This is a genomic window from Isoptericola sp. NPDC019571 (assembly GCF_044389385.1).
Taxonomy (GTDB): Bacteria; Actinomycetota; Actinomycetes; order Actinomycetales; family Cellulomonadaceae; genus Isoptericola; species Isoptericola nanjingensis.
This window is the reverse complement of the sequence record NZ_JBIRXZ010000012.1, coordinates 1-56,392: the sequence shown is the minus strand read 5'-3', so window position 1 is coordinate 56,392 and position 56,392 is coordinate 1. Positions and strand designations below refer to the sequence as shown.

At 74.3% G+C, this 56,392-nt stretch carries 54 protein-coding genes and 1 pseudogene (1 of these 55 cut by a window edge); 27 read left to right on the top strand and 28 right to left on the bottom strand.

What is annotated here, in order from left to right:
* Positions 1–4,573, top strand: the 3' portion of a protein-coding gene (locus ACH443_RS18690; RefSeq protein WP_430591153.1) for an FtsK/SpoIIIE domain-containing protein. It extends 155 nt beyond the left edge of the window; the window shows 4,573 of its 4,728 coding nt (coding positions 156–4,728); its start codon lies beyond the left edge, outside the window; the stop codon is at positions 4,571–4,573.
* 129 nt (positions 4,574–4,702) lie between these two features.
* Entirely contained in the window at positions 4,703–4,951 is a 249-nt protein-coding gene (locus ACH443_RS18685) for a WhiB family transcriptional regulator (protein WP_166849954.1), read from the top strand.
* Positions 4,952–5,057: 106 nt separating this feature from the next.
* On the opposite strand, the gene ACH443_RS18680 is transcribed toward ACH443_RS18685, so the two are convergent.
* On the bottom strand, positions 5,058–6,548 hold the full coding sequence (locus tag ACH443_RS18680) for a sensor histidine kinase (RefSeq protein WP_429764652.1): 1,491 nt from the start codon (positions 6,546–6,548) through the stop codon (positions 5,058–5,060).
* 63 nt (positions 6,549–6,611) lie between these two features.
* On the opposite strand from ACH443_RS18680, the gene ACH443_RS18675 reads away from it, so the two are divergent.
* The 7 genes from ACH443_RS18675 (at position 6,612) to ACH443_RS18645 (ending at position 14,039) form a co-directional block, all read left to right on the top strand.
* On the top strand, positions 6,612–7,133 hold the full coding sequence (locus ACH443_RS18675) for a DUF2505 domain-containing protein (protein WP_429764580.1): 522 nt from the start codon (positions 6,612–6,614) through the stop codon (positions 7,131–7,133).
* Between the two features lie 211 nt (positions 7,134–7,344).
* Positions 7,345–8,676, top strand: coding sequence for an ABC transporter substrate-binding protein (locus ACH443_RS18670; protein WP_429764579.1), 1,332 nt, complete (start codon positions 7,345–7,347; stop codon positions 8,674–8,676).
* Between the two features lie 110 nt (positions 8,677–8,786).
* Positions 8,787–9,929 (top strand): carbohydrate ABC transporter permease, encoded by a 1,143-nt coding sequence (locus tag ACH443_RS18665; protein ID WP_430591152.1) that lies wholly within the window; start codon positions 8,787–8,789, stop codon positions 9,927–9,929.
* Entirely contained in the window at positions 9,926–10,849 is a 924-nt protein-coding gene (locus ACH443_RS18660; protein WP_430591151.1) for a carbohydrate ABC transporter permease, read from the top strand. The genes ACH443_RS18665 and ACH443_RS18660 overlap by 4 nt, the downstream gene beginning before the upstream one ends.
* A 90-nt stretch (positions 10,850–10,939) precedes the next feature.
* On the top strand, positions 10,940–12,496 hold the full coding sequence (locus ACH443_RS18655) for a glycoside hydrolase family 1 protein (protein ID WP_430591150.1): 1,557 nt from the start codon (positions 10,940–10,942) through the stop codon (positions 12,494–12,496).
* Between the two features lie 9 nt (positions 12,497–12,505).
* Complete coding sequence (locus ACH443_RS18650) at positions 12,506–13,516, top strand: LacI family DNA-binding transcriptional regulator (RefSeq protein WP_429764575.1); 1,011 nt, start codon at positions 12,506–12,508, stop codon at positions 13,514–13,516.
* 61 nt (positions 13,517–13,577) lie between these two features.
* Complete coding sequence (locus ACH443_RS18645) at positions 13,578–14,039, top strand: YdeI/OmpD-associated family protein (RefSeq protein ID WP_430591149.1); 462 nt, start codon at positions 13,578–13,580, stop codon at positions 14,037–14,039.
* Between the two features lie 80 nt (positions 14,040–14,119).
* Here the strand turns inward: ACH443_RS18645 and ACH443_RS18640 are convergent, their stop codons facing one another.
* From ACH443_RS18640 to ACH443_RS18625, 4 genes are all read right to left on the bottom strand, one after another.
* On the bottom strand, positions 14,120–15,736 hold the full coding sequence (locus ACH443_RS18640) for an APC family permease (RefSeq protein ID WP_430591148.1): 1,617 nt from the start codon (positions 15,734–15,736) through the stop codon (positions 14,120–14,122).
* Between the two features lie 130 nt (positions 15,737–15,866).
* On the bottom strand, positions 15,867–16,928 hold the full coding sequence (locus ACH443_RS18635; RefSeq protein WP_429764572.1) for a 1-acyl-sn-glycerol-3-phosphate acyltransferase: 1,062 nt from the start codon (positions 16,926–16,928) through the stop codon (positions 15,867–15,869).
* Complete coding sequence (locus ACH443_RS18630) at positions 16,925–17,779, bottom strand: patatin-like phospholipase family protein (protein ID WP_429764571.1); 855 nt, start codon at positions 17,777–17,779, stop codon at positions 16,925–16,927. Before ACH443_RS18630 ends, ACH443_RS18635 begins: the two co-directional genes overlap by 4 nt.
* 111 nt (positions 17,780–17,890) lie before the next feature.
* Positions 17,891–21,421 carry a proline dehydrogenase family protein gene (locus ACH443_RS18625; protein WP_430591147.1) on the bottom strand — a complete coding sequence of 1,177 codons (3,531 nt, stop codon included), beginning with the start codon at positions 21,419–21,421 and terminating at the stop codon, positions 17,891–17,893.
* Positions 21,422–21,474: 53 nt separating this feature from the next.
* On the opposite strand from ACH443_RS18625, the gene ACH443_RS18620 reads away from it, so the two are divergent.
* Positions 21,475–22,320 (top strand): helix-turn-helix domain-containing protein, encoded by an 846-nt coding sequence (locus ACH443_RS18620; RefSeq protein WP_430591146.1) that lies wholly within the window; start codon positions 21,475–21,477, stop codon positions 22,318–22,320.
* Between the two features lie 3 nt (positions 22,321–22,323).
* Here the strand turns inward: ACH443_RS18620 and ACH443_RS18615 are convergent, their stop codons facing one another.
* The gene (locus tag ACH443_RS18615; protein ID WP_429764568.1) at positions 22,324–23,625 is read right to left on the bottom strand and encodes an Nramp family divalent metal transporter; all 1,302 of its coding nucleotides are present in this window, start codon (positions 23,623–23,625) and stop codon (positions 22,324–22,326) included.
* A gap of 205 nt (positions 23,626–23,830) precedes the next feature.
* Between ACH443_RS18615 and ACH443_RS18610 the strand changes: the two genes are divergently transcribed.
* The 3 genes from ACH443_RS18610 (at position 23,831) to ACH443_RS18600 (ending at position 26,828) form a co-directional block, all read left to right on the top strand.
* Positions 23,831–24,424 carry a biotin transporter BioY gene (locus ACH443_RS18610; protein WP_430556922.1) on the top strand — a complete coding sequence of 198 codons (594 nt, stop codon included), beginning with the start codon at positions 23,831–23,833 and terminating at the stop codon, positions 24,422–24,424.
* Positions 24,425–24,678: 254 nt separating this feature from the next.
* A complete protein-coding gene (locus ACH443_RS18605; RefSeq protein WP_430591145.1) occupies positions 24,679–25,977 on the top strand; it encodes a Glu/Leu/Phe/Val dehydrogenase in 1,299 nt (432 codons plus the stop codon).
* Positions 25,978–26,018: 41 nt separating this feature from the next.
* Complete coding sequence (locus ACH443_RS18600) at positions 26,019–26,828, top strand: putative protein N(5)-glutamine methyltransferase (RefSeq protein ID WP_430591197.1); 810 nt, start codon at positions 26,019–26,021, stop codon at positions 26,826–26,828.
* Positions 26,829–26,923: 95 nt separating this feature from the next.
* Here the strand turns inward: ACH443_RS18600 and hemQ are convergent, their stop codons facing one another.
* The 4 genes from hemQ to ACH443_RS18580 all read right to left on the bottom strand — a co-directional run bounded on the left by hemQ (position 26,924) and on the right by ACH443_RS18580 (position 30,278).
* Positions 26,924–27,688, bottom strand: coding sequence for a hydrogen peroxide-dependent heme synthase (gene hemQ / locus ACH443_RS18595; protein ID WP_429764565.1), 765 nt, complete (start codon positions 27,686–27,688; stop codon positions 26,924–26,926).
* A gap of 19 nt (positions 27,689–27,707) precedes the next feature.
* Positions 27,708–28,853, bottom strand: a complete 1,146-nt coding sequence (locus ACH443_RS18590) for a ferrochelatase (RefSeq protein WP_430591144.1) — start codon at positions 28,851–28,853, stop codon at positions 27,708–27,710.
* 80 nt (positions 28,854–28,933) lie between these two features.
* The gene (locus ACH443_RS18585; protein ID WP_430591143.1) at positions 28,934–29,458 is read right to left on the bottom strand and encodes a MarR family winged helix-turn-helix transcriptional regulator; all 525 of its coding nucleotides are present in this window, start codon (positions 29,456–29,458) and stop codon (positions 28,934–28,936) included.
* Between the two features lie 58 nt (positions 29,459–29,516).
* On the bottom strand, positions 29,517–30,278 hold the full coding sequence (locus tag ACH443_RS18580) for an isoprenyl transferase (RefSeq protein ID WP_429764562.1): 762 nt from the start codon (positions 30,276–30,278) through the stop codon (positions 29,517–29,519).
* A 258-nt stretch (positions 30,279–30,536) separates the two neighbouring features.
* On the opposite strand from ACH443_RS18580, the gene ACH443_RS18575 reads away from it, so the two are divergent.
* A complete protein-coding gene (locus tag ACH443_RS18575; RefSeq protein WP_430591142.1) occupies positions 30,537–31,310 on the top strand; it encodes a hemolysin III family protein in 774 nt (257 codons plus the stop codon).
* Positions 31,311–31,335: 25 nt separating this feature from the next.
* Here the strand turns inward: ACH443_RS18575 and ACH443_RS18570 are convergent, their stop codons facing one another.
* From ACH443_RS18570 to mca, 3 genes are read right to left on the bottom strand one after another with little or no spacing between them, the layout of a single operon-like run.
* Positions 31,336–32,301, bottom strand: coding sequence for a carbon-nitrogen hydrolase family protein (locus tag ACH443_RS18570; RefSeq protein WP_430591141.1), 966 nt, complete (start codon positions 32,299–32,301; stop codon positions 31,336–31,338).
* Positions 32,298–32,651: a hypothetical protein gene (locus ACH443_RS18565; RefSeq protein WP_429764559.1), complete on the bottom strand. Its 354-nt coding sequence runs from the start codon at positions 32,649–32,651 to the stop codon at positions 32,298–32,300. Before ACH443_RS18565 ends, ACH443_RS18570 begins: the two co-directional genes overlap by 4 nt.
* Positions 32,648–33,523: a mycothiol conjugate amidase Mca gene (gene mca, locus ACH443_RS18560; RefSeq protein ID WP_430591196.1), complete on the bottom strand. Its 876-nt coding sequence runs from the start codon at positions 33,521–33,523 to the stop codon at positions 32,648–32,650. The genes ACH443_RS18565 and mca overlap by 4 nt, the downstream gene beginning before the upstream one ends.
* Before the next feature lie 107 nt (positions 33,524–33,630).
* Between mca and ACH443_RS18555 the strand changes: the two genes are divergently transcribed.
* From ACH443_RS18555 to ACH443_RS18535, 5 genes are all read left to right on the top strand, one after another.
* Positions 33,631–34,062, top strand: coding sequence for a DUF4307 domain-containing protein (locus tag ACH443_RS18555; protein ID WP_429764558.1), 432 nt, complete (start codon positions 33,631–33,633; stop codon positions 34,060–34,062).
* Between the two features lie 193 nt (positions 34,063–34,255).
* A complete protein-coding gene (greA, locus tag ACH443_RS18550; protein WP_429764557.1) occupies positions 34,256–34,738 on the top strand; it encodes a transcription elongation factor GreA in 483 nt (160 codons plus the stop codon).
* Between the two features lie 285 nt (positions 34,739–35,023).
* A complete protein-coding gene (gene ectA, locus ACH443_RS18545) occupies positions 35,024–35,650 on the top strand; it encodes a diaminobutyrate acetyltransferase (RefSeq protein ID WP_430591140.1) in 627 nt (208 codons plus the stop codon).
* Positions 35,651–35,769: 119 nt separating this feature from the next.
* Positions 35,770–37,080: a diaminobutyrate--2-oxoglutarate transaminase gene (ectB, locus tag ACH443_RS18540; RefSeq protein WP_429764555.1), complete on the top strand. Its 1,311-nt coding sequence runs from the start codon at positions 35,770–35,772 to the stop codon at positions 37,078–37,080.
* A gap of 44 nt (positions 37,081–37,124) precedes the next feature.
* A complete protein-coding gene (locus ACH443_RS18535; protein WP_429764554.1) occupies positions 37,125–37,529 on the top strand; it encodes an ectoine synthase in 405 nt (134 codons plus the stop codon).
* Positions 37,530–37,632: 103 nt separating this feature from the next.
* On the opposite strand, the gene ACH443_RS18530 is transcribed toward ACH443_RS18535, so the two are convergent.
* The 5 genes from ACH443_RS18530 to melA all read right to left on the bottom strand — a co-directional run bounded on the left by ACH443_RS18530 (position 37,633) and on the right by melA (position 41,388).
* Complete coding sequence (locus tag ACH443_RS18530) at positions 37,633–38,946, bottom strand: RNA polymerase sigma factor (RefSeq protein ID WP_430591139.1); 1,314 nt, start codon at positions 38,944–38,946, stop codon at positions 37,633–37,635.
* Positions 38,943–39,287 carry a YciI family protein gene (locus tag ACH443_RS18525; RefSeq protein WP_430591195.1) on the bottom strand — a complete coding sequence of 115 codons (345 nt, stop codon included), beginning with the start codon at positions 39,285–39,287 and terminating at the stop codon, positions 38,943–38,945. Before ACH443_RS18525 ends, ACH443_RS18530 begins: the two co-directional genes overlap by 4 nt.
* On the bottom strand, positions 39,287–39,664 hold the full coding sequence (locus ACH443_RS18520) for a YciI family protein (RefSeq protein ID WP_429764551.1): 378 nt from the start codon (positions 39,662–39,664) through the stop codon (positions 39,287–39,289). Before ACH443_RS18520 ends, ACH443_RS18525 begins: the two co-directional genes overlap by 1 nt.
* 101 nt (positions 39,665–39,765) lie before the next feature.
* Positions 39,766–39,948 carry a hypothetical protein gene (locus ACH443_RS18515; RefSeq protein ID WP_430591138.1) on the bottom strand — a complete coding sequence of 61 codons (183 nt, stop codon included), beginning with the start codon at positions 39,946–39,948 and terminating at the stop codon, positions 39,766–39,768.
* Between the two features lie 9 nt (positions 39,949–39,957).
* The gene (gene melA, locus ACH443_RS18510; RefSeq protein WP_430591137.1) at positions 39,958–41,388 is read right to left on the bottom strand and encodes an alpha-galactosidase; all 1,431 of its coding nucleotides are present in this window, start codon (positions 41,386–41,388) and stop codon (positions 39,958–39,960) included.
* Between the two features lie 89 nt (positions 41,389–41,477).
* Here melA and ACH443_RS18505 point away from each other — a divergent pair, with 89 nt between their 5' ends.
* Positions 41,478–42,326, top strand: a complete 849-nt coding sequence (locus tag ACH443_RS18505; RefSeq protein ID WP_430591136.1) for a helix-turn-helix domain-containing protein — start codon at positions 41,478–41,480, stop codon at positions 42,324–42,326.
* A 31-nt stretch (positions 42,327–42,357) separates the two neighbouring features.
* Here ACH443_RS18505 and ilvA read toward each other — a convergent pair whose 3' ends face one another.
* From ilvA to ACH443_RS18490, 3 genes are all read right to left on the bottom strand, one after another.
* Entirely contained in the window at positions 42,358–43,581 is a 1,224-nt protein-coding gene (gene ilvA / locus ACH443_RS18500) for a threonine ammonia-lyase (RefSeq protein ID WP_430591135.1), read from the bottom strand.
* Positions 43,582–44,829, bottom strand: coding sequence for an AI-2E family transporter (locus tag ACH443_RS18495; RefSeq protein WP_430556913.1), 1,248 nt, complete (start codon positions 44,827–44,829; stop codon positions 43,582–43,584).
* A gap of 136 nt (positions 44,830–44,965) precedes the next feature.
* Positions 44,966–45,583 carry a YdeI/OmpD-associated family protein gene (locus ACH443_RS18490; RefSeq protein ID WP_429764545.1) on the bottom strand — a complete coding sequence of 206 codons (618 nt, stop codon included), beginning with the start codon at positions 45,581–45,583 and terminating at the stop codon, positions 44,966–44,968.
* A 104-nt stretch (positions 45,584–45,687) separates the two neighbouring features.
* Between ACH443_RS18490 and msrA the strand changes: the two genes are divergently transcribed.
* Both msrA and ACH443_RS18480 read left to right on the top strand, forming a co-directional pair.
* A complete protein-coding gene (gene msrA / locus ACH443_RS18485) occupies positions 45,688–46,362 on the top strand; it encodes a peptide-methionine (S)-S-oxide reductase MsrA (protein ID WP_430591134.1) in 675 nt (224 codons plus the stop codon).
* 111 nt (positions 46,363–46,473) lie between these two features.
* Positions 46,474–47,331, top strand: coding sequence for an aldo/keto reductase (locus ACH443_RS18480; RefSeq protein WP_430591133.1), 858 nt, complete (start codon positions 46,474–46,476; stop codon positions 47,329–47,331).
* Here ACH443_RS18480 and ACH443_RS18475 read toward each other — a convergent pair.
* Positions 47,316–47,618 carry a hypothetical protein gene (locus tag ACH443_RS18475; protein ID WP_430591132.1) on the bottom strand — a complete coding sequence of 101 codons (303 nt, stop codon included), beginning with the start codon at positions 47,616–47,618 and terminating at the stop codon, positions 47,316–47,318. The genes ACH443_RS18480 and ACH443_RS18475 overlap by 16 nt on opposite strands.
* A complete protein-coding gene (locus ACH443_RS18470) occupies positions 47,582–47,827 on the bottom strand; it encodes a metallophosphoesterase family protein (protein WP_430591131.1) in 246 nt (81 codons plus the stop codon). Before ACH443_RS18470 ends, ACH443_RS18475 begins: the two co-directional genes overlap by 37 nt.
* 128 nt (positions 47,828–47,955) lie before the next feature.
* Between ACH443_RS18470 and ACH443_RS18465 the strand changes: the two genes are divergently transcribed.
* Positions 47,956–49,530 carry an ATP-dependent DNA ligase gene (locus ACH443_RS18465; protein WP_430591130.1) on the top strand — a complete coding sequence of 525 codons (1,575 nt, stop codon included), beginning with the start codon at positions 47,956–47,958 and terminating at the stop codon, positions 49,528–49,530.
* Between the two features lie 32 nt (positions 49,531–49,562).
* Here ACH443_RS18465 and ACH443_RS18460 read toward each other — a convergent pair whose 3' ends face one another.
* The gene (locus ACH443_RS18460) at positions 49,563–49,895 is read right to left on the bottom strand and encodes a hypothetical protein (protein WP_430591129.1); all 333 of its coding nucleotides are present in this window, start codon (positions 49,893–49,895) and stop codon (positions 49,563–49,565) included.
* Between the two features lie 309 nt (positions 49,896–50,204).
* Here ACH443_RS18460 and ACH443_RS18455 point away from each other — a divergent pair.
* A pseudogene (locus ACH443_RS18455) lies at positions 50,205–50,492 on the top strand (ATP-dependent DNA ligase); the annotation flags it as partial.
* A gap of 44 nt (positions 50,493–50,536) precedes the next feature.
* On the opposite strand, the gene ACH443_RS18450 reads toward ACH443_RS18455, so the two are convergent.
* The gene (locus ACH443_RS18450) at positions 50,537–51,472 is read right to left on the bottom strand and encodes a LysR substrate-binding domain-containing protein (RefSeq protein ID WP_430591128.1); all 936 of its coding nucleotides are present in this window, start codon (positions 51,470–51,472) and stop codon (positions 50,537–50,539) included.
* A gap of 54 nt (positions 51,473–51,526) precedes the next feature.
* Between ACH443_RS18450 and ACH443_RS18445 the strand changes: the two genes are divergently transcribed.
* Entirely contained in the window at positions 51,527–51,934 is a 408-nt protein-coding gene (locus ACH443_RS18445; RefSeq protein WP_429764538.1) for a DUF5997 family protein, read from the top strand.
* Positions 51,935–52,022: 88 nt separating this feature from the next.
* Here ACH443_RS18445 and ACH443_RS18440 read toward each other — a convergent pair whose 3' ends face one another.
* Complete coding sequence (locus tag ACH443_RS18440; RefSeq protein ID WP_430591127.1) at positions 52,023–52,361, bottom strand: SelT/SelW/SelH family protein; 339 nt, start codon at positions 52,359–52,361, stop codon at positions 52,023–52,025.
* Positions 52,362–52,498: 137 nt separating this feature from the next.
* Here ACH443_RS18440 and ACH443_RS18435 point away from each other — a divergent pair, with 137 nt between their 5' ends.
* The gene (locus tag ACH443_RS18435; RefSeq protein WP_430591194.1) at positions 52,499–53,716 is read left to right on the top strand and encodes a class I SAM-dependent methyltransferase; all 1,218 of its coding nucleotides are present in this window, start codon (positions 52,499–52,501) and stop codon (positions 53,714–53,716) included.
* Positions 53,717–53,831: 115 nt separating this feature from the next.
* Here ACH443_RS18435 and ACH443_RS18430 read toward each other — a convergent pair whose 3' ends face one another.
* Positions 53,832–54,233 carry an FKBP-type peptidyl-prolyl cis-trans isomerase gene (locus ACH443_RS18430; protein WP_429733276.1) on the bottom strand — a complete coding sequence of 134 codons (402 nt, stop codon included), beginning with the start codon at positions 54,231–54,233 and terminating at the stop codon, positions 53,832–53,834.
* Between the two features lie 79 nt (positions 54,234–54,312).
* Positions 54,313–55,218 carry a LysR family transcriptional regulator gene (locus tag ACH443_RS18425; RefSeq protein WP_430591126.1) on the bottom strand — a complete coding sequence of 302 codons (906 nt, stop codon included), beginning with the start codon at positions 55,216–55,218 and terminating at the stop codon, positions 54,313–54,315.
* An 83-nt stretch (positions 55,219–55,301) separates the two neighbouring features.
* Here ACH443_RS18425 and ACH443_RS18420 point away from each other — a divergent pair, with 83 nt between their 5' ends.
* Positions 55,302–56,273 carry a DMT family transporter gene (locus ACH443_RS18420; RefSeq protein WP_430591125.1) on the top strand — a complete coding sequence of 324 codons (972 nt, stop codon included), beginning with the start codon at positions 55,302–55,304 and terminating at the stop codon, positions 56,271–56,273.
* Positions 56,274–56,392: the final 119 nt, after the last annotated feature.

The following is a 56,392-nucleotide window of genomic DNA, read 5'->3' as shown; positions in this document are numbered from 1 at the left end:
CCTGCGCCGACCCGAGCTGCGGCACGTCCCGCTGCGCGCCGACGGCGTCCTCGTGTCCGACGACGACGTCGTCGGGCACCGCCCGCTCCTGCCCGGGGCCGCCGTCGCCGTGCACGACGACGGGGGCGGGAACGCGCACGCAGCCTCGGGCACCTTCCGCCCGGCGCCGGCCGTCCTCGACGGGCCGTGGCTCGCCGCCCGCGCCGACGGCCCCGCCGCCGGGGTGACCGTCGCCCTCGCGCCCGGCGGGTCGACGGCGCTGCACCACGACACGGGCCCGCCGTCCCGGGGCGGCCTCGTGGTACGCGTGGACCCGCGGCGGCCAGACCGTGTCACCGTGCGGCTCACGCGCCGCGGCACAGGCACCCGGGCGCCACGCCCGACGGCGCGGCTCGTCCGCGCGACGGGCACCGCTCGACGGCGTGCGCGGGTGGTGAGTCGCCTGCCGCTCCGCTGGCGCCCCGGCAGCGTGCTGGAGGTGACGGGCCCGCGCGGCGTGCGCTCGTGGACGCTGCACCGCTCGGGGACCGTGGCGGCCTGGCTCGATGCCGCCCCCGGCCGTGGCGAGGCCGCCGACGCGGCGGCGCCGTCCGGGCCCGGCGCGGGGATGCTCGCCACCGCCGCGCTGCCCGTCGTGGGGTCGCTGGTCCTCGCCGCGGTGCTGCGGCAGCCGGCGTACGCGCTGTTCTCCCTGCTCGGTGTCGCGACCCTGGTGCCCCAGCTCCTCGCCGCACGACGGCGGCGGCGCGGCGGGTCCGGCCCGTCGCCCACCGCCGGAGCCCCGGCGACCGGCCACGGGACGGAGCCCGGGGACGCCCCGCCCCGCGTCGTGGGCGAGGCGCCCGGCCCGCTGCTCGCCCGGCTGGTCGCGGCCCACCAGGCGTCCGACGGAGCGTGGGGCGCCGCGTGCGCGCGGGCCGCGGCGCGGGCCCGCGCCGGCGGTCACCACGCCGAAGTGTCGCCCCGGGCCGCGACCCCCGGGGCAGCCGGTCAGGGAGGTGGTGCGGTGGTGGTGGGTGCGGTCGCCGAGCTGGTGCCCGACGGCGCGATCGCCGTGGTCGGACCGCGTGCGGACGTGCTCGCGGCCGCGCGGTCGGTGGTCGCCGAGCTCGCCGCGGCCGGCGCGTCCGTGGAGGTCGTCGGCGCGCGCGACGCCTGGTCGTGGTGCCGCTGGCTGCCGACCGCCGGCCCGCCGCTGCTCGTCGTCGACACGCCCGCCGCGGCAGACCGTGCCGCGGTCACCGCGCGGCCCGACGACGTGCTCGCGCGCGGCGGAGCCGTGCTGCTGTGCCTGCCCGACGGCGCGCCCGTGCCGTCGTGGTGCCGCACGACGTGGCGGGTGCGCGCGGGCCGGGTCCGGCGGGCGGCGCCGGACGGCTCCGCCACCACCGGGCCGCTCGTGGGCGTCGACACGGCCTGGGCGGAGCGGGTCGCGCGACTCGTCGCGGGCCTGGCGGGGCTGCGACGGTCGCTGACCACGCTGGACCGGGCGACCGGCCACGACGAGGCGGGCGGGCCCGGCGACGACGGCGACCCGACCGACCCGCGGCTCCCCGCCGTCGTCCCGCTGGTCGACCTGCTCGACGACGCACCCGACCCCGGCGCCGCCTGGGACACCACCACCGGCTGGGCGGTGCCGCTCGGCCGGGACGCCCGCGGTCGGCCCGTGACCTTCGACCTGGTGGCGGACGGGCCCCACCTGCTGGTGGCCGGCACCACGGGGGCGGGGAAGTCCGAGCTGCTGCAGTCGCTCGTGCTGGGGCTCGCGGCGCGGCGGTCCCCGCGTGACCTCGCGCTCGCGCTCGTCGACTTCAAGGGCGGCGCGTCGTTCGGCGCGTGCGGCCGGCTGCCGCACGTCGTCGGCCAGGTGACCGACCTCGACCCCGGGCTGGCGGGCCGCGCCCTGGCCGGCCTCCGCGCGGAGCTGCGCCGGCGCGAGCACGTCCTCGCCCGGCACGGGGCGGCGGACCTCACCGCCCTGCCGCCGGGTGTGCCCGACGCGCCGCCGCGGCTGGTCGTCGTGGTGGACGAGTTCCGGGCCCTCGCCGACGACCTGCCGGACTTCCTGCCCGGTCTGCTGCGCGTGGCCGCGCAGGGGCGCTCCCTGGGCGTGCACCTGGTGCTCGCGACGCAGCGTCCCGCGGGGGCAGTGAGCGCCGACGTGCGGGCCAACGTCTCGGCGCGGCTCGCGCTCCGGGTCGTGGACGCCGCGGACTCGTTCGACGTGGTCGAGACGCCCGCGGCCGCCCGGATCGTGCCGGGGACGCCGGGGCGCGCCGTCCTGCGCCGCGGGTCCGAGCCACCGGTGGCGCTCCAGTGCGCTCATGCCTCGGGGCTCCCCACGACGGCCGAGGACCAGGTGCGGCGCGCTCCGGCCTGGGGTTCGCCGCCGATGGCGGCGCCGTCGGTGCCCGAACCGTGCCAGCGCTCCGCGGGAGCCGGCGCGGCCTCGTGCCCCGTGAACTCGCTCGTCGACTCGCTCGTCGACGCTGCCGCCGCGCGAGGCCTCCGCCCCGGCGCCGCGCCGTGGCTGCCCCCGCTGCCGGAGCGCGTCCAGGTCCGGGACGTCCCCGAGGCCGACGACGACTCCGCGGGCCTCCCCCTCGCGCTGGGCGACGATCCCGACAGCCAGCGCCGGACCGTCGTGCGCTGGGACCCGGGCACGGGGCACCTCGGCGTCGTGGGCCGCGCACGCTCCGGCAGGACGACGGCACTCCTGACGACGGCGGTGGCGGCGCTGGACGCGGGCTGGCACGTGCACGTGCTGGCACCTGCGGCCGCGCTCCCCCGGTTCGCTCGCCTCGCGCGGCACCCGGGCCTCGGTACCCTCGCCGGCCCCGCGGCGCCGCGGCGGGCGGCACGGCTGCTGCGCCTGCTGGCGGCGGACGCGGAGGGGCCGGCACGGGCGCGGACGCTCGTCGTGGTCGACGGCGTCGACGAGCTGCGCGTCGCGCTCGCCGGACCGGACCCGTGGGACCCGCTCGTGCGGGCGCTGGCCTCGCCCGGCGTCGCGTTCGCGCTCGCGTCCGACGGCGCGACGCTCGGCGGGCTCGCCGCGCGGGCCGGGCCGCGGTTGGTGCTGCTCGGCCCCGAGGCGCACGCCGACGTGCTCCTCGGCGCGCCCCCGGGGCTCGCCGGTCGTGGCGGGCCCGCAGGTCGCGGCGCGTGGCTCGCGCGCGAGCAGGTCCTGTGCCAGGTCCTGCTGCCGGGCGAACCGCGCGTCCCCGACGCCGGTCCCGGCGGACGCGCGGCCGGGCGGGGGGCCGCTGCGCCGGTGAAGGTCCGGCCGCTGCCCCCGACGGTCGTGGAGACCGACCTGGCCGCTGCGCCGGGGCGCGGTCCCCGGCACCGTGCCGCCGACCCGCGCGACGTCGGCACGCTGCTCGTCCCCGTCGGGGTCGGGGGCGACGCGGCCGGCCCGGTGGCGCTCGACGTCGGCCGGGGCGCCCTCGTCACCGGACCGCGTGCCAGCGGCCGCACCACCGTCCTGCGGCTCGTCGTCCGGCGGCTGGCGGCGGCGGGACGGCTGGCCGGCGTGGTCTCGCGGGATGCCGCGCTGCGTCAGGACGCCGGCGACGTCCCGGCCGTGGCACCGTCGCCGGCAGCCCTGGCCGGGCTGCTCGCCGGGCTGCCGGACGGGCCACAGGACGGCACGGCGGGACCACCGGGCGACGGGCCCGCGGCCCTCCCCGCCGTCACGGGCCAGGGTCCCGCCGTGCTCGTGGTGGACGACCTCGACGTCCTCGCCCAGCAGCACCCGCTGGAGGCGGAACGGATCTCCGCGCTGACCGACGGGACCGGCCTCGTGCTCGTGGCGGCGGCGAGCTCCACGGGGACGGCGCTGGCGCACCGGGGCGCCCTCGCCGAGCTCCGCGCGCGCCGCACGGGGGTGGTGCTGCACCCGGGCGAGCGGGGGGCGGACGAGCTGCTGGGCGTACCGCTCGCGGACGCCGTCGACCCCGGACCGGCGCGCGCGGGGCGCGGGGCGCTCGTGCAGGCGGGGCGGGTGCAGGTCGTGCAGGTGGCCCGGCCGGACGACGTGGACCCGGCAGCCGCAGACTCAGCCGGACGTCGCCTCGACGACCCGGCGCGTCATCACCGCGACGAGCACCGCCGCGGCGACGAGCAGCAGGCCCAGGCCCGCGAGCACCGCCCAGGCCGCCCCGGCGGTCAGCAGGCTGACACCGACGAGGCCCTGCATGATCTGCCACACGACGATCGGCGCCCGGCCCCCGCGACGCCCCGCCCACAAGGCACGGCAGGACCCGACGAGCAGCCACGCGAGGCCGAGGAAGAAGAGCACGAGGAAGACGCTCACGGCTACGCTGTTGGAGGCGCCGCGCACGACCTCGATCCCGATCATCACGGCAGCCCCGACGAGCAGGACGGCCTCGATCCCGACCCCCGCGGCGACGACCTTCAGGCCCGGCGGGCGGGGCCCCTCCGGAGCACCGTCGGCATCGGACGAGGGGGTGACAGGAGCGCGCATGACACGTCAGAATACGTGCGACCTGCAGTTTCACGACAGTGTGATGAAGCACTCACGCTTCATGCGGGAGAAACTTTCACGTAACCCCTTGTGCGGCGCTTCACGAGGTGTGACGCTGGACGGCAGATCAACCCCCACCCATCGGACCCGGTTTGGCGCGCCCGCACGCGCGCCCCTCTGACGGACCAGGTCCCCCTGCACCGAGGAGATGACATGGACTGGCGCCACAAGGCCGCCTGCCTCGACGAGGACCCTGAGCTCTTCTTCCCCATCGGCAACACCGGCCCCGCCCTCCTGCAGATCGAGGAGGCCAAGGCCGTGTGCCGGCGCTGCGACGTCGTCGACACGTGCCTGAAGTGGGCCATCGAGTCCGGCCAGGACGCCGGCGTCTGGGGCGGCATGAGCGAGGACGAGCGCCGCGCGCTCAAGCGCCGCACCGCGCGCGCCCGCCGCGCCGGCTGACGCACCCCCGCACGACGAGCAAGGGACGGACCGCGACGCGGTCCGTCCCTTCGTCTGTGCCCGTGCCTGTGGCCGTGTCGGTATCGGTGTCCGGGCGCGACGCCCGTCAGTACCCGGAGCGCGCTGCCGACTGACCGTCGCGCAGCTCCAGCTCCAGCACCACCTGGGTGCCGCCGCCGTCGCGCGCCTCCCAGTCGATGGTGCCGCCCAGCTCGTTCGTCACGAGCGTCTGCACGATCTGGGACCCCAGCCCGCTGCGCGACGCGCGCCCCATCGTCGCGATGCCCTCCGGCATCCCCACGCCGTCGTCGGCGACGACCACCCGCATCGAGGCCCCGTCCCGCTGCACGTCGATCTCGACGTTGCCGGACTCACGCCCGGGGAAGCCGTGCTCGACAGCGTTCGTCACCAGCTCGGTGAGCACCAGCGCGAGGGGCGTGGCGTCCTGCGCCGGGACCATGCCGAACGACCCGGTCTGCTGGGTGCGCACCTGCGTGCGCGTCGACGCCACGTCGGCGGCCAGCCGCAGCGCGCGGCTCAGCATGTCGTCGAGCTCCACGTGCTCGTCGAGGGTCTGCGAGAGCGACTCGTGCACCATCGAGATGGTCGCGACCCGGCGCATCGCCTCCTCCAGCGCGGCCCGGGCCTCGGGCACGTCCATCCGGCGGGCCTGCAGCCGCAGCAGCGCGGCCACGGTGGCGAGGTTGTTCTTCACGCGGTGGTGGATCTCGCGGATGGTCGCGTCCTTGGTCATGAGCTCGCGCTCACGACGGCGCAGCTCGGACACGTCGCGGCACAGCAGGACAGCGCCGATGCGCTGCCCGTGGTCCGTGAGCGGCAGGGCGCGCAGCGACAGGGCGACGCCCTTGGCCTCGATGTCGGTGCGCCACGGCGCGCGGCCCATGACGACCAGCGGCAGCGACTCGTCCACCGTGTCCTGGTACTGGACGATGTCGGCGGTCACCTCGACCAGCGACTGCCCGACGAGCGGCCCGATGACCCCGAGCCGGTGGAAGCACGAGAGCGCGTTCGGGCTGGCGTAGAGCACCTCGCCCTCGGAGTTGAGCCGGATCAGCCCGTCGCCGACGCGCGGTGCGCCGCGGCGGGGGCCGGTGGCGGCGTTGGTCGCCGGGTACTCGCCGCGCGCGATCATCGCGAGGATGTCGTCGGCCGACTCCACGTAGTTGAGCTCGAGCCGGCTGGGCGTGCGCCCGGACCCGAGGTTGGTCTGCCGGGCGACGACGGCGATCGGCCGCCCTTCGTGCACCACCGGGACCGCCTCCTCGCGGACGGCGTAGGCGCCGAACCAGCGCGGCTCGCGAGAGCGTTGCGCGCGCACCTCCGTCATGGCGGCCGCGAGCTGCGGGCGCTGCCCGTCGGGGGCGAACGACCCCACGATGTCGTCGTAGTGCACCGTCGCCCCGGTGGACGGGCGGCACTGGGCGAGGGCGACGAAGCCGCCGTCGGACGTAGGGAGCCACAGCACCAGGTCGGCGAAGGCGAGGTCGGACACGAGCTGCCAGTCGCCCACGAGGAGGTGCAGCCACTCGGCGTCTCCCTCGGAGAGGTCGGCGTTCTGGGCGATGAGGTCACTCATGGCGGACACGCCCACCAGCCTACGGGCGCGACCGCTCCGCTCCCGCCTCGGTAGGGTAACCTCGTGCACCTGACCGTGGAGCTGACCTACGCGGCGGACGCGGACGCCGTCGTCGCGATGCTCGCCGACGAGGCGTTCATCCGCTGGCGGGCCCTGCGCGGCCCGGGCGGCCGCGTCGAGCAGACGGACGTGACCGGCAGCCCGGCCGAAGGCTTCACCATCGCGGTGCGACGCACCCTGCCCACGGACCTCATCCCCGCGCAGGTGCGACCGTTCGTCGGCGACCACCTGGAGGTGCGCCAGGCGGAGGTGTGGGAGGCGCCCTCCGGAGGGCTGCGCACCGGGACCATCGCCGTCGAGATCGCCGGGGCACCCGTGCGGGTGACCGGCACGGTCCGCCTCGAGCCGACGACGGACGGCGGCACGCGCCAGGTGTACGACGGCGAGGTCCGCGCGACGGTGCCCCTGTTCGGCGCCGCGGTGGCCGAGGCCGCCGCCCGGGCGGTCCGCTCGACCCTCGAGGCCGAGGGCGCGGCCGGCCAGGAGTGGCTCGCGGCGCAGGCCGCACCGGGTGAAGACCGGTAACGATCCGGACACGCGCTCGCGCCGCAGGCTTCTGACCTGCGCTGACGCGGCCGCTTCCGTCACAGAACGGCATCGACGCCCTCGACGGGCTTGACTTTCGTCACCACCGACGGCGAGCATCATGACCTGGCTGTGGGAGCGCTACCACCATGGAGGTGGGAGCGCTACCAACCCTCCAACTCGTAGGCCCGACCCAGACAAGGGAGTCACCGTGCTCAACAGCACCCGACCCACCCGCCGGACCCGCCGCGTCGTCGCGGCGTCCGCCGGCGTCGCGACCCTCGCCCTCGCCCTCACCGCGTGCGGTGGCGGCTCCGACCCCTCAGACGAGGGCTCCGCCGACAGCAACGAGAAGATCACGCTGACGGTCGCCACCTTCAACGACTTCGGCTACAGCGACGAGCTCCTCGCCAGCTACACCGAGGCGCACCCGAACGTCACGGTCAAGCAGGTCAAGGCCGCGAAGTCCGAGGACGCACGCAACAACCTCACCACGAAGCTCGCTGCCGGCGGCGAGGGCCTGGCCGACATCGAGGCCATCGAGGTCGACTGGCTGCCCGAGCTCATGCAGTACCCCGACCTCTTCGAGGACCTGGCCGACCCGGCGCTCGACGGCCGCTGGCTGGACTGGAAGGTGCAGCAGGCCACCACGACCGACGGCAAGGTCATCGGCTACGGCACCGACATCGGCCCGGAGGCCATCTGCTACCGCGCCGACCTCTTCGAGAAGGCCGGCCTGCCGACCGACCGCGAGAAGGTCGCCGAGCTGCTCGGCGGCGCCGACGCGACGTGGGACAAGTACTTCGAGGTCGGCAAGCAGTTCGTCGCCAAGTCGGACGCCGCCTGGTTCGACGGGGCCGTCCCCACCTACCAGGGCATGGTCAACCAGCTCGAGGACGCCTACGAGGACCCCTCCACGGGCGAGCCGAAGGACCTCAAGACCAACACCGCGGTCAAGGACCTGTACGACCAGGTGCTCACCGCCTCGATCGACGACAAGCTCTCGGCCGGCCTGGAGCAGTGGCAGCCCGACTGGGACGCAGGCTTCCAGAAGGACGCCTTCGCCACCATGCTCTGCCCGGCCTGGATGACCGGTCCGATCGAGGAGCGCTCCGGCGGCGTCGAGGGCTGGGACGTCGCCGACGTCTTCCCCGGCGGCGGCGGCAACTGGGGCGGCTCGTTCCTCACCGTCCCGGCGTCCGGCGACAACGCCGCGGCGGCCAAGGAGCTCGCGGCGTGGCTGACCGACCCGGCGCAGCAGACGACCGCGTTCGAGAACGCGGGAACGTTCCCCTCGCAGGTGGACGCACAGTCCTCCGAGCAGGTGCAGTCGTTCACGAACCCGTTCTTCAACGACGCCCCGGTCGGTCAGGTCTTCTCGGCCCGCGCCGAGGCGATCACGAGCGCGCCGTTCAAGGGCAAGAACTACTTCGGGATCCACCAGTCGGTGCAGAACGCTCTGAACCGTGTGGACCTCAACGGTGACGACCCGGAGAAGAGCTGGGAGGGGGCGCTCGAGGAGGCCGCCTCCGTCATCCAGTGACCCTCTGACCAGTCACTGACCCCCGCGCTGGTCGGGCCTGTCGGGACACCCGTCCCGACAGGCCCGACCAGCGACCGGCAGGCCCGCCCGGCGAGCACAGGAAGCAGCAGATGGCCGTCCTCTCCCCCACCCAGCCCGCGCACCGACGCACCGGGCCTCCGTCCCGACCACCGCGACGCGTCGGGTTCTCTCAGCGGCTCGGCCGCTGGGACGTGAAGCTCTCGCCCTACCTGTACATCTCGCCGTTCTTCCTGCTCTTCGCGATCACGGGGCTCTTCCCGCTCGCGTACACAGCGTTCGTCTCCATGCACGAGTGGAACCTGCTGGGCGGCCAGGGGGACTTCGTCGGGCTGCAGAACTACGCGGAGGTGCTCGCTCAGCCCGTCTTCTGGAAGTCGCTCGTCAACACGTTCTCGATCTTCGTGTTCTCGAGCATCCCGCAGGTGATCCTCGCGATCGTCATCGCGGCGCTGCTCGACCAGAACCTGCGCGCCGCCACCTTCTGGCGGATGGGTGTGCTGATCCCCTACGTCGTCGCGCCGGTCGCGGTCTCCATGATCTTCGGCCGACTGTTCGCCGACGACTACGGCCTCATCAACGAGCTCCTGGGCCTCGTCGGCGTCGACCCGGTCGGCTGGCACAGCGAGCGCATCCCCAGCCACATCGCGATCGCCACGATGGTGAACTTCCGCTGGACCGGCTACAACGCGCTGATCTTCCTCGCGGCGATGCAGGCCGTGCCCCGCGAGCTCTACGAGGCAGCCGTCATCGACGGCGCCGGCCGGGCCCGGCAGTTCTTCTCCATCACCGTGCCGCAGATCCGCGCCACCATCATCTTCATCGTCATCACCTCGACCATCGGCGGCCTGCAGATCTTCGACGAGGTCCGCATGTACGACGCGTACGGCCTCGGCGGCCCCGACAAGGACTGGATGACCACGGTCGTCTACCTGTACGACGTCGCCTGGGGCACCCAGAAGAACTTCGGCCGCGCGGCTGCGATCGCCTGGCTCCTGTTCCTGCTCATCGTCGTGATCGGCATGGTCAACTTCCTCGCGACCCGGCGCATCGCCACGTCCGGCCCGAGGGCGCCGAAGGTGAGCCGGCGGCACACGCAGGCGTTGCTGGCGCAGGCCCGCGCCGCCGCGGCCTCGTCGGCCGGGACGACGACGCGCCCCGCGGGGGCCCCGCCGACGTTCCCCCCGACCGGCACCACCACCGACACGACCACCGACCGGGAGGACCGCCGATGAGCTCCGTCGCCGTCACCGCCCAGACCGCCGGCCAGGGCGCGGCTCGCGCCGCCGCCAAGCGTCGCGACCGCGGCTCGCGAGCCACCCGCTCTGCCCAGCGCCGCCCCGGCACCGTCACCTACGTGCTGCTCGGGATCGCGCTGCTGATCTCGATCTTCCCGTTGTACTTCACGCTGCTGCTCGGGTCGTCCGACCCCGTGTCGATCGCGCAGAACGCCGTGCCGCAGTGGCTGCCGGACGCGAGCCTCTTCCAGCAGTTCGGGGAGGTCATCAGCTCCGACACGATCAACTTCTGGAAGGCGCTCGCGAACTCGGTGATCATCTCGGTGATCACGGCGGCGTCCGTGGTGCTGTTCTCCACGCTCGCCGGGTACTCGTTCGCCAAGCTGCGCTTCCGGGGGCGCGGGCCGCTGCTCGTGTTCGTCATCGCCACGATGGCCGTGCCGACCCAGCTCGGCGTGATCCCGATGTACATCCTCATGACGGACCTCGACTGGATCGGCAAGCTGCAGGCGGTCATCGTGCCAGCCCTGGTCACCGCGTTCGGGGTCTTCTGGATGACCCAGTATCTCTCCGAGGCCCTCCCGTACGAGCTCATCGAGGCCGCCCGCGTGGACGGCGCCTCCATGATCCGCACGTTCTGGTCGATCGCGCTGCCGGCCGCACGCCCGGCCGCCGCGATGCTGGGCCTGTTCACGTTCGTCCAGCAGTGGACCAACTACTTCTGGCCCTCGATCGTGCTCAACCAGGACAACCCGACGCTGCCCCTCGTCGTGCGGTCCCTGCAGTCCAACTACTTCGTGGACTACTCCCTCGTGATGGGCGGCATCTTCCTCGTGACGCTGCCCCTGCTCGTGGTCTTCGCCTTCGTCGGCAAGCAGCTCGTCGCGGGCATCATGGCCGGCGCCGTCAAGGGCTGACCCACCGCTCGTCCGGGCTGACGTCACGCCCGCGCAGCCGCGCCGTCGCGCGGCTGCGTGGGCCCACCACCGATGGAAAGATCCGAACTCATGACCCTCCCCACCCCCGGCGCGCGCCGGGCGGCCCCCGGCACGACCGTGCCGTTCACGCCCAGCGCCCCTCTCACGAGCTCCCCGCACGCCACCGGGGCCGTCACGTTCCCCGACGGCTTCGTCTGGGGCGCGGCCACGGCCGCCTTCCAGATCGAGGGGGCGTCCACGGAGGGCGGCCGCGAGGACTCGGTCTGGGACGCGTTCTGCCGCATCCCCGGCGCCGTCGTGAACGGCGACGACGGATCGGTGGCCGACGACCACTACCACCGCTACCCCGAGGACGTGGCGCTCATGAAGCGCCTGAACCTCGACGCGTACCGGTTCTCGACGTCGTGGGCCCGGGTGGTTCCCGACGGGAAGACCGTCAACCAGGAAGGGCTGGACTTCTACTCCCGCCTGGTCGACGAGCTGCTCGCCGCCGACGTGCTGCCCTGGCTGACGCTGTACCACTGGGACCTGCCCCAGGCGCTGGAGGAGCTGGGCGGCTGGCCGAACCGGGACACCGCGGCCCGGTTCGTCGACTACGCCGTGACGATGCACGACGCGCTCGGCGACCGGGTGAAGGTCTGGACGACGCTCAACGAGCCGTGGTGCTCCGCGTTCCTCGGCTACACCGCCGGGGCGCACGCCCCCGGACGCAAGTCCCCCGCGGACGGCCTCGCCGCGGCCCACCACCTCATGCTCGCCCACGGCGGCGCCGTCGAGGCGCTGCGCGAGCGGGACCCGGAGGCCGTGCTCGGCCTCACGCTCAACTTCACCGTGTCCGACCCGGTCGACCCGACGGACCCGGCCGACGTCGACGTCGCGCGCCGCGACGACGGCATGTTCAACCGCTTCTTCCTCGACCCGATCCTGCGCGGCGCCTACCCGCAGGACCTGCTCGACGACGTCGCGCACCTCGGGTTCGCCGACCTCGTGCGCGAGGGCGACCTCGAGGTGATCTCCACGCCGATCGACGTGCTCGGCGTCAACTACTACAACGGCGGCGCGGTCTCGGCCCGACCGCAGGGCGCCGCCGGCGAGACCCCGGCGGGCACGGCCGACCCCGGCGGCGAGCGCGTCGACGCCGCGGTGTGGGAGACCCGCTCCCCCCACCCGGTGCCCGACGGCATCTACCACCACAGCCGCGGCCTGCCCCTCACGGACATGGGCTGGGAGGTGCAGCCGGAGGGTCTCACCCGCCTGCTGACGCGGCTGCAGCGCGACTACACCGGGCCCCGCGGCACGTCGATGTACGTCACCGAGAACGGCGCCGCGTACCCCGACGTCGTGCAGGCCGACGGGAGCGTCGACGACCCGGACCGCCTCGCGTTCGTCGACGTGCACCTGCGCGCCGTCCGCGACGCGATCGACGCCGGCGCCGACGTGCGCGGCTACTTCGCCTGGTCGCTGCTGGACAACTTCGAGTGGGCCCTCGGCTACTCCAAGCGCTTCGGCCTGGTGCACGTGGACTACGAGACGCAGGAGCGGACCGTCAAGTCCTCCGGCCGCTGGTACGCCGACGTCGCCCGCTCGGGCGTCGTGCCGGCCCGCGACGGCGCGGACGCAGAGTAGTCTCCCGACGTGGTCATCGAGCATGCCAGCCCGACGCTGGACGACGTCGCCCGGGCTGCGGGGGTCTCGCGGTCCACGGCCTCGCGCGCCATCAACGGCGGTGACCGGGTGTCGCCCGAGGCGCAGACCGCCGTCGACGACGCCGTCGCCCGGCTCGGGTACGCCCCGAACCGGGCGGCCCGCTCGCTGGTCACCCGGCGCACCGACTCGATCGCCCTCGTGGTGCCCGAGCCCGACGCCCGCATCCTCACCGACCCGTTCCTCGCGGGCGTGCTGCGCGGCGTCAGCGAGGGCCTGACCGGCACCGAGCTGCAGCTCGTGCTGCTGCTCGCCCGCGCGGGCGAGCCCCCGGGCCACATCGCGCGATACCTGCGGTCGGGGCACGTGGACGGCGTCATCGTCGCGTCGCACCACAAGGAGGACCAGCTCGAGTCCGAGCTCATGCGGTCGCACCTCCCGTCGGTCTTCGTCGGGCGGCCGTTCGACACCGAGTCCCTGCACTTCGTCGACGTGGACAACGCCTCGGGCGGGCGCACCGCCACCCAGCGCCTCGTGGACCGCGGCTGCACGCGCGTCGCCACGATCACCGGCCCGCTCGACATGACCGCGGCCGTCGACCGTCACGAGGCCTGGCGGCACACGCTCGAGGACGCCGGGCTGCCGGCCGTCGCCGTCGAGAACGGCGACTTCACGGTGGCGGGCGGGGCGGCCGCGATGGAGCGGATCCTGGCGCGGCACCCCGACGTCGACGGCGTCTTCGCCGCGTCGGACCTCATGGCCACGGGCGCGCTCCAGGTGCTGCGCGAGGCCGGCAGGAGCGTGCCCGACGACGTCGCCATCGTGGGCTTCGACGCCCTCGGCGCGGAGCGGACGACGCCGCGCCTGACGACCGTGCTGCAGCCCGTGGTCGAGATGGTCACGGCCGCGACGGCGACGCTGCTCGACGTGCTCGCGGGCCACGAGCCGCCCGTGCGGACGCAGATCTTCGTGCCCCGGCTGATCGAGGGCGAGTCCGCCTGACGGCCGCTACCGTGCCCGGGAGGGCGGCGGCACCGCGCCGCCGCGACGCGACGGAGGCGGCGTGAGCGACGCACCCACGGTCCAGACCTTCACCACGACCCTGCTCGCGACGGGCGGCAGCAACGTCGGACTGCCCGTGCCCGACGACGTCGTCGCGGCGTTCGACCGCGGCCGGCGCGTCCCCGTGGTCGTGACCGTCGACGGCGGCTTCACGTACCGCAACACCATCTCGTCGATGGGCGGCCGGTTCCTCGTCTCGTTCAACGCCGAGACCCGCGCGGCCACCGGCCGCGGCGCCGGCGACGAGGTCGAGGTGCGGCTCGAGGTCGACGACGCGCCCCGCACCGTCGAGGTGCCGCCCGCGCTGGCGGCCGCGCTCGCCGCCGACCCGGCGGCCACCGCCGCCTGGGCGAGGCTCTCGCCGAGCAGGCAGAAGGCGCACGCCCTGAGCGTGGACGGCGCCAGGACCGACGAGACGCGCGACCGCCGGGTCGCGAAGGTGCTGGAGTCGCTCGCCGGCTGACCGCGCGTCCCGCCCGGGCGCACGACGGCGGCCCGCCAGATCGCTCTGACGGGCCGCCGCCGTGTGCCGGGCGCGATCGGTCAGCCGCGCCGCGGGGTGTCGTCGTCCACGCCGACGGCCGACTGCACGGCCTCGCGGTAGTCGGCGGCGAGCTGCGACGGGTTCTTGCCCAGCTGCGAGTTGCGGTAGCCGTACAGGAAGTAGATCGCGAAGCCCAGCGCGAGCCACACGAGGAACCGCAGCCACGTCTCGACGTCCAGCTGCAGCATCAGCCACAGGCACAGCACGCCCGAGACGATCGGCAGCACCGGCGACCACGGCACGCGGAAGTGGTCGGCGTGGGCCTCGCCGCCGCCGGCCTTGAGCTGGCGCCGGCGGAGGATCGGGATGCCGAAGCTCACCAGGACGAACGCCGACAGGGTGCCGATGTTCACCATGTTGCCGAGCACGTCGACCGAGAAGAAGCAGGTGACGATCACCAGGAGCGCGGCGGTACCGACCTGGATCATCACCGGGGTGCCGCGCTCCGACGTCTTCGACATGCCGCGGGGCAGCAGGCCGTCGCGGCTCATCGCGAACACGATCCGGGTGAGGCCGAGCATGAGCACCATGACCACGGTCGTGAGGCCCACGAGGATGCCGACCGTGATGACCTGCGTGGCCCACGCCGGTGCGTTCGGCTGCAACTGGAACGCGGTGATGATCGTCGCGGACGCTCCGCCGTCGGGCGTGGCGTCGCGCAGCTGCTGCGGGGTGGCCATGCCGGAGAGCGCGATCGAGACGGCGATGTAGAGGCCGGTGCAGATCGCGAGGCCGCCGAGGATGCCGCGCGGGACGTTCCGGCGAGGGTTCTTGGTCTCCTCCGCCGCGGTGGCGACGACGTCGAACCCGATGAACGCGAAGAACACGGTGCCGGCACCCGCGAGGATGCCCATCACGCCGCCCACGGACAGCTCGGCGCCGGCCATCCAGGAGAAGAGGGTCTGCGTCATCGTGGTGCTGTGCGTCGTGGACTCGCCGAACGACTCGGGGCTGGGCACGAACGGGCTGAGGTTCGACGCGCTGAAGAACGCGAAGCCCACCACGATGATGAGCAGCACGATGGCGACCTTGATGGCCGTGAGCACGCCGGTGACGCGCGTCGAGAGCTTCGTGCCGACGGCGAGCAGCGTGGCGAGCACGACGATGAGGATGGCGGTGCCCCAGTCGAAGGACACGCCGCCGAGGTGGATCGTGTTGTGGACCCCGGACGCGACGCCGTCCGCGTCGACCCCGCCGAGGCCGAACACGTTGAGGAAGTTGTCGAAGTACAGGCCCCAGGCCTTGGCGACGACGGAGGCGGCGAAGAACATCTCGAGGATGAGGTCCCAGCCGATGATCCAGGCGAGCAGCTCACCCATCGACGCGTAGGAGAACGTGTACGCGGAGCCGGCCACCGGCATGTACGACGCGAACTCGGCGTAGCACAGCGCCGCGAGGGCGCACACGACGCCGGCGATGACGAACGAGATCACGACCGACGGGCCGGTCTGCGTGGCCGACACCTGCGCGGCCTTCGAGAAGATCCCGGCGCCGATCACCACGGAGATGCCGAGGACCATGAGGTCCCAGGCACCGAGGGTGCGCTTGAGCTGGCGCTGGGGCTCGTCGGACGCCGCGATCGTCGCTTCGATCGAGCGCCTCCGCATGAGCTGCATCGTTGAGACTCCTTACGGGAGTGGTCTGTACCACCGGGTCTCGGCGGCCGGGAGACCTTACACCGCCCGGCCGCCGCGGTGAACGGGGTGTTCAGCGCAGCTCGACGCTACGCCCGGTCGCGCGCCGCGGTCACTCGTGCGGGGCGGCGGGACGCGCCGGGGCGTCGAGGTCCGCGGAGCGTGCGGTGATCCAGGCGTCCACGCGCTCCCACTGGTCGAAGAGCCAGAGCTCCCGCCCCTCGACGTCGGCGGGGAGGTCGTCGACGCGCGTCAGGGTGCCGCCCAGCACGATGGTCTTGTCCATCGGCAGCTCGCGCCAGATGTCCTTGACCGTGACGAGGCGGTCGAGGCCGGTGTGCGCGACGACCAGCACGGCGGCGTCGGGGGCGACGGCGTCGAGCGCGGACAGGAACCCGCCCGCGTGCGGCACCATGACGTGCGGCATGCGCTCGGCCCGGTCGGCGAGGGCGTCCTTGCCGCGGGCCCGGAGCGCCTCGATCCGCTGCGCGCGGCGCCGGGGCGTCACGTTCCCGCCCTCGGGGAACAGGACGAGGGCGTCGTCGGCGCCCAGGTCGGCCGAGATGCGCGTGATGGTCTCCGCGGCGCCGGGCTGCCCCGGCCTGCGGCGTGCCAGGGGCGTGACGAAGGCCGCGGGCAGCCGGCCCAGGAGGACGTCGATCGCCGGGTCCCACTGCAGCGTGTCCTTGAGGACGACGGCGGGTGCACGGCGGGCGCGACCGAGGAGGACGTCGACCAGGATGAACGAGTCCCCCGGCCCGGCATGCCGGCTGAGCACGAGGACGGGGACGTCGGGCAGCCTCGCGCCCTCCTCGACCTCGACGACGATGGTCAGCCGCAGCGTCCACCGCACCTGCCAGAAGAGGACGGCCAGCGCGGCCCTCGCCACGGCGACGTGCGCCCGCTGCACCCAGGGCCGGTGCATCGCCAGCCCGAAGCCGGACGCCACCCACAGCGCGAACAGCACCACCAGCGCGGCGGCGTCCCACAGCACGTAGAACGACAGCATCCACAGCAGCCGCAGCACCCGCAGGCGCCCCGGCAGCAGCCAGGTCAGCGCGGCGCCGACCACCAGGGCCAGCATGATCGACGTCGGCACCAGCAGCACGGCCAGCAGCACCACGAGCGGCGCCAGCACGACCCGGCGGACCCACCGGGGCGGGGGCGCGATCACGGCTGCCCCGCGTCCGGCGGCGGCGACCCGGGCGGCGGCGCCGCGAGGTACTCCCGCGCGGCGGCGTAGGACTGGGCGATGCGTGACGCGGTGGAGTCCATGCGCCGGAACGCGCCGAGCTTCTCGTCCCCCGGCAGCGCGCCGCCGGTCGGCAGCACGTGCACGGTCGCGACCCGGCGGGCCTCCTCCAGCTCCCGGAAGTACCGGTGCCGCCGGGCGATCTCGAAGCTCACGCGCGCGACGTCGGACGGCTTGGACGGCACCGTGAGCGGCTCCTCGACCCGCCCCACCTGCAGCACGTAGACCGTGGTCGCGCCGCGGCGCACGGCCTCGCCGAGCGGGATCGAGTTCACCATGCCGCCGTCGACGTAGTGCTCGCCGCCGATCTCGGTGGGCGGCAGCGCGCCCGGCACCGACGCCGACGCGAGCACCGCCTCGACCAGCGGCCCGGAGTCGAACCAGTGCTCCGACGCCCGCTCGATGCTCGCGGCGGCGACGACGAGCGGCACGGCGAGGTCGTCGAAGGTCGTCTTCTCGCCCAGGGTGCCGGCGATGAGCCGGCGCAGCGCGGCCGGGTCGTACAGGTGCGTGCGGGACTTGGCGAGGCGGCCGAGCTGCCGGTACCAGGCCTCGCCGTAGACCTCGTTCGCCGTCGGGGACGCCCACGCGGCACCGAGGCGGTCGACGACGGCGACGCTCGGGTCGGCCGCCACGGCGGCGCCGTTGATCGCGCCGATCGACGTGCCGACCACGAGGTCGGGGGCGACCCCCGCCTCGAACAGCGCCTGCAGCATGCCCACCTGGACGGCGCCGCGCACACCGCCGCCGCCGAGCACGAACGCCACCGTCATGGCCGCGATCGTGCCACGCCGAGATCGAGAGGGCACCCGCGCGAGACGGAGAAACCCCCTCCCGCAAGACAGAGATTCTCTGTCCCGTGGGAGGGGGTTCCCCTCTCGCGGTCAGGCGTGCACGTGCCCGTACCGGTGGCGGGTGCGGCTGACGGCCTGCTCGCGCACGACGGCGAGCAGCTCGCGCCGGCCGCTGGCGACCACGGGAGCGTCGAGCACGGTCACGGTGCCGAGGCGCGTCGCGGCGGCCTCGCGCAGGCCCGGCGCGCGGCCGACCACGCGGACGCGGCCGGTGACGCGGCCCGCGGCGACGGCGGCGGCGAAGTCCTCGTGGGACGTCGGCGCCTCGTGCGGCACGCCCCAGCCGGAGTCCGTGTCGGGGACGACGACGGCCGGCACGCCGGCGCGCTTCGCCGCGGCGAGCACGCGCCGCACCTCGATCGGCAGGGCGCCGTCGCCGACGCGCACGGTGAGGCGGTCGATCGGCCGGTAGCGGAAGGTGTTCTCCTCCACCGTCAGGCCCGACTTGTCGTGCCCGACGCCGATCTCCGTGGCCCAGGCGGCGTCGTCCGACGCCTGCGCCGCGGCGAGCCAGCCCTCGGGGTCGTTCGTGCGCGACGGGACGTCGGCGTCCGCCCACGCGCCGAGCTCGGCGACGTAGTTGGGGCCGCCGGCCTTGGCGCCCGGGCCGACCGCCGAGGCCTTCCAGCCGCCGAACGACTGCCGCTGCACGATGGCGCCGGTGATGTGCCGGTTGACGTACACGTTGCCGGCCTCGACGCGGTCGAGCCACGTCGCGATCTCGTCGTCGTCGAGGGAGTGGATGCCCGCGGTGAGGCCGAAGTCCACCTGGTTCTGCAGCCGGATCGCCTCGTCCAGGTCCTTGGCGGTCATGATGCCGAGCACGGGGCCGAACACCTCGGTGAGGTGGAAGAACGACCCCGGCGCGACGCCGTCGCGCAGGCCCGGCGACCAGAGCCGGTCCGCCTCGATGCCGGCCGCGGCGGCCGCGTCGTCCAGGCGGCGCGGGCGCACGAGCCACGACTCCCCTGGCTCGAGGGTCGTGAGCGCGCGCAGCAGCTTGCCCTGCGCGGGCTCGGTCAGGGGTCCCATGACGGTGGACAGCTCGGTGGGCGAGCCCACCGCGAGCGACTGCACGGCGTCGACGAGCTGGCGCCGGAACCTCTTGCCGGTCTCGGTGGCCGGGTCGCCCACGGAGCCGACCAGGATGACCAGCGACGCGGCCGAGCACTTCTGCCCGGCGTGGCCGAAGGCGCTCTTGACCAGGTCGGACACGGCGAGGTCGAGGTCCGCCGACGGCGTCACGACCAGCGCGTTCTTGCCCGACGTCTCCGCGAGCACCGGGCGCTCCGGCCGCCAGGAGGCGAACAGCTCGGCCGTCTCGATGGAGCCGGTGAGGATCACGCGGGCGACGTCGGGGTGCGTCACGAGGTGCTGGCCGAGGTCGCCGTCCGGCACCCGCAGGAACTGCACGACGTCGCGCGCGACCCGCGGGTCGAGGCCGATCTCCGGCGCGACCTGGTCGAGCGCGGCGTGCACGGCCTCGATCGCGAGCTCGTAGCAGCGCGGCGTGGTCGGCGCCGGCTTGGCGAGCACGGTCGACCCGGCCGCCAGCGCCGCGAGGGCGCCGCCCGTCGGGATGGCGACGGGGAAGTTCCACGGCGGGGTGACCAGCGTGACGCCGTCGGGCGTGAACGTGGCGCCGTCCACCTGCTCCAGGGCCTCGGCCATCGCGGCGTAGTAGCGGGCGAAGTCGATCGCCTCGCTGACCTCGGGGTCGGCCTCGGCGACGGTCTTGCCCGGCTCGTGCACCATGGCGGCGACGAGGTCCGTGCGGCGGCCCTCGAGCTCGCGGGCGGCGGCGCGCAGCACGCGCGCGCGGTCGGCGGGCGCGACGGCGCCCCAGGCGCGCTGGGCGGCGACGGCGCGGGCGACGGCGTCGTCGATCGCCTCGGTCGAGGCGATCTCGGGAGCCTGCACCGGGACGAACCCGGAGTCCGGCCCGACGACGCTCCGGGCCCACGCCCGGTGCGCGGCCACGGCGGGGTCGGTGTCGACGGCGTTGCGGAACGGCTCCGCGGTCGGGCAGCCGGCGGCGGTGGGCGCGGTGGCCCCACCGGCGAACCGGTCGCGGCGGCGCGGCGCGACGTCCACGGGCCGGTAGTGCACGCCGTGCGTCACGGACGCGCGGAAGGCGAGCTCCTGGCGCTCCATCGGGGTGGACGCGACGCCGGTCGCACCGGTGGCGGGCGCGAAGGCGGCGTGCAGGAAGTTCTGCTCGGCGGCGTTCTCCTCGAGGCGGCGCACCAGGTAGGAGATCGCGACGTCGAAGTCCTCGTCGCGCACCACCGGCGTGTACAGCACGACGTGGCCGCCGTCCTTGGCCACCTCGTCGCGCACGAGGCGCGCCTCGATGGGGGCCATGCCCTGCAGCATCTCGATGTCGAGGCCCTCGGTGACGCCGCGGCCGCGGGCGAGCAGCACGGCGAGCGCGACGTGGAAGAGGTTGTGCGACGCCACCCCCAGCCGGACCGCGGAGGTGCGGTCGGCGCGCAGGTGGTGGTCGAGGATGCGCACGTAGTTGGCGTCCACGTCCGGCTTGGTGGGGTACGGCGCCTGAGCCCAGTCGTGCAGCTCGGCCTCGACGTGCTCCATCGCCAGGTTGGCGCCCTTGACGAGGCGCACCTTGATGCGCGCGCCGCCGTCGGCCACGCGCTTCTGCGCGAACTCGGTGAGCTCGTCGAGCGCGCCCATCGCGTCGGGCAGGTAGGCCTGCAGCACGATGCCGGCCTCGAGGTCCTTGAACTCCTCGCGGTCGAGCACCTGCGTGAAGACCGCGGTGGTCAGCGCGAGGTCCTTGTACTCCTCCATGTCGAGGTTGAGGAAGACGCCGTGGTCGAGCGCGGCCCGGTACAGGGGCAGCAGGTGCTCGACGACGCGCTCGCGCGAGCCGTCCAGGTCCCAGGTGACGAGTTGCGCCGCGACGGAGGACACCTTGACGGAGACGTAGTCGACGTCGGGCCGGCGCACCAGGTCGATGGTGCGCTGCAGGCGGGCGGCGGCCTCGTCGTCGCCGAGCACGGCCTCGCCGAGCAGGTTGACGTTGAGCGTGTAGCCCTCGGCGCGGGTGCGGGCGAGGTGCGCGGTGAGGCCCTTGCCGGCGTCGGCGACGAGGTGGCCGACGAGCTGGCGCAGGCGCACGCGCGCGGCGGGGACGACGACGGACGGCAGCACGGGGGCGACGACGGCGCCGACCTTGAACAGGGTGCGGTCGACGGGGCCGAGGAAGGTGGCCGAGCCGGCGTCCCGCCCGAGGCGGGCGAGCGCGGTGGCGGCGACGCCGACGTCCTGCGGGCGCGCGACGTCGTCGACGAACCCGACGGCGAGCTCGAGCCCGGCCGGGTCGGAGACGAGCGAGCCGAGCCGCTCGGCGGTGGCGCGCGTCTTCCGGTCGGCGCGGGTGGTCGACCCGGCAGCGCCGGAGGAGCCGGAGGCGACGGCGATCCAGTGGTGGGCGAGGGCGACGGCGTCCTCGACCAGGGCTTCGGCGCCGGCGTCGGTGGGGGCGCTCTGCACGGCGGATGGGGTGGCGCCGCCGCGCGCCGGAACGGAGGTACTCATGCCCCCAGGGTGCGCCCTCCGGCCGGGGCCCGTCTTGTACGATCGGGCGCGCGATGGGAGCAGATTCCGACAACACCACCGGCACCGCGGGCGACGCCCCGGGAGGGTCCGTCGGCAACCCCGCGCCGGTCCGCGTCGAGGCCGCGGCGGACGTCCCCGGCACCGCGGCTCTCATGGCCGCCCTGTCCCCCGTGATGGTGGACCTCATGGACGAGCTGTCGGACGTGATGTTCTGCGCCAAGGACGCCGACGGCCGCTACCTCGCCGTGAACCAGGTGTTCGTGCGCCGCACCAACGAGCGCTCCCGCCGCCAGGTGCTGGGCCGCCGCGCCGTCGACCTCTTCGTGCCCGAGCTGGCCGAGCGCTACGAGGCGCAGGACGCCGAGGTGCTGCGCACGGGCCGCCCGCTGCGCAACGAGCTGGAGCTCATCCGCCGTGTGGGCGGCACGCCCGGCTGGTTCCTCACCGCGAAGCTGCCCGTGCGCGACGCCGCGGGCCGGGTCGTCGGCCTCGTCTCCGTGTCGCAGGACCTGCGCTCGGGCGACGCCGACGACGCGACGATGGACGCGATGGCGCGCCTGGTGGCCGCCGTCGAGCGGCACCTCGACGCCTCCCCCGGCGACCCGCTGTCCGTGGCCGACCTGGCGCGGCTGTCGGGCAGCACGCCCGCCGTCCTGGACCGCCGGGTGCGCAAGGTCTTCGGGCTCTCGCCGCGCCAGCTCGTGCTGCGCACGCGGGTGGACCGCGCCGCGCACCTGCTGACGTCCACGACCACCCCGCTCGCGGAGGTCGCCGCCGCGGCGGGCTTCTACGACCAGCCGTCGTTCACCCGCACGTTCGCCCGGCTCACGGGCGAGACGCCGTCGTCGTTCCGGCGCCGCGCCCGCGCCGCGGGCTGAGGCTCACCCGCCGAGCACGGGCGCGAGCGCCTCGACCAGCTGCTGCACGCCGAGCACCACGAACATCAGCGTCACCAGCCCGAGGATCACGTTCGTCAGCGGCCGGTTGCGCCACCGCTCCGGCACCCGCGACGAGTTCATGAGGATGAGCAGCGTGATCGCGAGGAACGGCATGAACAGCGAGCCGAGCGCGCCGTAGGCGACGACGAGCGCGATGGGCTTGTCGAGCAGGAGCAGCAGCATCGGCGGGAACGTGAGCCACAGGATGTACGCCCTGTAGTAGCTGCCGCCGGCCTTGCGCCGCGGGTCGTCCTCCGCCAGCCCGCGGACCGTGGCGACGAAGTCGGCGAACATCAGCGAGACGCCGTTCCACACGCCCAGCACCGACGAGAACGACGACGCCCAGAAGCCGACGAGGAACAGCGGCGCCATGAACGTCCCGTACCGCTCGGCGAGCACGTCGGAGAGGTCGACCAGGCCTCCCTCGCCGTCGGCGACCGTGATGCCGGAGGAGTACAGCAGCTCGGCGCCCACGATGAGCATGGAGATGACGAAGACGCCCGATATGACGTACGCCATCGCGTTGTCGATGCGCATGACCTTCATCCAGCGCGGCGCGTACCAGCCCTTCTCCTTCAGCCAGTACCCGTAGGCCGCCAGCGTGATCGTGCCGCCGACGCCACCCGCCAGGCTGAGCGTGTAGAGGATCGAGCCCTCCGGGATGCGCGGCACCAGGCCACCGAGGATCTGGCCGAGGTTCGGCACCGTGAGGACCGCGGAGCCGACGATCGTCACGAACATGACGCCCACGAGCACGGCGATGACGACCTCGAACATCTTGTACTTCCCGAGCCAGACGATGGCCGCGCCGATCAACCCCATGCCGATCGCGAACCAGATCAGGTCGACCTGCGGGAACAGCGCGACGAGCGGCAGCGCCGAGCTCGACATCGCCGCGGCGCCGTAGCTGAAGCCCCACACCACGATGTAGACGCCGAAGTAGACGCTCGCCCACGCGCCCAGCGACTTCCAGCCGTCGAAGATCGTGCGGTTCGTGGCGAGCGACCAGCGGCCCGCGCCCTCCACCAGCACGATCTTGATGATCACGCCGAGGACGGCCGCCCAGAGCAGGGTGTACCCGAACTTGCTGCCGGCGACGAGCGTGGCGACCAGGTCCCCGGCGCCGATGCCCGTGGCCGCGACGACCAGGCCGGGGCCCACCAGGCGCCAGCGGGGGCGTTCCACGTCGGAGCCGTGGTCGAGGTCTCGGTCGAGGGCGGGGGGTGTGACGTCCTTGTCAGCCATGTCGCCGGAGGCTACCGCACGGATGTTCCGGTCCTGTGACATACCGGGTGCGTCGGCGGGCCCCGCTGCACGATTCCCACAAGAGAGCCGCCCCAGCACGCCCGCCGCCTCGCCGCGTGTGTACGACCTGCACAAACGGACTCCCCCGAGCGTTGGTCCACCTCGGTCATGACCGCGACCGCCTGCCGCCCCTAGCGTCGTCGTCATGACCGCAGCCGTGCTTCCTCTCTCCCCCGCCCGCCCGCGCCGCGTCCTCGCGGACCTGCTGCCCGGGGCGCTCGCCCGCGATGCCGTCCTCGTCGTCGCGGTGGCCGCCCTCACCGCGCTGGCCGCCCAGGTCGTCGTCCCGGTGCCCGGCCTGCCGGTGCCGCTCACCGGCCAGACGTTCGCCGTCCTGCTGGGCGCCGCCGCCCTCGGCCCCTGGCGCGGGGCCGCCGCCCAGGCGGTCTACCTCGCCGCCGGCGTCGCGGGCCTGCCCGTGTTCGCCGGCGCGACGGCGGGCTGGGAGTCCGTCGCCGGTGCGTCCGGCGGCTACCTCGTCGGCTTCCTCCTGGCGGGCGTGGTCGTCGGGGCGCTCGCGCGCCGCGGCGCCGACCGTCGCGTGCTGTCCACCGTCGGCACCTACGCGCTCGGCACCCTCGCCGTCTACGCCGTGGGCGTGCCGTGGCTCGCGGTGAGCACCGGGATGCCCGTGGGCGCCGCGCTGCTCTCCGGCGCCGTCGTCTTCCTGCCCGGTGACGCGCTCAAGGCCGCGCTCGCCGCCGCGCTGCTGCCGACCGCCTGGCGGTTCGTGCGCTGAGGCGCGCCCCGAGCCGCCGGTCGAGCTTGTCGAATCGCCGCCCCTCGGTCTCGACAAGCTCAACCGGCGGCATCGTCGGGTCAACGCCCGGACACGGCTCCGTAAGGTGGCGGGTTTCGCCCGCTGGAGGGCCTGCGGGAGCGGCTACGGTGGGCGCCGAGGCCCACCATCCCGGGCCGCGCCACCCCTGCCGGGGCCCCTGACCGGGGTCCTCGGCACCGTGTCCTGGAGGACCCGTGACGACGACGACGTCGATGACCTCGACACCCCTGCCCGACACCCCGGCCGCGCCGGCCGCCCCCGCCCCGCGGACGAGCTCCCCGCTCGACACGGCGCACAGCCAGCTCGACAGCGCCGTCGCCGTGCTCGGCTACGACGCGGGCCAGCGACAGATGCTCGCCACCCCCCGCCGCGAGATCCACGTGGCCGTGCCCCTGCGGCGCGACGACGGCGAGACCGTCCTCTTCCACGGCTTCCGCGTGCAGCACAACATCACCCGCGGCCCCGGCAAGGGCGGCCTGCGCTACGCGCCCGGGGTCGACATCGACGAGGTCCGCGCCCTCGCCATGTGGATGACCTGGAAGTGCGCCATCGTCGACCTGCCGTACGGCGGCGCCAAGGGCGGCGTCGCCATCGACCCGCGCGACTACTCGACGGCCGAGCTGGAGCGCGTCACCCGCCGGTACACGTCCGAGATCATGCCGATGATCGGCCCGGACACCGACATCATGGCGCCCGACATGGGCACCGACGAGCACACCATGGCCTGGGTCATGGACACCTACTCGGTGAACCGCGGGTACACGATCCCCGCCGTCGTCACCGGCAAGCCGCTGGCGCTGGGCGGCTCCCGCGGCCGCGGCACCGCCACCAGCGCCGGCATCGTGCACGTCACCGCCGCGGCGCTCGGCGAGGCCGGCGTGCCGCTGACCGACGTCACGGTCGCCGTGCAGGGCTTCGGCAAGGTGGGCTCGCACGCCGCCGCCATCTTCGCCGCCCGCGGCGCCACCGTCGTCGCGGTGAGCGACCAGTACGGCGGCGTCCGCAACGACGCGGGCCTCGCGATGGACCGCCTGTTCTCGCACGTCGCCGCGACCGGCTCCGTCGTCGGCTTCGACGGCGCCGACCCGCTGTCCAACGCCGAGCTGCTCGGCCTCGACGTCGACGTCCTCGTGCCCGCCGCGGTCGAGGGCGTGCTCGACGGCGTCACCGCCGCCACCGTGCGGGCGCGCTGGGTGGTCGAGGGCGCCAACGGACCGACCACCACCGACGGCGACAGCGTGCTCGCCGCGAACGGCGTCACGGTCGTGCCGGACGTGCTCGCCAACGCGGGCGGCGTCGTCGTCTCCTACTTCGAGTGGGTGCAGGCCAACCAGACCTACTGGTGGTCGGAGGAAGAGATCGCCGACCGCCTCGAGCACCGCATGACCTCCGCGTACGGCGACGTCTCCGCGCTCGCCAAGCGCGAGGGCCTGTCCCTGCGCGACGCCGCGCTGGTCATCGGCGTGCAGCGCACCGCCGAGGCGCACCGCATCCGGGGGCTGTACCCCTGAGCACCGACCGGACGGACCCCGCGTCGCCCGCGGCCGACGACCTGGGACCCGACCTGGAGCCCCTCGTCGCACGGCTGCGGGCGGCGGGCTGCGTGTTCGCGGAGGACGAGGCGGCGCTGCTGCTGGAGGCCGCGCCCGACGACGCGGCCGAGCTCGAGGGCCTGGTCGCGCGGCGCGCGGGCGGCGAGCCGCTGGAGCACGTGCTCGGGTGGGTGGAGTTCGCCGGCCGCCGCTGGTCGGTGGGGCCCGGCGTGTTCGTGCCCCGGCGCCGCACGGAGCTGATGGTCGCCGCAGCGCTCGCGCTCCCCGCCCCGGCCACCGTGCTCGACCTGTGCTGCGGCTGCGGCGCGGTGGGCGGTGCCGTGCTGCTGGGGCTGCGCGCCGCCGGGACCGATCCCGTGCTGCACGCGAGCGACGTCGAGCCCGCCGCGGTCGTGCACGCCCGGCGCAACCTGGCGCCGCTCGGCGCCGCCGTGCACGAGGGGGACCTCCTCTCCGTCGTCCCCTCCGTGCTGCGCGGCCGCGTCGACCTGCTGCTGTGCAACGCGCCCTACGTCCCCACCGACGCCATCGCGACGATGCCCCCCGAGGCGCGCGACCACGAACCCGCGGTCGCGCTCGACGGCGGCGCCGACGGCCTGGACGTGCTGCGCCGCGTCGTCGCGGCGGCGCCCGGCTGGCTCGCGCCGGGCGGGTCGTTGCTCTTCGAGGTCGGCACGGACCAGGTGCCCGGTGCGACGACGCTCGTCGAGGCGCACGGGCTGCGCGCCGCCGTCGTCACCGACGAGGACCCGGACGCCGAGGACGCCACCGGCGGCACCGCCGTCGTCGCCACCCTGGACGCGAGGTAGCAAGGACTCTGCCGAGGGAGGACGAGACCGGCCGAGGTCATCGACTACCTCACCGAGATTCGTCCTCCCTCGGCAGAATCCTCCCTACCTCACGGTCAGGCGCGGGGCTGCTTCTCCGCCCAGTCGGCGAGGGTGACGCGCGGGCCGGTGAAGAACGGCACCTCCTCGCGCACGTGGCGCCGGGCCTCGGTCGCGCGCAGGTCGCGCATGAGGTCGACGATGCGGTGCAGCTCGTCCGCCTCGAACGCCAGCAGCCACTCGTAGTCGCTCAGCGCGAACGTGCTCATCGTGTTGGCGCGCACGTCCGTGTACCCGGCCGCGGCCATGCCGTGGTCGCGCAGCATCGTGCGGCGCTCGTCGTCGGGCAGCAGGTACCAGTCGTAGGAGCGCACGAACGGGTAGACGGAGAGGTAGTCGCGGGGGCGCTCGCCGGCGAGGAACGCGGGCACGTGGCCCTTGTTGAACTCGGCGGCGCGGTGCAGCGCCACGACCGACCACTCCGGCGCCAGGGACGCACCCAGACGCGAGGCGCGCAGCCGCTGGTAGGCGCCCTGCACGGACTCGACCGACGGGCCGTGCACCCACACCATGAGGTCGGCGTCGGCGCGCAGGCCGGCGACGTCGTACACGCCGCGCACGACGACGTCGCCCTCGGCGCGGGCCGGGTCGCGGGCGTCGTCGGGCTGGCCGTCCCAGAGGGCGGCGTCCGCCTCCGCGGCGAGCTCCGCGCGCTCGGCGTCGCCCGCCGGCAGCGGCTCGGCGGTGGAGAAGACCGCGATCATGGCGTACCGGATGGACTCGTTGATCGAGGCGGCGTCGACGGTCTCGCCGGTGTCGCCGTGGATGTGGCTGTCGGTCATGACGTCCTCTCGGGGCGGGTCAGGAGTGCAGGTCGACGCTGCACAGGGCGGGGATGCCGCTCGGCTCGCCGTCACGCCGCAGGCAGCAGCCGGGCGCGCACACCGAGCGGAAGGCGGGGAGGTTGCCGACCGTCTCCTCCACGACGTCCTCGCCGCGGGCGATGGCCGCGCGCTCGAGCAGCAGGTCCACCAGGCCGGACACGAACGCCGGCCGGGTGCCGACGGTGCCCGCCCGGACCGCGGTCATGCCGAGCTCGGTGGCCGTGGCCATCGCCTCGGTGTCGAGGTCGTAGGCCACCTCCATGTGGTCGGAGACGAACCCGATCGGGGACAGGACGACGTCCTTGAGGCCCTGGCCGGCGCGCTCGGTGAGCAGGTCGTTGACGTCCGGCTCGAGCCACGGCTGCGACGGCGGGCCGGAGCGCGAGCAGTACGCCAGCTCCCACTCGACGGCGTGCCCGCGCACCTCGGAGACGACGGCGGCGATGACGGCGGCGACGTCGAGGTGCTGCGCGGAGTACGTGGCGTGCGAGACCTGGGACGCCGCCTCCATCGTGTCGGGGATGGAGTGCGTGACGAGGACGAGCTTCGCCGCCGCCGGGACGCCGCCCTTCGCCTCGAGCGCCTCGTAGCCCTCGAGGACGGCCTCGGCGTTGGCCGCCACGAAGCCCGGGTGGTTGAAGTAGGAGCGGATCTTGTCGAACTGGACGCTCGTGGAGCCCTCGGCGCCGAGCTGCCCGCGCTTCTCCAGCGTCACGGCGAGGTCCTCGCGGTACTGCCGGCAGCCGGAGTAGGACGAGTAGGCGGACGTGACGAGCGCGACGGCGCGCTTCGCGCCCAGGCGCTCGAGCTCGTCGATCGCGTCGGTGGTGTAGGGCTCCCAGTTGCGGTTGCCCCACACGACGGGCAGGTCGAGACCGCGCTCGGCGAGCTCGGCCTCCAGCGCCGCCTTCAGCGCGAGGTTCTGCTCGTTGATGGGGCTCTTGCCGCCGAAGCCGTAGTAGTGCTCGCCGACCTCCTCGAGCCGCGAGTCGGGGATCCCCTTGCCGGCGGTCACGTTGCGGAGGAACGGGACGACGTCCTCCGGCTTGTTCGGACCACCGAAGGAGTACAGGAGCAGGGCGTCGTAAGGGCCGGCATCGGCCGACTGGGGGGTCAGCGACATGACTGCCATCATGGCACCGGCCCGGGAGCCGGCCCGTCGAGAACGGCCCCCGGCCGACGTGACGTTGATGGCACGCGTTGTCATCTCCGGTCAGGGATGTCCGCCTGCGCGAGGCGGAGCCGGTCCAGCACGTCGCGCAGCCGCTCGAGCTCCTCGGTCGGGAGCGCCTGCCCCACGTACTCGGCGATGGTGCGCACGTGCGCGAGCCCGGTCTCGCGCTGCCGCCGCACCCCCTCCGCCGTGAGCCGCACCAGGGTGCCGCGGGCGTCGTCGGCGGGGACCGAGCGGGCGACCAGCCCGCGCCCCTCGAGCCGTTCGACCATGCGCGACAGCGACGACTGCGCGATGAGCATCCCCTCGTTGAGGTCGCGCAGCCGCAGCTCGCCCCGGGGCGCGCGCGACAGGGTGAACAGCACGTCGTACTCCCGCATCGACAGGTCGCGCCAGATGTCGTCGGCCTGGAAGCGGCGCATCAGCGTGACCTGCGCCCGGAACAGCGACTCCCAGGCCTCGGCGGCGAGGCGGACGTCGGGGGCCGGCGGCCGGGTCCCGACGTGGCGCTCGGGCGGGGTGGGGGACGTCGGCGTCGGCTCGGGCGGGGTCACCGTCGCAGTGTGCCGCAGGCCTCCGACGGACGCCCGACGACGTCCCCGTCAGGCCGGCTCAGCGGCCGAGCCGTCGCTCCCGCCGGGAGAAGTCGCGCAGCGCGCGCAGGAAGTCCACGCGGCGGAAGTCGGGCCAGTACGCCTCGCAGAAGTACAGCTCCGAGTGCGCGCTCTGCCACATGAGGAACCCGCCCACGCGCAGCTCGCCCGACGTGCGGATGACGAGCTCCGGGTCGGGCTGGCCCTTGGTGTACAGGTGGGCGGCGATGTCGTCGACGTCGATCCGCTCGGCCAGCTCCTCGAGCGACGCCCCGGTGGCGGACTCCTGCTTGAGGTACGACCGGACGGCGTCGGCGATCTCGTGCCGGCCGCCGTAGCCGACGGCGACGTTCACCTGCAGGCCCCGGACGTCCTTCGTCGCCTCGGCCGCGGAGCGCACGGCGTCCGCGAGCTCGCCCGGCAGCAGGTCCAGCCGGCCCACGACGCGCAGCCGCCAGCGCCCCGACTCCGCGAGGTCCTGGACGGCGTCGCGGATGATGTCGAGCAGGTCGGCGAGCTCGGACGCGGGGCGCGCGAGGTTGTCGGTGGACAGCATCCAGAGGGTGACGACCTCGACGCCGAGCTCCTCGGCCCAGCCCAGGAACTCCGCGATCTTGTCCGCCCCGCGCCGGTGCCCCGTGGCCGCGGTCTCGCCGAACGACCGGGCCCACCGCCGGTTCCCGTCGAGGATGACGCCGACGTGCCGGGGCGTCTGCGCCGTCGGCAGCGAGGCGGCCAGGCGCCGCTCGTACAGGCCGTAGAGCAGGTGGGGCATGCGCACGCGGGACCTCGAGGGTTCGGGCCGGGCCGCGGGCGCGCGACGGCGCGGGCACCCGGCGGGGGCGGGACGGACGGAGAGCGGGACAACGGTACCGCTCCCGTGGACCCGCAGGTCCCGGGCCTGGCGGACGCCCGGCGTCGCCCCGCAACCCCTGCGCACGATCTTCACGGCGCGGGGTCGCTGCACCCGCGCCGCGTCCCCTACGCTGGCGTAACCTACGGATGCGTAGGTTTGTCGTCCGATCGAGAAGGAGCACCCGTGGCAGCAGCCGCCCAGCCGAACGGCCACCGGGCCGACCGCCTCGACGTCGACGACGTCAAGGAGGTCGCCCGCGAGGCGAAGGGCGTCATGGGCGACGCCGTGCAGACCGTGTCGGCGGCGGCCGCCGGGAAGGCAGCCCTCCTCAAGCCGCACCTGCGGGGCTGGATCCACGCCGTGACGACGCCGCTGGCGCTGGCCGCCGCGATCGTGCTCGTCGTCCTCGCCGACACCACCGCCGACAAGGTCGCGTGCGCGGTCTTCGGCGTCACCGCCGTCATGCTGTTCGGCACCAGCGCGGTCTACCACCTCGGCACCGGCACCTGGTCGCCCCGCACCGCCGCCGTCCTGCGACGCCTGGACCACGCCAACATCTTCCTCATCATCGCCGGTACCTACACGCCCCTGGCCGTGATGCTGCTGCCGCGCGGCACCGCCACCGTGCTCCTCGCCGTCGTCTGGGGCGGCGCGATCCTCGGCCTCGTCGGGCGCGTGCTGTGGATGAGTGCGCCGCGCTGGCTCTACGTCCCGGTCTACGTGGCGCTGGGCTGCGTCGCCGTCGGCTACATCCCGCAGTTCGCCGCCGCGGGCGGCGCCGCCGTCGCCTGGCTGGTCGCCTCGGGCGGCATCGCGTACATCCTCGGCGCCGTCGTGTACGGCACCAAGTTCCCGGACCCGTCGCCCCGCTGGTTCGGGTTCCACGAGATCTTCCACGCGCTCACCGTGGTCGGCTTCACCTGCCACACCGTGGCGATCTACCTGGCGGCCCTGTAGCCGCGCGCGGCCGGGCCCGGCGGGCTCAGCCCGCGGGCACCACGAGGTAGCGCCGGTTCGCCAGCGACGGGTTCTGCCGGCGCACCTGGGCCAGCGGCTCCGGGTCCAGGTCCACGGTGCGCACCTGCGGGGTCTCGTCGAGCTCGAGGCCGACGACGCCGTCCGGCCCGGCCAGGAGCGACCGGCCCACCAGCCCGGGGCCGGACATCCCGACGCCGATCACCACCGCCGTGTTCTCGATGGCCCGCGCGCGGATCAGGGTGCGCCAGTGGTCCGCCTTGAGCGGGCCGTCCACCCACGCCGCCGGGACGACGATGACGTCGGCCCCGGCGTCCACGAGCCGGCGCGCCGACTCCGGGAAGCGCAGGTCGTAGCAGGTGACGACGCCGAACGTGAGGTCCCCCAGCCGCAGCACGAGGGGCGGCACACCGGCCGGGCCGGGCTCGAGACGGTCGGACTCGCGCGTGCCGAACGCGTCGTAGAGGTGCACCTTGCGGTACGCGCCGACGACCGTGCCCGTCGCGTCGACCGCGACGACGGTGTTGAACGCGCGCGTGGGGGGCTCGGGCGCCGAGCCTGCCGCCGGCGTCGTCCCCGTGATGGCGGGCAGCGAGCCCGTCACCGCGGGGAACGAGCCCGTCACGGCGGGGAACGCGCCGCTGACGGCGGGGAACGCGCCGGTCACGGCCGGGTGCTGGCCGGTGCTCGCGGCCGGGGCGCCGTAGGCGGGCAGGGTGGTGCCGGCCACCACCGCGATGCGGTACCGCGCGGCGTGCTGGCGCAGGGCGGTGACGAACGGGCCGTCGAGCGGCTCGGCGTGCTCGACGCCGACGCCGTGCGGGTCGTAGCCGGAGGAGTACTCGGGCAGCACGAGCAGGTCCGCGCCCACGCGGCCGGCGGCGAGGAAGGCCTCGGCGACCGCCTCGCGGTTGGCGTCGTGGTCGGCCGTGATCGCGAGCTGGCCGACCGTGACCCGCACGCTCGCGCTCATCGGCCGGGCTCGCCGTCCGCGTCGTCACCCGTCCCGCCGTCGCCGGCACCGCCGTCGCCGCGCGGCCCGTCACCGTCGGACGCGTCGCCGGGCGCACCGGGGCCCCGCCCCGGGCCGTGGAGCCCGAAGTGCTTGGGCTCCTCGAGCGGGATGCCCTGGTCCTCGGCGTTGCGCTGCGCGCGGCGCAGGTGCCGCGTGAGCGACAGGAAGAGCAGCACGCAGGCGACGGCCACGGCGAACGTCGCGACGAACCCGGCGAGGCCCGGCGTCACCTGGAGCTCGTCCGGCCCCTGGCCCGGGCTGGGGCTCGGGCTGGGCGCGGCGGCGAGCAGGGTCCAGACGGCGCTCATCGGACCTCCTCGCGGAGGCCGGCGAACAGGTCGTCCTCGGGCAGCGACGTCGGCACACGCGAGTCGGCGAGCTCGTACTCCTCCGTGGGCCACACGTCGGCCTCGAGGTCGCGCGGGACGGCGAAGAAGAACCCGTCCGGGTCGATCTGCGACGCGTGCGCCACGAGGGCCGCGTCCCGCTGGGCGAAGAAGTCCGCGACGGCGACGTGCGTCGTCGCCTCCCGCTCGGGGATCTCACGCGCCGCCCGCGACTCGATCCAGTCGCCGAACGGCGACTCCAGGCCGGCGCCCTGCATCGCCTCGTGCACGGCGCGCATGCGCGCCATCGAGAAGCCGTGGTTGTAGTAGAGCTTCAGCGGCTCCCAGGGCTCCGCGCCGCCCTCGACGACGTACCGGGAGGCGTCGCCCGCCGCGTGGTAGGCCTCGAACGACACCTCGTGGCACTTGATGTGGTCGGGGTGCGGGTACCCGCCGGACGGGTCGTAGGTCGTCATGACGTGCGGGCGGAAATCGCGCACGAGCTCGACGAGGGGCGCTGCCGCCTCGTCGAGCGGCACCAGGCCGAACGAGCCCTCGGGCAGGGGCGGCAGCGGGTCGCCCTCCGGCAGCCCGGAGTCCACGAAGCCGAGCCAGGCCTGCCGCACGCCGAGCGCCTCGGCCGCGGCCGCCATCTCCAGGCGGCGGACCGCCAGGCGACCCTCGATGCTGTCGAACTCGTGCCCCTCGGGCACCTGGAAGCTCGGGTTGAGCACGTCGCCCCGCTCGCCGCCCGTGCAGGTCACGACGAGCACCTCGACCCCCTCGGCGGCGTACCGCGCGGTGGTCGCGGCGCCCTTGCTGGACTCGTCGTCCGGGTGCGCGTGCACCGCCATCAGACGCAGGGGCTCGGGCCGCGGGGTGGGCGGCACGGAGGAGGCGGAGGACAAGGTCCCTCCCGGGGTGACGGGTCGGCGTTGAGGTTCAGGGACAATGGTGCACCATGAGCGAGCCCGGCAGCCCCACTCCCCCCGCCGACCGGTACGGCACGTCGCCCGGTCGGCAGGACGGCCGCCGCCCGCTCGGTACGGGGGCCAAGGTGGCGATCGGCGCCGCCCTCGCGGCGGCGGTCGGCGTGGCCGCCTGGTTCTCGGTCGAGCAGACCCGCCGGGACCCGGTGACGGTGGAGATGGTGGGCTTCGACGTCCGCGACGCCGAGCAGGTCGACGTCACCTTCCAGGTGCACATGCCGCCCGGCACGACGGCGGTCTGCGACGTGGAGGCGCTCGCGCAGAGCTACGCCCAGGTCGGCACCCTCGAGGTGCCCGTCGGCCCGGTCGAGCAGCAGACCTCCACGTACTCGGTCACCGTGCGCACGTCCGAGGAGGCCACGACCGCGGTCGTCGAGTCCTGCGACGTCCCCGACGCCTCCTGACGCCGCCCCGGGCCCGACGTCCGACCGGGGTCACCCTGTTCGCCCAGGGCAGAGGCCTGGGTTCTGTCGCCTGCCCGGGCTATCCTGAGGGATTCACACGCAGTCCTGCCCCAGCCGACGCGCGTGCCGACGCCCGTCGGTCGCCCGCGCACGGCCGAAACAGGCCATCGAGCACCACGAAAGGAGAGCCCTCGTGACCGAGAGCACTGTCACCTGGCTCACCCAGGAGGCTCACGACCGGCTGCAGGCCGAGCTGGAGCACCTCTCCGGCCCCGCCCGCACCGAGATCGCCGAGCGCATCGCCGCCGCCCGCGACGAGGGCGACCTCAAGGAGAACGGCGGCTACCACGCCGCCCGCGAGGAGCAGGCGAAGAACGAGGCCCGCATCCGCGAGCTCACCGAGAAGCTGCGGCACGTCCAGATCGGCACGCCCGCGGACGACGGCGTGGTGGAGGCCGGCATGGTCGTCACCGCGGTCGTGGCCGGGGACGAGATGACGTTCCTGCTCGGCTCCCGCGAGATCGCCGGCACCACCGACCTCGACGTGTACTCGCCGACGTCGCCGCTCGGCGCCGCGATCGACGGGCACCGCATCGGCGAGAAGGTGGCCTACACCGCGCCGAACGGTCGCGAGATCCCCGTCGAGATCCTCAAGGCCACGCCCTTCGCGGGCTGACCTCCCCCGGGCCCTGCCCGGCACCGACGCATGCCCTGGGCGTGCCCGTCCCGACGGGCACGCCCATCGTCGTCCCGGCGACACACCCCGGCGACTTCACCCCCGCCGGTCTCATCATCCGAGACAGATGGCGATCCACAGAACCGTCGATGATCCGTCGATGGTCGACACGACCTTTCGTTGCGCTGCCAACGATCAGAGCCCCGCCACCACGCCCGGCCGGTCGAGGAATGGTCATGGTCAAGGTGAACTTTCCCCCGCGATGCGTCTATGGTCGATGGCGGTATGGACACGACGGACACCGCAACGACCAACCATTCGACCGACGACAGCTCGACCGACAGCGTGATCGACGACGCCGACGACACCGCGTCGTCCCGCGCCGCGGAGCCCCTCCCGGGCCTCACGGTGCGCCCGCCGACGACGCAGGACGGCGCCGCGATGTGGCGCCTGGCGCGCGACTCGGGCTCGCTCGACCTCAACTCCTCCTACGCCTACCTGCTGCTCGCGGACCACTTCGCCGCGACCTGCCGCCTGGCGTTCCTCCCCGACGACACCGGCACGGAGGGCGAGCCCGTGGGCTTCGTCTCCGCGTACCGGCTGCCCGCCGACCCCGCCACGCTGTTCGTGTGGCAGGTCGCCGTCGACCCGCGGGCCCGCGGCCGGCGCGTCGCGGGGCGGCTGCTGGACGCCGTCGTCGACGCGACGGCGGAGGGCGACGGCCCCGCCGTCACCCGGCTGCACACCACCGTGACCACGGACAACGCGTCCTCGCGGCGCGTGTTCGCGCGGTGGGCCGCCGAGCGCGGCGCGACCCTGCAGGAGACGCCGGGCTACGAGGCAGCGCACTTCCCCGACGGCCACGAGGCCGAGCCGCTGCTGGTGATCGAGGGCATCCGCCCTCCCCGTTGACGTCCGTACCTCTCAGGTCCCAGACCTCGGGCTGCGCCGGTTCGGCGCGCAGGTGACGACGCAGCCCTCTCCACCACAAGACACCGCACCGGCGCGCACCACCTCAAGGAGTGTCCTTCGTGACAACCCCGACCGTCCCCACCACCGAAGCGTCCGCCGCCGACGACCCGCTGGGCTTCACCGCCCTGGAGTCCGAGGTCCGCAGCTACTCGCGTTCCTGGCCCGTCGTGTTCGACCGGGCCTCGGGCGCGACGGTGTACGCGGAGGACGGCACCGAGTACCTCGACTTCTTCGCCGGCGCCGGCACCCTCAACTACGGGCACAACAACCCGCTGCTCAAGCAGGTGCTGCTGGACTACCTCGCCGACGACCGCATGGTGCACACGCTGGACATGTTCACCTCGGCGCGGCGCGAGTTCCTCGAGACGTTCAACGAGGTGATCCTGGAGCCGCGCGGGCTGGACCACAAGGTCGTGTTCCCCGGCCCGGGCGGCGCCAACGCGGTGGAGGCGGCCCTCAAGCTGGCGCGCAAGGTGACGGGCCGCGAGTCGGTCATCAACTTCACCAACGCGTTCCACGGCATGACGCTGGGCGCGCTGTCCGTGACGGGCAACTCCATGAAGCGCGGCGGCGCCGGCGTCCCCCTGGTGCACGCCACCCCGATGCCGTACGACGACTACTTCGACGGCGACGTGCCCGACTTCGTGTACCTGGAGCGCCTGCTCGAGGACAGCGGCTCGGGCCTCAACGCGCCCGCCGCCGTCATCGTCGAGACGGTGCAGGGCGAGGGCGGCATCAACGCCGCGCGCGCCGAGTGGCTGCGCGGCCTGGCCGACCTGTGCAAGCGCCACGACATCCTGCTGATCCTGGACGACATCCAGATGGGCTGCGGCCGCACCGGCAAGTTCTTCTCGTTCGAGGAGGCCGGCATCGTGCCCGACATCATCTGCCTGTCGAAGTCGATCTCCGGCTACGGCCTGCCGATGGCGCTCACCCTCGTGCGCCCCGAGCTGGACATCTGGGAGCCGGGCGAGCACAACGGCACCTTCCGCGGCTTCGCCCCCGCCTTCGCGACGGCCGCCGAGGCGATCCGGACCTACTGGACGGACGACACGCTCGAGACCGCCACGACCGACAAGGGCGCGCTCGTCGAGGCGCACTTCAACTCCCTCGTCGCCCGCTACGGCGACGACGTGCTGGTCGCCAAGGGCCGCGGCCTCGCGCGCGGTCTGCAGACGCCCGACGGCGAGACCGCGGGCCGCATCTGCGACGAGGCGTTCTCCCGCGGGCTGCTCATGGAGACCTCGGGCCCCGACGGCGAGGTCGTCAAGCTGCTGCCGCCGCTGACGATCACCTACGACGAGCTGCAGCGCGGCCTGCGGATCATCAGCGACTCCGTGGCCGCCGTCCTGCCCGCGCCGACGGCCTGACCCGCCCCCGACCCACCGCACCCGAACCACCGGAGGTACCACCCATGCTCGTGCGCACGCTCGACGAGATCACCGACACCGACGCCGACGTCAAGAGCGAGAACTGGCGCTCGAAGCGGATCGTCCTGGCGAAGGAGGGTGTCGGCTTCTCCGTGCACGAGACCACCCTGTACGCCGGCACCGAGAGCTTCTTCTGGTACGCCAACCACATCGAGGCCGTCTTCATCACGTCCGGCGAGGGCGAGATCGAGGACCTCGGCACCGGCGAGGTGCACCAGCTGAAGCCCGGCTCGCTGTACCTGCTCAACGACCACGACAAGCACAAGGTGCGCCCGCGCACCGACATCACGTGCGTGTGCGTGTTCAACCCGCCGGTCACCGGCCGCGAGGTGCACGACGAGAACGGCGTCTACCCGCTCGTCACCGAGCCGGAGGCCGCCGCGGTCTGACCCGCCCGACGCCGAGGTAGTACCGAATCTGCCGAGGTAGTACGAGCCTTCGCGAGGTAGTCACTACCTCGGCAGGTCTCGTACTACCTCGGCAGGTCTCGTACTACCTCGGCGCGAGGGCGGTGAGGCGGGCGCTCAGGAGGCGTCGGTCGCCCTCGCGGTCGACCTGGTCGAGGGCGAGGCGCAGCTCGACGACGGCATCGGCGGGGCGCCCGGCGCGCGTCAGCAGGTCCGCCCGCAGGGCCGGCAGCAGGTGGTAGCCCGCCAGCGCCGGGTCCTGCCCGACGGCGTCGACGGCGGCCAGGGCGGCGTCGACGCCGCGCACCTCGGCCACGGCCACGGCCCGGTTGAGCGCGACGACGGGCGACGGCGCCAGGTCGAGCAGCACGTCGTAGAGGGCGAGCACCTCCGCCCAGTCCGTCTCCGCCGCGGTCGCCGCGCGGCAGTGCAGCGCCGCGATCGCGGCCTGCACCTGGTACGGCCCCGGTCGACGCGCCGCGAGCGCCGTGTCGAGCACCGCCAGCCCCTCGTCGATCTCCTCGCGGCGCCACCGCGTGCGGTCCTGCTCCGCCAGGGTCAGCGCGACGCCGTCTTCCCCCGTGCGCGCGTCGCGGCGCGCATGCTGCAGCAGCAGGAGGGCGAGCAGGCCGCGAGCCTCGGGCTCGTCGGGCAGCAGCCGGGCGGCGAGCCGGGCCAGCCGCACCGCGTCCCCGGCCAGCGCGCGACGCTCGGCGCACCCCTCGACCTCGTCGGCGGGCTCCGCCCAGGCGTCGTAGCCCTCCGTGAACAGCACGTAGAGGACCGCGAGCACCGCGTCCGTGCGCCCGGCGAGCAGCGCCGGCGGCGGCACCCGGAACGCGATGCCGGTGGCACGGATGCGCCGCTTGGTGCGCACCAGCCGCTGCGACATGGTCGCCTCGGGCACGAGGAAGGCGCGTGCGACCTGCCCCGTCGTCATGCCGGTGAGGGAGCGCAGCGTCAGCGCCACCCGGCCGTCGAGCGGCAGGGCCGGGTGGCAGCACGTGAACAGCAGCCGCACCAGGTCGCCGTCCGGGTCGTCGGGCGACCAGCCCCCGTCGTCGAGGCCGCGCTCGACCTCGTCGTGCACGCTGTCGCCGGCCCGTCCCGGCCCGTCGACCCGCTCGCCCCGCCGCACCGCGGTCTCGCTCTTCTCCGCCTCGACGCGGCGGCGACGCAGCACGTCGAGGGCGTGCCGCCGCGCCGTCGTCGTGAGCCACGCGCCCGGCCGGTCGGGGACGCCGTCGCGCGACCAGGTGCGCAGCGCCGCCACGAACGCCTCCTGCGCGGACTCCTCCGCGAGGTCGAGGTCGCCGGTGGCGCGGGCCACCGCGCCGAGGACGCGCCCCCACTCGCTGCGGAAGGCGTCCTCGACGGCGACGGCGGCCGGCGCCGTCACGCCGGTGCGCTCCCGTCGGTCGGCCAGAACGGGTGCACCTCGATCGTGCCGCCGCCCCGGCTGCCCGGGTGCTCGGCGGCGATCGCGAGCGCGGCCTCGAGGTCGGGCGCCTCGACGATGTCGAACCCGCCGATGACGTCCTTCGTCTCGGTGAACGGCCCGTCGGTCACCAGGGTGCGGCCGTCGGCCACCCGCACGCGCCGCACGTCGGCGGCCGGCCGGAGCCGCTCCCCCAGCACGCGCGACCCGTCGGCGTCGTGCCGGCGCACCCAGTCCTCGATGTCGGCGTCCGGCTCGCGGTCGGGCACGTCGGGCTCGATCACCAGCATCAGGTACCGCATCACGCGCCCCCGTCCGTCGCGCCGGAGCCGTCGAGGCCCAGCGGCCAGAACGGCCGCAGCTCGATGGCGCCCCCGTGGGCCATGGGGTGCTCGGACGCGATGGTGATCGCCGTGTCGAGGTCGGGCGCGTCGATCACGTCGAACCCGCCGATCGCCTCCTTGGTCTCCGAGAACGGCCCGTCGGTGACGAGCGCGCGCCCGCCGCGCACCCGCACCCCGACCGCGTCGGCGGGCGGGCGGAGCCGGTCGCCGAGCACGGCGGCGCCGCTGCCGTAGTACTTCTCCACCCACCCCTCGATGGGCGGCGCGCCCGCGGCGTCCTCCGGCCGCAGCTCCGGGTCCTCGGGGGTGGACAGCACCAGCATCAGGTAGCGCACGACGATCTCCTTCGGGTCGGTTCCTCATCCTGCACGGCCCTCGTGGCCGTGTACATGAGCACGACGAACGGGAGACCTCCCGACAGACACCTCGCCGACGACTACTTGATCCCCGTGCTCGCGATCCCCTGCACGAAGGTCTTCTGGAAGACCAGGAACACCACGAGGAGCGGCACGACGGCGACGGTCGCCACGGCCATCACGGCACCCCACGGCGAGGCGAACGCCGGGTTGCTGGTCAGGGTGGACAGCCCGACCGGCACGGTGAGGCGTCGCCGGGGCACCACGAGGGCTCAGTGCGCCAGGACGGGGTCGCGCTCGACGGTGGACGCCGACGACGACGCGGACGACGCCGGCCGCAGCGCGGCGGGCAGCAGCGCGGCGTGGGCCTCGAGGAGCTCGTCCGTCATCGCGCGGGCCTGCTCGAGCGTGCAGTGCGCGGACGTCAGCGGGTCGAGGGCGACGGCGTGGTGCACGTGCTCGACGTCGCCGGTGAGGGCGGCCCGGACGGCGAGCGTCTGGACGTTGACGTTGGTGCGGTTGATCGCCGCGAGCTGCGGCGGGAGCTCCCCGAACGACGTCGGCTGCACGCCGTTCGCGTCCACCAGGCAGGCGACCTCGACGCAGGCGTCGTCGGGCAGGTTCGTGATGACCCGGCCCGCGTTGGGCACGTTGCCGTAGACGACGGCGGGCACCCCCGTGACGACGGCGTTGACGATCGACGCCCCGTACTCGACGGACGGGCTGAGGTCGGCCTTGAGCCGCTCGAGCTGCTCGTCCACGTCGCCCTGCTCGTCGTGGGAGGAGCAGATCTCGTAGTAGTCCCAGCGCTCCGGGAGGTACTCGAGCGTCGTGGCGGGATCCTTGCGGAACCACGGCACGTACTCCGACGCGTGGTGGCTGGACTCCGTCTCGAAGTACCCGAAGTGGTTCATCAGCGTGGTGCGCACCTGCTCGTTGCCGCCCTCGTAGGTGCTGGCGGCGAGCGCGGCGTCCGAGTGGTCGCCGTCGTCGGCGAGCAGGTCGGCCGCCGCCCGGCCGCGGACGTGACGCTCGGCCATGACCCGGCGCAGGCGCGGGTACAGGTCCTCGGCGCCGCGGCGGAACTCGAGGATCCAGGCCTGGTGGTTGATGCCGGCGCACCGGTAGGAGACCTCCTCGTAGGGGACGCCGAGGGTGCGGGCGAGCATGCGCGTCGTGCCCTGCACGCTGTGGCACAGGCCCACCGTGCGCAGCCCGAGGGCGTTGAGGTAGGCGGTGGCCATCGCCATCGGGTTGGCGTAGTTGATGAACTGCGCGTCGGGGCAGACCTCCAGCGCGTCGGCCGCGATGTCCTGGTACGCGCGCACCGAGCGCAGGAAGCGGAACACCCCGCCGGGGCCGACCGTGTCGCCCACGGTCTGGTCGACGCCGTAGCGGCGCGGGATCTCGACGTCGTGCCGGTAGGACTCCACGCCGCCCACCTGGAACGTGATGATGACGAAGTCGGCCCCGTCGAGGGCCGCGCGCCGGTCCGTGGTCTGCTCGACGACGGTGGGCAGCCCGTGGTGGTCCACGAGCTCGCGGGCCGCGCCCGCCACCCGGTCCAGGCGGTCGGCGTCGAGGTCCATGAGGCAGAGCGTGGCGTCGCGCAGGGCGGGGAAGCTGAGCAGGTCACCGATGAGCCGGAACGGGAACACGAAGCCGCCGGCGCCGATGATGGTGATCTTCGGGGAATGAGCCATGCAGCGACGCTAGGCCCGAGGATGGCGGTCGATCCTCCGGATCGGTCGCCCCGCTTTCCGGGATCCTTCGATCGCCCTAGGCTCCCGGCATGACGCTGACGGTCGACGACGTCCGCCTGGAGGAGGCCGCCCTGTGGGTGCGCCGCGGCGCACCCCCGGTGATGGAGCACCCGCACCGGCACGACGACCTCGAGCTCAACCTCGTGCACACGGGTCGCCTGGAGTACCTGTTCGGCGGGTCGACGCTGCGGGTCGAGGCGGGCGAGGTGGCGCTCTTCTGGGGCGGCACGCCGCACCAGCTGGTCGAGCCCGACGCGGTGGAGTCCGCCGTGTCGTGGGTGCACGTGCCGCTCACCGAGGTGCTCGGCTGGGCCCTGCCGGCCGAGCAGATCGCGGTGCTGCTGCGGGCGCGCCCCGTCGTCGTGCCCGCCGCCGCGCTCGCCCGCGACGTCGACGCGCTCTTCGCGACGTGGCACCGCGACGTCCTGGCGGGCGGCGACCACGTCGTCGTCATGCTGGAGGTGCAGGCGTTCGTGCGCCGGACGCTCGCGGCCGCGGAGGCCGCGGGGACACCGGGCCCGGCGGGCGACGCGGCGGGCGCGGCCGGGCCGTCCGGCGCGGCCGCGCGTGCCACCGCGATGGCGCAGTTCGTGGCGGAGCACTACCGCTCCCCCATCTCGCCGTCGGACGTCGCGCGCGCCGTGCACCTCAGCCCCAGCCACGCGATGACGCTGTTCAAGCGGGTGGTGGGCACCACCCTCGGCACCTACATCGCCAGGTGCCGGGTGGCGGAGGCGCAGCGCCTGCTCATCACGACGGGCGCCACCACGGTGGAGGTCGGGCACGCGGCCGGGTTCACGTCGCAGAGCAGCTTCTACGACACCTTCCGCCAGATCTGCGGGTACGCGCCCGGCGACTACCGGCGCGCGCTGCGCTGACCCGGGCGCGGCCGGGGCGGCGCGGGTCGGGTCACGCGACCGCGAACCCCGCGGCGCGCAGGCGCTCGACGACGGCCTCGCAGTGCTCCTGCCCCTTGGTCTCGAGCTGGAGGTTCACGAGCACCTGCGCCACGGTGAGCGAGGTGTCGGTGCGGGTGTGCTCCACCTGCACGATGCTCGCGCCGGCGTGCGCGACGACGTCGAGCAGCTCGGCGAGCGAGCCCGGCTTGTCGTCGATGCACACGCGCAGCTGCAGGTACCGGCCGGCGGCGACGAGGCCGTGCTGCACCACCCGCAGCAGCAGCAGGGGGTCGATGTTGCCGCCCGTGAGGACGGGGACGATCGTGCCCGGCAGCGAGCCGGGCTCGGCGGCCAGCACCGCCGCGACCCCGGCGGCGCCCGACGGCTCCACGATGAGCTTGCCCCGCTCCGCCACGAGCAGCAGGGCGCGCGACATCTCCTCCTCGGAGACGGTGCGCACCTCCACGCCGAGGCGCGCCAGCACCTCGAACGGCACGTCGCCGGGGGTGCCGATGGCGATGCCGTCGGCCATCGTCGCGCCGAGCGTGCGCGGCACCGGTCGCCCGGCCACGAGCGACTGCGGGTACGCGGCGGCCGTCTCGGCCTGCACCCCCACGACCTTGACGTGCGGTGCGGCCTCGGCGAGGACGGTCGCGATGCCCGCGACCAGCCCGCCGCCGCCGAGCGGCACGACGACCGTGCCGACGTCGGGCACCTGCTCGAGGATCTCGAGCGCGACCGTGCCCTGACCGGTGACGACGTCGAGGTGGTCGAACGGGTGGATGAGCGTGCGCCCGGAGCGCGCTGCCTCCGCGCGGGCGGCGACGAGCGCCTCGTCCACGCTCTCGCCGACCTGCCGCACCTCGGCCCCGTAGCCGCGGGTGGCCCGCAGCTTCGGCACCGACGCGTCCACGGGCATGTAGACGATGGCGTGGATGCCGAGCATCTGGGCCGCGAGGGCCACGCCCTGCGCGTGGTTGCCCGCGCTCGCGGCGACGACGCCGCGCGCCTTCTCCTCGTCGGACATCCGGCTCAGGCGCGTGTAGGCGCCGCGGATCTTGAACGACCCGGCGCGCTGCAGGTTCTCGCACTTGAGGACGACGGGCGCGCCCGCCACCTCGGACATCGCGCGGAAGGCCTGCACCGGGGTGCGGGTGATGACGCCGTCCAGGAGGGCCGCGGCGGTGCGGACGTCCTCGAGGGTGACGCGGTCGATCGGGGGGTGTGCTGCCACTTACCTGTTCTCTCCTGCCGGGCCCGCGTCGGGCGGGGCAGGGGCGTCGGTCGTGCTGCCGTCCGAGGTACCGCCCGCCGTCGCCGTGTCCTGCGACGCCCGTCCCGACCAGAGCAGGGTACCGGGCAGCTGGGGTCGCCGGCGCAGCAGCGGCACGTGGTCCTCGGTGCCGAGCTCGGGGAACTTGTCGTGCCCGTGCAGGTACAGCAGGATCGTGTTCAGCACGGCCGCGAGCGGCACCGCGAACAGGGCCCCCACGATCCCCGCGGCGAGGCTGCCCGCCGCGACCACGAGCACCACCGCCACCGGGTGCAGGGACACCGCGTGGCCCATGAGGAACGGCTGCAGGATGTGGCTCTCGGCCTGCTGCACCAGCAGCACGATGCCGAGCATGATGAGGGCCGCGACCCAGCCGTTCGCCACCAGCACGACGGCGGTGGCGATCGCACCGGTGACGATCGCACCGATGATCGGCACGAACGAGCCGACGAAGACGAGGATTCCGATCGGCAGCGCGAGCGCGGGGACGAAGAACGCCGACCCGATCCCGATGCCGACGGCGTCGACGAACGCGACCAGGATCTGGGTGCGCACGTAGGCCGACAGCGTGACGAGTCCCCGACGGCCCGCCTGGTGCACGTTCTCCCGGGCCCGCACGGGCAGCAGGTTGACGAGCCACGTCCAGATGGTGCGGCCGTCGAGCAGGAAGAAGATCGTGCAGAACAGGGCGATGAGCGCGCCGACGAAGACGTGCCCCACGGTGGTCGCGGCGCCCAGCGCGCCCGAGACGAGGCCGGAGCTCTCCACCAGCGAGCTCTGGAGCTGCTGGCCGTACTGGGACAGCTGGTCGGAGTCGAGCTTCAGCGGGCCCTCGGCGAGCCAGGTCGTGAACTGGCGGAAGCCCTCGACGGCCTGGTCGGCGAGATCCTGGAAGCCGCTGACGATGGACGTGCCGGCGAGCGTCACCAGGCCGCCCACCAGCACGATCAGCCCGACGATCGACACGGCCGTCGCCAGGCCCTTGCTGAGGTGCCACCGCTGCAGCGTCCGGCGCACGGGCGCCAGCAGGATCGTCAGCAGCAGGGCGATGGCGACCGGCACGACGATGGTCTTGAGCGCCGCCAGCAGCCACAGGAAGGCGGCGACGGCGGCGGCGATCAGCAGGACGCGCCACGACCAGGAGGCCGCCGCGCGCACGCTCAGCGGGACGCTGTCCGCGCCGGAGGGGGAGGTACGTTCCGAGCTCACGCGGAAACCCTAGGCGGCCCGGGGTCTCGACGCGCGGGGGCCACGCCCGCGCGCCGGCGCGGCGGCCGGCCGTCGACCGGGATCTTCACGGCGCGTCCACAGGTCGGACGCCGACGGGGACCTCCTGGCGGCCCCGTCACCCTGCGGCGGGACGCCGCCGCTGCGGGTGGACGGTCTCGCCGCGCTCCAGCATCGCGACGTACTTCGCCACGTTGCGCTCGCGCGCCTCCGCCGTCTTGAGGGCCCCCAGGCGGTGCAGGATCGCGTACCGGTTCTGCGCCGTGAGGACCTCGAACATCGCCGACGCCGCGGGGCTGGCCGCGATCGCCGCGGCGAGGTCGTCCGGCACCTCGGCGCGCGCGGAGCCGTGGTACGCGGCCTCCCAGCGCCCGTCCGCCTTCGCCGCGTCGATCTCCGCCTGCCCGCGGGGCCGCATCCGGCCCTCGTCGGTCAGGCGGGCCACGATCTCCTGGTTGCGCACCGACCAGCGGCTGCGCGTCCGGCGCGGGCAGAACCGCTGCAGCATCGTGTCGGCGCCCAGGCTCCGCATCTGCGCGTCGATCCACCCGCTGCACAACGCCTCCTCCAGCGCCGACGCGTGCGTGAGCGTCGTCGGCGACGGGCGCCCCTTCTTCGCGAGCACCAGCCACGCGCCGTCGGGAGTGGTGTCCTCGTGCTCGTCGAGCCAGGCCCGCCACGCCGCCGGGTCGGGCAGGAGGAGCTGGTCGGGCAGGTCGGGGCGGTCGTCGGCCATGACGGGACCGTAGCGCCCGGCTCGCCCTCGAGCATGGAACACCCCGGCGGGCGATGTCGTTGCGCACTACGGGACCACCGCGTCCCTCTCAAGGAGGTAACCCGATGAACTCGATCTTCGACCAGCTGCTCGGCCGCTCCGGCAAGACCACCATGGTGGCGCCGGAGGACGCGCTGCCCGGGCGCGAGTCTCCCGTCCTGCCCGCCGCCCGCCCGCACACGGTGCTCGGCACGTCGCTCACGGGCCCGTGGCCCGAGGACACGCGGGTGCTGTACCTGGCGATGGGCTGTTTCTGGGGCGCCGAGGAGATCTACTGGCAGGTGCCCGGCGTGGTGAGCACGGCCGTCGGGTACATGGGCGGCACGACGCCGAACCCGACGTACGAGGAGGTGTGCACGGCGCGCACCGGGCACACCGAGACCACCCTGGTGGCCTACGACCCGGCGAAGGTCTCCGAGGCCGAGCTGCTCAAGATCTTCTGGGAGCGGCACGACCCGACCCAGGGCTTCCGGCAGGGCAACGACGTCGGCACGCAGTATCGCTCGGCGGTCTACTGGACCACGCCGGAGCAGGAGCAGGCGGTGCGCGAGACGGCGGAGCGGTACTCCGAGGTGCTCGCGGCGAAGGGCTACGACCCGATCACCACCGAGCTGCGACCGGCCGTCGAGGCCGGCCCGTTCTACTACGCCGAGGACTACCACCAGGAATACCTCGACAAGAACCCGCACGGCTACCGCTGCCACGCGACGACGGGCGTCCCCTACCCCGACGCCGCCTGACGCACGCACCGCGCACGGCCCGTCCCCGCTCCGGGGGCGGGCCGTGCGCGTGCCAGGCGAAGACGTCGAGCCGCTGGACGGCCGGTGTGGCCGCGGGTGTGGAATGGGGGTATGAGCGAGCAGAGCACCACGCCCGACGTCCCCACCCGTAACGCCGCCGACGGCACCGCGATCCCCGCCGTCGGCTTCGGCACGTACAAGCTCAAGGGCCACGGCGGCGCCGACGCGATCGCCCGCGCCATCGACGCCGGCTACCGGCTGATCGACTCGGCGTTCAGCTACGAGAACGAGGGCACCGTCGGCCGCGCCGTACGGGCCTCCTCGGTGCCGCGCGAGCAGCTGCTGATCACGTCGAAGCTGCCCGGCCGCCGCCAGGCCTACGACGACTCCGTCGCCACCGTCGAGGAGTCGGTGTACCGCAGCGGGCTCGACCACCTCGACCTGTACCTCGTCCACTGGCCCAACCCGCGCATCGGGAAGTACGTCGAGGCGTACCAGGCGCTGGTCGACTGCCGCGAGCGCGGCCTGATCCGGCACGTCGGGGTCTCGAACTTCCTGCCCGAGCACCTCGACGCCGTCATCGAGGCCACCGGCGTGACCCCGGTCGTGAACCAGGTCGAGCTGCACCCGTACTTCCCGCAGGCCACCCAGCGTGCCGCCGACGCCGAGCGCGGCATCGTCACCGAGGCGTGGAGCCCCCTGGGCCGGGCGAGCGACATGCTCGGGGACCCGGTGATCGCGGAGGTCGCGGCGGCCCACGGCGTCTCGCCCGTGCGCGCCATCCTGCGCTGGCACGTGCAGCTCGGCGTCGTGCCCATCCCCAAGGCGTCCAGCCCGGAGCGGCAGGCCGACAACCTCGACCTGTTCTCGTTCGAGCTCACCGACGACGAGATGGCCCGCATCACCGGTCTCGGCCGCCCCGACGGGCGCACCGCCGACCAGGACCCGGCGGTCTACGAGGAGCTCTGAGCCTCCCCCGCGGGGCGGGCCGCGCGCCCGTCCCGCGGGCCGAAGACCCGCAGCGCGTCGGCGTCGCTCGCCGACGACCGCACGTACTCGTCCGCCCACGCCCGCGCGTCCGGGAACCCCGACCCGGCGGCCACGGCCGCCACCGCGGCGTCGACGTCGACGGCCGTGTGCCGCAGCCCGACCTGGCCGTCGCGCAGCAGCGCCCACGACCCGCCCGGCCGGCCGTACGGCATGCCGACGCTGCCCGGGTTCACGACGAGCCGCCGGTCCACGAGCACGAACGGCATGTGCGTGGGTCGCCCAGCGCCCGCAGCCGGTCCAGCACCGCCACGGGCTGCGGCCCGGCGGCGTGGTCGCCCGTGACGACGACGGCGTCCGCCGCCCGCACGTCCGGCTCGGCCAGCACCGCCTCCAGCACCGGCAGCACGCCGTGCACGTCCGAGAGCACCGCGACCGTGCCCAGCTCGCCCGTCCTCGCACTCGTCCCCTCGCCCATGCCGTCACGCTCCCAGGAGGACCGGCCGGACGCACGCGTTTCCACCCACGGCAGCAGGCCGACCCTCGGCACGGCGCCGGCCAGGACCGCGCCGCGACAGCGTCGGGGGCGGGTGCGACGATCGTCGGGTGCTGCTCGTCGAGCTGGTCACCACGCACGCCGCCGTCGCCGCGACGCGCTCGCGGCTGCGCAAGCGGGAGCTGCTCGCCGACGCGCTGCGCGCCGCGGAGCCCGGCGACGAGGTGGAGGTCGTCGCGGCGTTCCTGTCCGGTCGCCCGCGCCAGCGCCGCACCGGCCTGGGGTGGCGCACTCTCGGCAGCCTCCCCGACCCCGCCGGCGAGCCGTCGCTGAGCCCCGCGGACGTCGACGCCGCCCTCGGCCGCCTCGAGCGGCTCGCGGGCGCCGGCTCGCAGGCCGCCCGCCGCGCCGCCGTCGACGAGCTGTTCGCGCGTGCCACCGCCGACGAGCAGGACTTCGTGCGGCGCCTCGTGCTGGGCGAGCTGCGGCAGGGCGCGCTCGACTCGCTGCTGCTCGACGCGATCGCCGCCGCGGCCGAGGTCCCGCTGCCGGTCGTGCGCCGCGCGGCCATGTTCAGCGCCCTGACCGGGCCCATCGCGCGCGCCGCGCTGGACGGCGGCACCCCCGCGCTGGAGTCGTTCCGGCTCGAGCCGGGCCGCCCCGTGCGCCCCATGCTGGCCTCGTCCGCGCCCGACGTCGCCGCCGCCCTGGAGCGGTTCGAGGGCGCCGCCGTCGCCGCCGACACCAAGCTCGACGGCATCCGCGTGCAGGTGCACCGCCGCGGGGACGACGTCGTCGTCTTCACGCGGTCGCTCGACGACGTCACGGAGCGCCTGCCGGAGGTGGTCGCCGTCGCGCGCTCCCTCGACGTGCGCACCGTGGTGCTCGACGGCGAGGCCCTCGCCCTCGACGACGCCGGCCGCCCGCGCCCCTTCCAGGAGACCGCCGCCCGCACGGGCAGCCACGACGCCGAGGCGGGCAGCGCCACCGTGCCGCTCAGCGTGCGGTTCTTCGACGTGCTGCACCACGACGGCACCGACCTCATCGACGCGCCCGCGGCCGAGCGCCTCGAGGTGCTGGACCGCGTGCTCCCACCCGAGGTCGTGGTGCCGCGACTGGTCTCCGCCGACGTCGGGGAGGTCGAACGGTTCTTCGCCGACACCGTCGCCGCCGGTCAGGAGGGGCTGGTGCTCAAGGCCCTGGACGCGCCCTACGCCGCCGGCCGCCGCGGCGCCGGCTGGGTCAAGGTCAAGCCCCGGCACACGCTCGACCTCGTGGTGCTCGCCGTGGAGTGGGGCTCCGGCCGCCGCCAGGGCTGGCTGTCCAACATCCACCTCGGCGCGCGCGATCCCGGCGCCGGCGGCTTCGTCATGCTCGGCAAGACCTCCAAGGATGTTGACCGAAGCGGCTGGGCGATGGTCGGAAAAACCTTCAAGGGGATGACCGACGAGATGCTCGTTTGGCAGACGGACCGCTTCCTCGAACTTGAGACGCACCGCGAGGGCCACGTGGTCCACGTTCGCCCGGAGCAGGTGGTCGAGGTCGCCTTCGACGGCGTGCAGCGGTCGAGCAGGTACGCCGGAGGTGTCGCCCTCCGGTTCGCCCGGGTGGTCCGCTACCGCGACGACAAGCCCACGACCGAGGCCGACACGATCGACACGCTGCGCTCCTATCTCCCTTCCTGAGACGGGACCGCCACGCGAGACCAAGCCGACCGTCAGTCAGACTCGTCGAGCAGCGCAAGCGTCCACCTGCCTCCAGGCCCGGGCCTCTTTGCGATGAATCCCGGGGGCATCGTCGCGAGTGTGGCGATCGAACTGTTCCGCTCGATCGCATGAGCGATATGAGTCGCGATTGACGCGCCTGGCACGTTCGGGTCGTTGCGCCCGTCACCGATCGCCCACGCCCCGTCTGAGAAATGAACCACCTCGCGCGCGGGTTCGACGCCGTCCAAGACCGTCGTCTGCACCACAGCGCCGAGCGATGGAGGAAACCTGTCGTCCTTGAACGGGAACGGCAGGATGCGAAACATCTCGCGACTGGAGTCCACGGGCCGAGCCTGGCACAGATGGTCGCGTTGGTGACTGGAAACCTGCAAGACGAGCCCACCGTGCTCGTGAAGGCGATCGGCACGAATCCGATCTTCGATGAGGACAATCTGATGCGGGTGGCGCCTTACAACCCGAACCTCTGGCCGAGCACAGTCAAAGAGGATCTCTCGACCCTCGTCGACTTCATCAAGGACTCATGGGCGACGAAAGAGACGGAACGCCCGTACCTGGAGATATTGCGACAGCAGCCTCTCGGTGCGCGGCAAGCCGACCGATCGGCCCACGTCGTTCCTGCACTTGTGACCCGGAAGACGTTCAAGGGCATGACCGACCAGATGCTCGCCTGGCAGACCGAGCGGTTCACCGAGCTGGCGACGTCGCCCGCCGACGGGTCATCGTACGTCGTGCAGGTGCGTCCCGAGCAGGTGGTCGAGATCGCCTTCGACGGGGTGCAGCGCTCCACCCGCTACCCCGGCGGCATGGCGCTGCGGTTCGCGCGGGTGGTGCGCTACCGCGACGACAAGTCCGCCGCCGAGGCGGACACGGTGGACACCGTGCGCGCCCTGGCGGCGGCCTCCGGAAGCACAGCCGGCTGAGCCGGGCGCTGTGCGACCGCCCACCGGGCGGGTGGCCGCCTCCCTCAGCGGCTGCCGCGCCGCCGGCCCTTGCGCGGCGTCGACGGCCGCGCGCCCCCGCCGCGCCGTGCCGCGCCGCGCTGGCCGGAGCCACGCCCCTGGGCAGCGCCCCCGCCGCGCTGGCCCTGCGCCCTCGCCGGCTTCGTGACCTCCGCGGTCTTCGCGTCCGACCGCCCGGCCGCGGCACGGCCCCGGGAGCTGTTGGCGGTGCGGCCGCGCACGATGCCGATCATCTCCTCCACCAGCTCGCGCACGTCGTCGGGCAGCCCGTCCACGAGCCACCCCAGGCCCACGGGCGCGCCCGGACCGCCGTCGAGCACCCGGTAGGTGACGTCCTTGCGGTGGTGCAGCCGCGCCAGCGACATGGGCACGACCGTGACCCCGACCCCGGTCGCGACCAGCGCGATCGCGTCGGCCGCCGTCGCGGGCCGCTCGGGCTCCACGAGGCCGCCCGCGCCGTCGTCGTACGCCTCCGGCGCCCGGCCGGGAACGGGCTCTCCCGCCGGGTAGAGGACGTCGTCCGCGGGCAGCCACACGACGTCGTCCGCGACGTCGTCGGCGGCGACGACCTCGTCCTCCGTCGTCGCCGCGAGCAGGTGGTCGCGCGAGACGGCGACCACGGGCAGCTCCGTGTACAGCGGGATGGCGTGCAGGACGTCGCCGTCGACCGGGAGGCGCAGGAGCGCCGCGTCCACCTGCCGCTCGACCAGCGCGGCGGGCGCGTCGGCGGCGTCGACCTGGACCAGGGCGAGCCGGACGCCCGGGAGCCGGTCGCGCCACGTGCGCGCCCAGCGGCCCGGCGTCGCGCCGGGCACGTACCCGAGCCGGAAGGTGGGACGTCCGTCGTCGGCCGCCTCGACGAGGGCGTCCTCGCTCTCGACGGCGTCGTCCGGCTCGTCGTCCACCGTGTCGTCGAGGGCCTCGCCCGGCTGGTCGGTCACGGCACCAGGCTACGTGGGCGTGCCGCGCCGCCCGCCGCGACTACCCTGGTGCCCATGGCCGGAACCCCCTTCTCCCAGCAGGTCCTCAAGCCGACGAACGCGGCGAAGAAGCTCGGGGTGTACCTGCCCGCGACCCCGCCCGAGTTCCAGGAGCACGGCATCACGCGCGCCGAGCTCGAGCAGCTCGAGACGAATCCGCCGCAGTGGCTCGAGGAGCTGCGCCGCCTCGGGCCCCACCCGCGTCCCGTCGTCGCCGGCCGGCTCGGCATCTCCATCGCCGGCCTCGCGCGCGGCGGCGTCACCGAGCCGCTGACCACCGAGCAGATCGACGAGCTGCGCCAGGACCCGCCCCAGTGGCTGGTCGACGAGCGCGCGACGGCGGCCAAGGTGCGCGAGGAGGAGGACCGCGTCGCGGCCGAGGCCGCGCGCAAGGCGGAGAAGTCCGCCCGCCGGTCCCGCTGAGCGCCACTCCCGATCAGTTCGGCAGCGGATCGATCTCTTCGGCAGCCGAACGTGCCGAGGAGATCGATGAGTTGCCGAACAGATCGGCTCAAACCCGCGGCTGCACCCGGTCCGTGTGCCCGAGCGAGAGGTCCGGCGCGACGGCGTCGCGGATCGCCGTCTTGAGCGGCGGGATCTCCGGGAACCCGCCCTCGGCGGCGCGGTCCCACAGCAGCACGGCGTCCCGGCCGTCGCCCGGGTCGAGCTCCACCCGGAAGACGCCGCCCGTCCCCGGGACCAGCGCGACCTCGGAGAGCCGCGTGCGGAACGTCTGCAGCAGCTCCTGCGCCACCCACGCCGCGCGCATCAGCCACCGGCACTGCGTGCAGTAGGTGATCGACACGCGCGCGGTCGACGTCGGCTCCGGCGCGGAGGGGGCTTCGCTCATGGCGCCAGGGTAGAGCGCCGGGCAGGGCGTGGTCGGGCGGTTCCGCCCGCGTCGGGGAGACTGGTCGGGTGCACCTCGTCCCCGAGCCCGACTCCCCCGCCCCCGACTCCTCCGCCGGCGGCGAACCCGCCACGCGGCTGTCCGCCGTCCTCGACGCCCTGACCCCGTGGCCCGACGACGGCTCGCGCGCCGACGGGCCCGTCGCCGTGGATGCCACGGACCGGCTGCTGCTCGACGAGGCCGCTCCCCTCCTGGCCGACGCCGGTCCGGACGACGTCGTCGTCATCGGCGACCGGTTCGGCGCGCTCACGCTGGGCGCGCTGACGCTCGGACCGTCCCGGGTGCGGTCCTTCACCGACGCGGTGACCGCCGAGGCAGCGCTCGACCACCACCTCTCCGCAGACCTCGCTGACCTCGTTCGGGGTGGGCGACGCGAGGTGCACCTCGTCCGCGCGGACCTGTACACCGAGACGTCGCACCTGCTCGCCGGCGCTCGGCTCGTGCTGCTCCAGCTCCCGCCGTCCCTCGCCGAGCTCACGGAGATCGCCGAGGCGGTCGCCAGGTACGCCGCGGACGACGTCGTCGTGCTGGCCGGCGGGCGGGTCAAGCACATGACGCGCTCGATGAACGAGGTGCTGGCCGCGTCGTTCACCGACGTGCGCGCCACTCTCGCTCGTCAGAAGTCGCGGGCGCTGGTCGCGACCGGGGTCCGGCCGGAGGCGCGCGACGCCGCCCCCGCCTTCCCCGCCCGCGCCGTGCTGCGCGACCGGGAGCTGCTGGCGGCCGCGGCACCGTCGGGCTGGACGTCGCCGGCGGACGTCACCGTCGCCGCGCACGGCGGGGTGTTCGCGGGCACGACGCTCGACCTCGGCACCCGCTTCCTGCTCACGACGGCGGAGAAGTGGCCGGGAGCAGACCGCGTGCACGACGCCGTCGACCTGGGCAGCGGCAGCGGCCTGCTCGCCACGGTCCTCGCGCTGCGATACCCGGACGCCCGCGTGGTGGGGACGGACCGCTCGGCCGCGGCCGTCGCGTCGACCCGGGCGACGGCGGAGGCGAACGGCGTCGGCGGGCGCGTCGTCGCGCTGCGCGGGGACGCGGGCGAGGACCTGGAGCCCGCGAGCGCCGACCTGATCCTGCTCAACCCGCCGTTCCACGACCGCACGGCCGTGCGCACCGACGCCGCCCACCGCATGTTCCGCGCGGCCGGGCGGGCGCTGCGCCAGGGCGGCGAGCTGTGGTGCGTCTTCAACACGGCGCTGCACTACCGGGAGGCGCTGACCCGCGCCGCCGGGCCCACCGTGCACGTCGCGCAGAACCCGAAGTTCACGGTCACGCGGTCCCGCCGCCGCTGACCCGCACGCGAGGTCGTCCGGAAGCTGCCGAGGCAGTGCAGAAGCTGCCGAGGTCGTACGAGACGCGGCTCGTACGACCTCGGCAGCTTCCGCACTACCTCGCGACCGAAAGTGGTCAGCGCACGCCGACGACGTCGACGACGAAGACGAGCGTCGCGCCGCCGGGGATGCCGGCCTGCGGCACGCCGCGCTGGCCGTAGCCGTGCTCGGACGGGATGGACAGCAGCACGCGGTCGCCCACGTTGCGGCCGACCAGGCCCTTGTCCCAGCCGCCGATGACGGCGCCGACGCCGATCGGGAAGTCGATGGTCTGACCCCGGTCGTAGGAGTTGTCGAACACGCCGCCGCCCCAGGTCTGGCCCAGGTAGTTCACGACGATGGTGCGGCCGGCGTCGACCACCGGGCCGGTGCCCTCCTCGAGCACCTGCACCTGCAGGCCGGCGGGGGCGTCGCCCTCGGGGAACGTGATCTGGGGCTTGTCGCCGAAGCCGCCGGTGGCGGTGGGGAGCGTGGTCACAGGGGTACCTCGTCTTCGTCGTCGTGCAGAGTCGGGGTGCAGACGCCAGGCGATGCCCGGCGGGGCTGCGCCGTCCAGCCTACGCGGCAGACGGCACCGGGCACCCGGCGACGTCGCGCAGCGCCGCGAGCGCGGCCAGCACCGGCGGGGTGTCGGAGACGGCGTCCTGCACCAGGGCGTAGATGGACCGCACCGGCACGGGCCGCACCACGGGCACGGCCACCGTCCCGGCCGCGGGGCGCGCGGAGCCGAGCGCGGGCAGCACGGTGATGCCGATGCCGGCGGCGACGAACGCGAGGGCGGTCGGGTAGTCGTGGGCCTCCACCGCGAACGCCGGGCTGAACCCGGCGGCGCGGCACGCCTCGAGCAGGTTGCGGCGGCACCAGCCGCGCGCGAAGTCGTTGTCGATCCACCGGTCGCCGACCAGCTCCGCGAGCTCGATCTCGTCCCGCCCGGCCAGCGGGTGGTCCTGGCGGACGACGACGACGTACGGGTCGTCGAGCAGGTGGTGGGCGGTCGTGCCGGCGGCAGGCCGGAAATCGGGCTGCGCGACGGCGAGCTGCAGGTCGGCGCGCTTCGACGGGTCGGTGGGGATCTCCTCGGTGAGCTCGAGGTCGAGCCGCACGCCGGGGAACCCGGTGCTGAGCGCGCTGACGACGGCCGGCAGCCACGCCGCCCCGACGGAGGCGAAGTAGGCGACGGACAGGCTGCCCGAGCGCCCGGAGCGCAGGTCGGCGACGAACGTCTCCACCTCCCCGAGGCGGGCGAGCAGCCCGTCGGCCTGCGCGGCGAGCGCCTGGCCCGCCGCGGTGGGGCGCACGCCGCGGCCGTGCCGGGCGAGCAGCTGCAGCCCGGTCTCGCGCTGGAGCGCGGCGACGTGCTGGCTCACGGCGGACGGCGTGTACCCGAGGTTGGCGGCCGCCGCGGCGACCGAGCCGCTGGCGACGACGGAGCGGAAGACGCGGAGCCGGTGGACGTCGAGCATGCTCGCGACGATACAGCGACACTGAAGCATTCGGTAGATATATGAACTGGTGCTCACGGGATACGTCGGCGACGATCGTTCCCATGGCCGAGACCACCGCGCGCACCGCGCCGCCCGCACCGAGCGCCACGCCGGGGAACACCGCCGGCCGCGCCGGCGCCCTCACCGCGGCCGCCATGGCCGTCACCGTCGTGCTGTGGGCCTCGGCGTTCGTCGGCGTGCGCGCCGTCGGGCACGACCTCGACGCCGGGGCGCTCACCCTCGGCCGCGTCGCCGTCGGCTCCGTGGCGCTGACCGTGATCCTGCTCGTCGCCCGCGTCCGCCGCCGCACCCCCGTGCGCCTCCCGCGCGGCCGGGTGCTGCTGCTCGTGCTCGCCTGGGGCGTGGCCTGGTTCGGCGCGTACAACCTCACCCTCAACGCCGCGGAGCAGCACCTCGACGCCGGCACCACCGCGCTGCTGGTCAACATCGCGCCGATGCTCGTCGCCGTCCTCGCCGGCGTCCTGCTGCGCGAGGGCTTCCCACGCCGCCTGCTCGCGGGCATCGCCGTGGCGTTCACGGGCGTCGTCGTCATCGCCGTCGCGACGACGACGGGCCGGTTCGACGGCGCCGGCGTGGCGCTCGGCCTCGCCTCCGCCGTGCTGTACGCCGGTGCCGCCACGCTGCAGAAGCGCCTGCTCCCCCACGCCGACGCGCTCACCATGACCTGGCTCGGCTGCCTCGCCGGCACCGTCGCGGCGCTGCCGTTCCTGCCTGCGCTGATCTCGCAGGGGTCCGTCGCGCCGTCGTCGTCCCTGCTCGGCGTCGTCTACCTGGGGGTGTTCCCGACCGCGATCGCGTTCACCACCTGGGGGTACGCCCTGGCCCGTGTCAGCGCCGGTCGTGCGGCGGCGTCGACGTACGCCGTCCCGCCGCTCGTCGTGCTGATGTCCTGGGCCCTGCTCGACGAGGTGCCTGCTGCCGTCGTCCTGCTCGGCGGCGTGCTGGCCCTGGCCGGCGTCGCCGTCGCGACCCTCCCCCGCCGACCTGCCAGGACCAGGATCACGAATCCATGAGCGTGGCCCTGACTACTCGGCGGACGGCGGGTTCAAGCGGTCGTCGCAACACCTGATCTGGTGAGGGGTGTTGGGATGGGTGACGGGACGAAGGTCGTGCGGAGTGTGGAGCGCGCGTT

Excerpts from the sequence above, each read along its gene's own strand:
- ACH443_RS18525 (WP_430591195.1), bottom strand. The coding sequence starts at position 39,287 with ATGCGGTACCTGATGCTGGTGATCGAGCCCGACGTGCCCGACCGCGAG.
- msrA (WP_430591134.1), top strand. The coding sequence starts at position 45,688 with ATGAACTCGATCTTCGACCAGCTGCTCGGCCGCTCCGGCAAGACCACC.
- ACH443_RS18630 (WP_429764571.1), bottom strand. The coding sequence starts at position 17,779 with ATGACGGTGGCGTTCGTGCTCGGCGGCGGCGGTGTGCGCGGCGCCGTC.
- ACH443_RS18640 (WP_430591148.1), bottom strand. The coding sequence starts at position 15,736 with ATGCAGCTCATGCGGAGGCGCTCGATCGAAGCGACGATCGCGGCGTCC.
- ACH443_RS18475 (WP_430591132.1), bottom strand. The coding sequence starts at position 47,618 with ATGCCGTTCGTGCTCGTGGACCGGCGGCTCGTCGTGAACCCGGGCAGC.
- ACH443_RS18665 (WP_430591152.1), top strand. The coding sequence starts at position 8,787 with ATGGCCGTCCTCTCCCCCACCCAGCCCGCGCACCGACGCACCGGGCCT.
- hemQ (WP_429764565.1), bottom strand. The coding sequence starts at position 27,688 with ATGACCGACAGCCACATCCACGGCGACACCGGCGAGACCGTCGACGCC.
- melA (WP_430591137.1), bottom strand. The coding sequence starts at position 41,388 with ATGGCTCATTCCCCGAAGATCACCATCATCGGCGCCGGCGGCTTCGTG.
- ACH443_RS18605 (WP_430591145.1), top strand. The coding sequence starts at position 24,679 with ATGACCTCGACACCCCTGCCCGACACCCCGGCCGCGCCGGCCGCCCCC.
- mca (WP_430591196.1), bottom strand. The coding sequence starts at position 33,523 with ATGGCGGTGCACGCGCACCCGGACGACGAGTCCAGCAAGGGCGCCGCG.
- ACH443_RS18590 (WP_430591144.1), bottom strand. The coding sequence starts at position 28,853 with ATGTCGCTGACCCCCCAGTCGGCCGATGCCGGCCCTTACGACGCCCTG.
- ACH443_RS18440 (WP_430591127.1), bottom strand. The coding sequence starts at position 52,361 with ATGAGCGAAGCCCCCTCCGCGCCGGAGCCGACGTCGACCGCGCGCGTG.
- ACH443_RS18565 (WP_429764559.1), bottom strand. The coding sequence starts at position 32,651 with ATGAGCGCCGTCTGGACCCTGCTCGCCGCCGCGCCCAGCCCGAGCCCC.
- ACH443_RS18535 (WP_429764554.1), top strand. The coding sequence starts at position 37,125 with ATGCTCGTGCGCACGCTCGACGAGATCACCGACACCGACGCCGACGTC.
- ACH443_RS18470 (WP_430591131.1), bottom strand. The coding sequence starts at position 47,827 with ATGGGCGAGGGGACGAGTGCGAGGACGGGCGAGCTGGGCACGGTCGCG.
- ACH443_RS18620 (WP_430591146.1), top strand. The coding sequence starts at position 21,475 with ATGGGAGCAGATTCCGACAACACCACCGGCACCGCGGGCGACGCCCCG.
- ACH443_RS18555 (WP_429764558.1), top strand. The coding sequence starts at position 33,631 with ATGAGCGAGCCCGGCAGCCCCACTCCCCCCGCCGACCGGTACGGCACG.
- ACH443_RS18490 (WP_429764545.1), bottom strand. The coding sequence starts at position 45,583 with ATGGCCGACGACCGCCCCGACCTGCCCGACCAGCTCCTCCTGCCCGAC.
- ACH443_RS18420 (WP_430591125.1), top strand. The coding sequence starts at position 55,302 with ATGGCCGAGACCACCGCGCGCACCGCGCCGCCCGCACCGAGCGCCACG.
- ACH443_RS18610 (WP_430556922.1), top strand. The coding sequence starts at position 23,831 with ATGACCGCAGCCGTGCTTCCTCTCTCCCCCGCCCGCCCGCGCCGCGTC.
- ectA (WP_430591140.1), top strand. The coding sequence starts at position 35,024 with ATGGACACGACGGACACCGCAACGACCAACCATTCGACCGACGACAGC.
- ACH443_RS18425 (WP_430591126.1), bottom strand. The coding sequence starts at position 55,218 with ATGCTCGACGTCCACCGGCTCCGCGTCTTCCGCTCCGTCGTCGCCAGC.
- ACH443_RS18660 (WP_430591151.1), top strand. The coding sequence starts at position 9,926 with ATGAGCTCCGTCGCCGTCACCGCCCAGACCGCCGGCCAGGGCGCGGCT.
- ACH443_RS18570 (WP_430591141.1), bottom strand. The coding sequence starts at position 32,301 with ATGAGCGCGAGCGTGCGGGTCACGGTCGGCCAGCTCGCGATCACGGCC.
- ACH443_RS18685 (WP_166849954.1), top strand. The coding sequence starts at position 4,703 with ATGGACTGGCGCCACAAGGCCGCCTGCCTCGACGAGGACCCTGAGCTC.
- ACH443_RS18655 (WP_430591150.1), top strand. The coding sequence starts at position 10,940 with ATGACCCTCCCCACCCCCGGCGCGCGCCGGGCGGCCCCCGGCACGACC.
- ACH443_RS18615 (WP_429764568.1), bottom strand. The coding sequence starts at position 23,625 with ATGGCTGACAAGGACGTCACACCCCCCGCCCTCGACCGAGACCTCGAC.
- ACH443_RS18480 (WP_430591133.1), top strand. The coding sequence starts at position 46,474 with ATGAGCGAGCAGAGCACCACGCCCGACGTCCCCACCCGTAACGCCGCC.
- ACH443_RS18445 (WP_429764538.1), top strand. The coding sequence starts at position 51,527 with ATGGCCGGAACCCCCTTCTCCCAGCAGGTCCTCAAGCCGACGAACGCG.
- ACH443_RS18625 (WP_430591147.1), bottom strand. The coding sequence starts at position 21,421 with ATGAGTACCTCCGTTCCGGCGCGCGGCGGCGCCACCCCATCCGCCGTG.
- ACH443_RS18680 (WP_429764652.1), bottom strand. The coding sequence starts at position 6,548 with ATGAGTGACCTCATCGCCCAGAACGCCGACCTCTCCGAGGGAGACGCC.
- ACH443_RS18505 (WP_430591136.1), top strand. The coding sequence starts at position 41,478 with ATGACGCTGACGGTCGACGACGTCCGCCTGGAGGAGGCCGCCCTGTGG.